Raw genomic sequence first — 54,248 nt, 5'->3', positions numbered from 1 at the left:
TAACCATCTGCATTGTATTGTCTACCTTCTGAGTTATCTAACCATTTCTCAGCTTGCTTTCTTGTCATTAACATACGCTAACACCTACCCTAATTCATCTAAATCTGATGGTTTGATATATTCTTTGGTTGGTGCTTGTCCTGTTGCTTGACGATACTTTTTCTCAGCTTTGTATTTTTTAAGTTTTTTATTCGCCCATTGTCCTTCTTTACTTGTTGGGTTATCTTTCCACGCTGTGTACAAGCCAATACCAGCTAATACAATCGTACTGATCGTTTCTTCATCTATCGGAATAGGACTAAGTCCTCTATTTGCTAAAAATTGATTGACGATTGCCATAATTAATACAATATATCTTGCTATTACTTTTGTTTCCATTTCTTTCCACTCCTTATTCAAAATAAAAAGCCGACACATAAGTGCCGACTTACAACATTTTTATTTACAATTTCCAAACCAGAAACAAGACCAAAAATCAGCTTTTGCAAATAGTTTAAACATATTGATCACCTCCTTATATGCCGAATATCATTCTGATAACAGCGAAAATAATAGAACCTGCCACTGAAAAAACCATACCTAACATTAAACGTTTCATCTCTTTGATGTTTTTACGATTTTCTTTTTTACTTTCTTTATCAATTTCGCGCTCTCGATTAATACTATCTAAGGTAAAGTTCATTTTCTGATTGATTAGTTCTTGATTATGTTGTCCATCTTTTATTTGTTCCAAAGATGCGAAGATTCTCTCATCATTATCTTCAAGCCTTTTTATTCTTGTTTCATAATCTCCACAACTTCGGTTACTATTCTCCATGTCCTCACGTCCTTTACACAAATTTAAAAGCCATAACCTTCACTGGCTATGGCTTACTCAATATCAAATATAACTGGTTGTGTGTTTCTTTCTATTTCTTCTAACGGACTTTCTTTTAATTCGTTTAATTCTTCTACAGATAATAACGTTTCTCCGTCCTTTAAGTTTAATTTTTCACCATCAAAATAGACTTTATCTGATTGACGAGCAATTCTTTCAGTTGTCGGTAAGACTTTGTCAAAATCTTCTGTAGGCACAATATCTGAACCTGCTTGAACAATATGGTATTTATCATCTATATATTTTAAAAATAATAACCAGTTCATTTAATCATCCTCTCATGTGTATTCTTGTGCTTCTTATAGTGACTTTATCTTTAGACGTCCCACTAGCACGTCTGAATTTTAAATAACAGTTTAAAGGTTCATAGGTAGGTACGCCTAAATCTATTTGAATAGTACCTTGCACTTCCGACCCATCATTTTTAGCAATTACTGCTGTTTTTGCAGTTCTATTCTTGCTATTCATACCAAATTCTTCCACTTCGAACTCTATAACACCTTCTTTTGTGCTATTTTCAAAGTCCCACCCCATAGCGTAAGAAACTTGCAAATAACGTGCTTTATGTTGTGAATAAAAATATTCAAAATATTGGAATTCATTTTCAGATGTTAAATAAACTCTATTGTTATAATCTACTTTACTATAATTCAATCTATTTTTTTGAATTTCTAAATCCATTCTAGGTACACCATTAACCATATATAAAGCACCATCTGGACGCGTAATGGTTAATCCAGTAGGACTTAATACAGTTCGAGATAAACTATCTGGATCAATAGAAACTAGTTCATTACCGATAATTGACATGTATCCGTTAGGTCCTATCACATTAACATTTTCAGTCCATATTGAGCCTGCAGTAATTGCATCTGCAATTATCCCTTCTGCAGTAATCGCTGTTCTTGCAGTATTTCCTGCATCAATTGAAAGCATTAAGCCACTACTATTTAATGTCATTTGATTGTTAGGATTATTCTTTTCTACTGCATGAATACCGTTACTATCAAACGCTAATTCACTTGAAGTGTTCAATATTTTCTTAACCATTGATTGACTAATTACATCAAGTGCATCAAATTTTAGTTTTTTACGCCCTTCAATTAAGTCTTGAATGTCTTTTGCAGCAGTCGATAAATTACTACTATAATTATCTGCTAAATTAGCTGATCCAAATGTAATTTCAACGTTTGTGACGTACCCCTCGTTATTAATCTCTCTATCAATCTTAACTACTCGTATTTCGGTATCTAGTCCAATACGCTCATCTACTAAAAATACTCTGTCACCTAATTCAGCATGTTGGAAACGATAACCATGTCTACTCATGTCATAAATATCAGCAGTAAATGAAATATTCACACTACTTTCAACAGCTTCTTTTAATTTTTTATCCATCGTTTCTTGTTTAGTAATATTTGCGTTCATAATAGGTGGACCTTCACGTATGCCTATAATTGCTGCAAGTGGCGATGTGTATTCACGTTTTAATTTCGCTTTCTTAGTCACATCTTCTTCATTATCATTTTCGATAACTTTAACATCTGTTTTCCGATAACCTGAAGAAGTTTCAGAATTGGTGGTTTCGGTAGTAGTTTCTTCTTCGCCATCTTCTTCTCTATAATCACCATACCCTCTCATATACGTGTACATTTCAGAAGCATCTACTTCTTTTTCAATATCTTGTGTATTAACTTTGTGACGATACTCAAAGTTAGCATCACTACCTATTTGATTGTAGAGATAAACTACTTTATCAACAATTTTCATTTCATAACCATAACGATCAATAAACGTTTTAAATATTTCTAATTTAGTTTCACCTTCGCCAATACCTTCAAAACGCTCACTATAAGCAGTATCAACGGTTATATATGTGTAGGGTGTATCATTGAATACAATATCAAAGGCTTCTTTAGTCGTAAGACTTGCGTCAATACGTTCATACACTCTATGTGTATTTAGATAATCAAGAATATAAAGAACAGCTGTAACACTAATAGTATATTTATTTCCTAAGCCTTGTTGTTTACTGGAAATAATACGATATTCTTTATTCTCAAATAGGATAATCCACATCTTTAAATCATTTTGTTGATCCATAAAGATTGAGTTCATTTCTGTATATGGAATATCCATATCAACACGCTCATCACCGTTTAATTCTTGTTCATGTTTAATCGTGCCTTCTAAATAATATTCTTCACCTTCTAAATCCCGAATAAAGAATAAATTTTCCAATATTCCACCACCTTAAAATAAAAAGCCGATACTAATGTATCGACTTAATATAAATTATTCCCATACTGGTGCTTTTGCACGCAATAAACGATATTTTCCAGTATTTTTATTTTTAACACTAACTAAAACATAATCATTAGCTGTATTACCGATACAACCCGAAATGTCAGTTGCAATATAATCATTAAAATCATCTGTAAAGTCGTAAAGCAGTTGTGCGCCTTTTATTCCTTTAAATCCAACGATTAATGGTCCCATTTTTCCATCAACGATATCATCACGATTTGCTACAAAATAACAAACTTCATCTTTTTCAGCAAAACGTCTAAATGGTAAAGCATAAACTAATGTACGCATAGTATCTCTTTCTGTTAAATAAAAAGGCTCTATTGTATCTGGCTTAGTTTCATCCCAGAAATATACACCGTCTGGTGCTCTATCTGAACCAAAGAATACGCCCTCAGGATAAGACGTAATTCCTGTATATTGCATTACGCCTTTACCAGTTAAACCTTTAATAAGATTCCAACTCTTAGCCATATCGTCACTATAGTATGTTGCTGTATTATCTTGATCGCCTACACATACCCAAATTCTATCTCTATAACGATCGTAATGGCACGTATGAACGTGTGCATCAGTAGTATAAGCAGGTGCGCCTTCTACTGTTTCTGATGCTTCTTTTTGATCAAAAATTGTTTCCCATGTTTCTCCATAGTCAGTAGACATATAGACATATCTAGCACCTGTTAGATAATGACCACCATAATCACTGGCTAAAACAATATTATAGTAATTATCTAAACACCATGGGTTATTAAAGTTAGCATCTAAGTTGTGCATTTCTAATTTTTCAGTATAAGTTGCATTTTCAGGGTTTTTCGCCGAATAATTAGAAGATTTATATAACTTAGATTTAATATTATTAGTTTTATCTCTTGAAGTTGTTACAATTAATTCTCCATCATCTAATACGCGAATACCTTGTACCATTTGACCATTAATAACTCCACCAACATCAATCCAAGTTTTCCCATCATCAGTGGATTGACTCACTCTAGCGCCATTAGATGCATAGATTACTGTACCTTCTCTGTTCATTGCTAATGGTTTGATATTAGTTTTATCATCTATTAAATTCCACATTAATTTATTAGGGTAAGGTTTTAAATAATTTTTTCCTTCTTCTGAATGTTTTTCTTTAATTACAAAATAAGGCTCTAAACCTTTATTAATATAAATATTAGATTCTTTTCCTAATGGAAATACTAACCTAACGAATTTAGCGTTAGAAGGCGTTTTAATATTCATGTATTTTTTATCTGCATTGAAAGTAACCCAATCTGATAAACTTATAAATCCTTTTGACGAATCATAAAAGGCATATTTAACCAACTCAGACGTAGAAGTTATAGGGTTTATTCCTACTGTGTAATCCGAATCAGAAATCACTGAAATAAAATCAGTTACGGAATATTTAGTGTTTGAATTTTCACTACCTGTTGTACTTGATAATGTCAAATTAGGTTTTGTTGTTTGTACTAAATTAATAGTCTTATCTACTTTTGCTTGATTTGAGTCTAAACCTTCATTACCATCTACAAGATAATAAGGTGTAGTGCCTAAATTAAAGTATAATTCATCTTTATGTTCAGAATTAACAACTAATTTAACATAAGAAGCATTTTTAGGAGGAGTAATAACCTGTTGATTATTTTCGGCTAAGTTTAGCCAATCAGTAGCGCTGATAAAATTGTGGTCTTTATCATAATAGAAAATTTTTACGAGACCTTTAGTTCTGTCAATTATTTCTTTAACACCGATAATATATTCTTTAGAACTATCTACATAAATAAAATCTTTAGATGTCACTGTTGTATCATTTTTTCCTTCGTTACCACTGTTGCTAGATATTGTAGTGTTTTCTTTATATGAATTAAATAAATTAGTATTTTTAATATAATTCAAAATCATATCATGTAAAAAAGTAGATAACTCAGGTTCTAAAATAGAATTATCAGTAGTCGTCTTATTGTTATTTTCAAGATAATATGGTTCGTTACCTACATTAAAGTATAGTTGATCACGACTTTCATTATTAACAACAATTTTTACATATCTCGCGCTTGTAGGTGGCGTTAAGACTTTATTGTTATCATTTGCCAAATTTATCCAATCTGTAATAGAAATAAATTCTTTGTTTTCGTCATAAAAAGCTACTTTAGCTAAAGAACTCTTGTCATTTATAACTTTTTCTAAACCTATTGTATAAGAGTAATTATCATAAATCGCTATATAATTTTTTGATGTAACAGTAGTGTCATTAGCATTTTCTGTACCGTTCATATTAGACAATGTTGTATTCTCTTTATAACCTAAAAATAAATTACCTTTATCATTTAGACTTAGTATATTTTGTGCAACTTCTGTTGCGATACTTTTAATATCTTCATCTAAATTTTTAGGAATACTACTAATAGCGTTATAAAGTTCGAGAAAATTGTTATTCATATCTAAAAGGTTATCTCTATCAAATAAACTTTTAATTGTTTTTCGTGCCATTTTCTCACTCCTTTATTTAAAATAAAGTGGGAAATCAAACTGAATGTCGTCCATTGTTCCGCCACTATACTCAATCTCATTAATACCAGGAACGATGCTGATATATTTTCTATTTGTTTCTCTCAATCTATTTAGTTGATATCCTACAAACGCTTGTACGCCGTCTAAATCAACGGTATTCCCTGTTCTAGGTGCATAATATTCAAATGTTTCTCCAGTTGTTTTATTAGTGAGTTTGAAATTACCATCTGTCAATAAATGTTTTAACTTTATCTTTAAAGGCATATTACGAGGATCTAATGTGACGTTTCCACCATTCCACACGGTAAATTTATTTTCTGTAAAAGTGTATTTTGGATAATCAATATTTAGTCCATCAGCTAAGCCGAACTGTTCAGCGATTGCTTCAAACCCTTTTGTTTCTACATCTTGAGTTGTATATTTTGTACGCCAGAAAGGAAGGCCACTTATTGTAACTGGTACCTCTAGCGTTGCATACATACTGCCTAAAATACGCTCTGTTTTATAACTTGAATCTATAGTCACTTTTAGTACTCTTGTTGGTAAATTATTTCTACTTACATAGAAAAATGGCTGACTATCTAAAAATGCGTTTATTTCACTTTCTAATAGTAAATAATCATGTTCACCATGATAATGTCTTAAGAAAAAAGTTAGTGAACAATCACTACGCTCTTTATAATCAAATCCATAGTCTATTGTTCCTGGAATACCTTTAATTGTTTCTGTGTATCTTTCTTTTTCTATTGATGAAACTAAAAAATCCAGCGGTTTTACACCGACTGGAAATTTAAGTTCATTCATATTAGGGTCATAAAGCTTAAAGCCAACTGCCATTATTTATAACCTCCTTAATAAATGAGTTGCTTCATATAAAGCTTGCTCTTTATTGTTATTTCTGTTTATTTCTCGACCATCTAATTCAACTGACCAATCTTTATTGGCAATAGTATCGTTACTTTGAACTAATTTACTCATTAATCCAATAAGCATATCTAATTTTTGTTCTAATTTACTATTGTCAGATTGACTAGAACTTATTTTAGTGCTTGAGAAATTACTTGGTCGTTTGTTACGTTTGTTTTTACTGTCTATGTCTTGTGCAGCAAGTGCTAACAATTTCATTGCATCAGTACGACGATTAGGGTCAGTAGGAATTACCCACTCAGGATAACCACCTTCTGCAAGGTTATACCAACCAGCTGATTTGATTAAGCCACCTGTGGCATAACCATGACCGTGTCCGATAACACCTAACATATCTTTACCGTATTTATATTTAGCCCAATGAATACCAGCTAGCAAGTTATCTAACGGATTAAATACGTTTCCGTGACCTGGGAACTTCATTGAATTAAATGTATTTTTAGCAACTTGAACTAAACCTTTGGCTTCGTTACCGCCAGTGTTAGCGTCAACATATCCGCCTTGAACAGCTCTAGGGTTACCAGAACTTTCACTATCAATTTGTCTAGCCCATGCTCTAACATATGCGGGTGTTGTTGGTAAACCGTTCATGCGTAATGCTTTTTTGATTTGCGGCGCCCACTTAATACCAGCTTTAGGTGCGCCACCAGATTTACCACCACCGTTATGTGTTTTTAGCCAATTAGTTGGGTCTTTAGGCTGTCCGTTCCACTGCATTTCATAGTGTAAATGAAGTCCTGTTGAGCTACCTGCACCTTGTCCATCTTCTCTAGGGTCGCCACCTGAAATACCTAAGAAAGTACCAGGTTTAACTTTTTTAGTACCGTGAAAGGCTAGTTTGTGTAAGTGTCCGTATATAGATTTTACGTTTCCGTTAGTAACTTCCATGTGATTACCGAAGCCACCACTCCAACCAGTAAAGGCTTTTGCTGTACCACTCATAGTTGAATAAACTTTATCATGTTTGTAGTTGATATCTAATCCATAATGAGGTCGTGCGAATGGATAACCAGCTGCTCTTGCCGCTGCTGCTGTCGGTGCAAATCCAAAGTTAATACCTTTTGAAAGGTCGATGTAACCACCGTCGCCTGCTGAGCTTTCTTCAAACCATTCTTTGATTTTATCAACAGCTGCTTCTTTTAATTTTGAAAACATACCTTTCATAAGGTCGAATGGTAATTTCGCACCTTCTGGTATGCCAAATGAAGCCATGTTAATACCGAAACCTTCAAATACTTTTTCTAATAATTTTTTTGGCTTTTCTATCCAATCTAGTACATCACCAATTTTATCAGATAACCAATCTTTGCCTTTTTTAGCAGTGTTCAATGCACTACCAACAACTGCTTTTCCACCTTCTACAACCTTACCAGTCATAGCTTTGACGCCGTCTTTAGTTTTTTGAGCTACGTCGCCCACTAAATCGTCATCTTTTTTATGTTTTTTCGGCTTTTTGCCTCCACCTAATAAATTGCCAATAGCTGTACCTATACTGAATTTAGGTATTGTACCGCTATTAAATTGAGGTCTGTTAAGTAAACTATGCGTTTGTGCGCCATTTAAAATACGAGTTCCTTTGGCAAGTGGAATTGTTGTATCTGTAGCTGGTGTGATGAAAGCTTTACCGTTAGGTGGAATGACTGTTTCATGTCTAAAACCACCTGGACCATTGCCTGGTCCTTTATCTCCAACGGTAGCTAAAGTGTTTCGATTAAGTTTACCTTTCGTAATATAACTTTGAGTATGGGTGCTTTCAGTACCAGTAGAGAGTTTTATTTCAGGTAACTTAGGCATATCTAATTTTCCAGCTACCCAGTTCACACCGCGAATTAATTTGTTTAAACCTTTTTTGACAGCATTTACCATTCCGGTAATATGGCCTTTGATTTTTCCAATAATATTTTTAAGTCCACCATTCATATTATTGAATGTTCTTCGAACGCTATTCCATAGTCCTTTAGCCATATTAACAGTTGAATTCTTAATACCACGCCATATATTAGACATAGTATTTTTAACTTTGTTGAATATATTACGAGTGCCATTAAATAAATTGCTCCAAGTTCTTTTAACACCGTTCCATAGTCCTTTGACTAATCTTACTGTTGTATTTTTTATATTACGCCAGACTCTACTCATGAAGTTTTTAACCTTATTGAAGATAGATCTAGTCCCGTTCCACAATGCGTTCCAACGATTTTTTACACCGTTCCACAAACTTTTTGCTAAACCTATTACTTTATTTTTTAAAGAACTCCAAAGTTTTACAACCCAATTTTTAAGTCTATTAAATATAGATTTCGTTACACTCCATAGTGCATTCCAGCGATTTTTAACGCCGTTGTATAGACCTTTAGCAAATCCAACAACTTTATTTTTGATAGATGACCATAATTTAATGACCCAATTTTTTAATTTTCCAAATATGGCTTTCGTAACATTCCATACTGATGTAAACCATTTCTTCACATTGTTATATATTGCTTTCACAGTTTTTGAAATGAAATTTTTAATACTATTAAAAATAAAACGTATAAATTTCAATACAGCACCAAAAATAGAACGCGTTATTGAAAGTATTCTCTTAAAGATAGTACTAATAATAGACCATATAAACTTCAGTACGGTTCCGATTACAGTTTTAACACCATTAAACGCCTTACTAATTATACTTTTGAAAAATCCACCAAATATTTTAACAACTTTGAGTATTTTGCCGATAAGCCAAAGTTGGATAAGATTCCATATAAGCGTCAATGCTCCACTGAATACTTGTTTAACACCATTCCAAACTTGTTTCCATTGTCCCGTAAATAATCCACTGAATATTTTTACGATACCTAATATAATGTCCAAAGCCCCGTTGATAATATTTTTAATATTATTCCAAGTATCAACTACTAAAGTCTTGATTAACGGCCATAAAAATTTCATGACTCCCCAGATAATCTGCATACCTATTTTGACTGCAGGAACAATCACATTCATAAACACCGTTTTTACAACGCCGCCTAATTCTTGTAGTATCGGCCATAAAAAGTTTTTAACTTCAGTAAATACTGTAACAATCGTATTCCAGATATTAGTTACAGCTTGCATGATAGTAGCGCCATTTTGATTCCAGAACTGACCTAACTTGAGTCCTATATCCTGACCAAATTGCCAAATGGCATTGAATACATCAATAAATACTTGTCTAATTTGCATTAAAGTTGCCGTTACTTTAATAGCTGTGGCTTTAGGCATAATTTTTGAAAGAATGTCTACGGTAGGTAAAGTATTCCCTGAAAATAGATTCTTCAACGCATTGAACACTACTTCAGCTGTATTCCGAAGGTTTTTAAATGCATTCACGACCGGACCTATAACTGTATTAACAATATTTCTAAATGTTTCAGATTTTTTATAAGCAATTACAAATGCTGTACCGATTGCTACTATTGCTGCAATTGCTAACCCTACCGGACCAAGCATGGATTTAAATGCGCCACCTACTAAAGTTAAACCTTTAGCAGCAAACGGTGCTTTAGTTCCTAGGAAATTCATTAAACCGCCAGCTTTTGTGATACCTGTCATCACAGGACCTATTGTAGTCATAATACTTCCTAGTGCTGCGGTAAACGCGCCTGTGGTTAAGATTAAAGGTCCTAAAGCTGCAGCGAATATACCTAACCCTACTACTCCTGTTTTCATCCAACCAGGCATATTTGTAAACTTATCAGCTAACATTGCAAGAAAATCAGCGGCTTTACGTATATGTGGTGCTAGAACATCACCTATACTAATCGCCAATGATTCTATAGCTGACTTCATTTTTCGAATCGAACCGCCAATACCACCTTCCATTTCGTCACTCATACGTTTAGAAGCACCTGTTGAGTTATCAATAGACTTAGTCAATTTTTTGTAGTCCTCATCTGAAGCATTGATGACAGCTAATGCACCACTCATTGCTTCTTTACCAAATATAGTAGCTGCAGCGCTTGCTTGTTGATCTTTAGATAAACCTTTAAATTTATCACGCAACTGTCCCATTACATCTCGCATAGGTAGCATTTTACCGTTACTGTCTGTTATAGATATACCTAACTCTTCCATTTTATCTTTCATAGCTTTTGTTGGTTTGGCCAAGTTAGTGAACATTGTACGTAATGCTGTACCGGCTTTTTCACCTTTTATCCCAGCATTACTCATAAGGCCAATAGCTATTGATGTATCTTCCACAGTATATCCCAACGCGCCTGCAACTGGAGCAGCATATTTAAACGCTTCGCCTAAACCACGTACATCTGTATTAGCTTTAGAACTTGTCTGTGCTAATACATCTGCAAATCGTCCACTATCTTTCGCTTTCATACCAAATGCTGTTAACGAGTCAGTAACGATGTCACTTACTGCACCCAAATCTTCACCTGATGCAGCTGCTAACTGCATGACACCATCGATACCGCCTAGCATATCTTTGGTATCCCAACCGGCCAAGGCCATGTAGTTAAGAGCTTCTGCTGATTCGGATGCACTAAACTTAGTTTTAGCTCCCATTTCAAGGGCTTTGTCTCTTAATTGTTGAAACTCGCCACCAGTAGCGCCCGATGTTGCTTTAACTTTACGCATTGAATCATCAAAATCAATACTCTTTTTAGCCGCAAGGCCGAATCCAGCTACAATAGGAGCTGTAACATACATAGACATGGAACGACCGACATTTTTCATCGATTCTCCGACACTGGTAAGTTTAGGTCCGATATCAGTAAACTTTTGACCTAATCGACCAAAACTACTATTAGAGACTCTAGCTGCTTCTTGCGCTTCTTTTTGGAATCTTTTGAAACCATCTACAGTTTGGTCTAGCTCGTGTTCGAGTCTATTTAATGTATCGGCTTGTTTATTATATTCAGTTCTTAATCTAACCGCTTTTGCGCTATTTGCACCTTGCTCTTTCGCAGTTTGCATATATTGATTACGCAGTTCTTTAACATTATTCCTCTGTTGCTTTGTCGCAGCATCTAACTCACGAATTCTATTTTTATAACTTGTCATAGACTTTTCTGAGTATTTAAAGTTGTTGCTCGATAATTTCAAGTCAGAATTCAATTGTCTAAAGCTGCGCCTAATGCCAGCTAATGTCGAGCCAATACCCATATCTTGCATAGATAGGTCAATCTGCAAACCTTTAATTCTTTCTGCCATATTTCCACCTCCTTACTTATAAATTGGTGAATGCGTCTAACATACTGTCTTTTTTATCAACTAATTTGCTTGGCTTCCTGCCATCTTCAATAACATCCATAAAAAAAGAAAAGGGCATGTCCAAGATATCGTTGATATCTTTCCCGCCCTCTTTCATCATGTCATATGCTACTTTTTTTAGATTTTGCTTATGTTCTGTCCATGTAATCACTTTATTATTTAAATCATCTTCGCTAATTGCTTTTTTCTCGCTTCATCCATTTGACCTTGAGCAATAAATTGTACTTGTGATTGAATCTCTTCAATTGCATCAGGTGCATGTAAACGATCTAATAAATCATCACTTGTAAATTGTTTGTTATATACATCTACTACAAAATCAGTCATACGTTTGAACATTTCTTTTTCTGTTAATTCGTTGCCGTCTTCAGAAGTACCTTCCATAATGTCAGTTGCTTCATAAATTTTACGGAATGGAATAAAGTTAGGTGTGAAATATGTCTCAACCTCAAAATCACCATTTTTACCTTCTTTAGCGTTACCTTCTTTATCTAATACTACTAGTTTAATGAAATTAATTTTTTTACTCATGTGTAAATCTCCTTTTAATATAATAATTTTTATTTACAAATAAAAAGAGGGCTATATGCCCTCAAAATTAGTCTTCAATCTTTTTAATCAATGGTTTACGTTGACGATTGTCGCTTGAAGAAAGCTCAAGAATACGTTCTTCGTCGATTTTTTTGTTGGCAGGACGTGGAAATGTCTTACCTTTTTCGTATAATTTCTCGTTATCTTGTAAATCTTTAAAAGTTTTTAATACTTCATATTTAGCCATTAAGTAAATCCTCCTTATAATTATGCTCCGATATCAGATGAAGCAGGTTCCTCAGAAACAGCCGCATTAGGGTGTAGTTTACCGAAAACTTTTTTCCAAATAGCATCACGCATAACAGTTACACCTTTTTCGTCACGACCTAGAAGCATTGTTTGTTCTTTATCAAAACCTTCAACTTCAGCAGGCATAAATTCAGCTGTAGATTGGTCTTGAGAGAATTCGACACCATCTTCTTTAGTTTGTCCACTAACTTCAGGGAATGTGAACATACCTTTAAGCAATCCAACATATTCAGACGCTCCAGTTTCTGTTGTTTTTTCGAAGATAACTGAAACATACGGTGGTGTATTATTACCTACACCAATCACACCATCATCAGATTTATCTAAACCGAACAACACTTCTCTATCTTCTATAGGTAAGTGATGGAATGTAGATTCTAATTCAACAGTTCCATTTGAAACTGCTAATTCAGCAACACTATTATCCCCATATGCTTTTTCAATAGATTGTTCTTTTGATACCTGAATTTCTTGTAAATATTTAATACGCTCAGGATCTGTTACACCTGAAACTTTCTCTGAATTTAAAGGCATATAGTAAAATCCTGTAATACCTGTAAATGAATTATATTTTTTTGCCATTCGTAATTCCTCCTATAAATTTAATTCAGAACGATAAAAGGTCCCCTCGTATCTTCGAGCGGACCTATACATTTTTGATTCTTCGTCGTATTCCGGTTTTGCATTTGATGTGTTTTCCATTTTCAATTGTTCTTTCATTAATCGTGAAATGTGATAACTGACTTTATTCCTTACAAAATACGCTTGATACTCCTCAGATTCAGGCACAAATACATCAATTTGTACTAGATAACTTAATGCAAGGTTATCATTATCAGCATATTCGACAGGTAATGTGTCATCAATCTCACTCATTACAATATAAGGTTTGGTCATGTCTGACGGTTCGGGGTACTCATAAAACTTAATACGATTGCCGACATATTTTTGTACTAACGCATCCTCAATAAGAACATTGTAAATTTCCATTAAAATATCCCTCAATCGCATCAACCCCTTTTCAACCTTTGTTTAACAATTTGGAAATAAGTCTCTTGACCACTTCTTAAAGCACGTTCTACCGCACCTTTTCCTCGGGGGTTAGGGTTCTTGATCGTACCAAATTCATTTAAATGAATAATTCTGTAGCGATCCTTAGGACCTTTCCAATGTATTTTAATAGTCCGAACACCATTTAAAGTGAAGGGTTTAGATAATTTTACTTCAGCTTTACTAGCGCCTGTGTCTTTAAAGGTTTCAAAGTTGCTTTTGATTTTTTGAACAATTACATGACCACCAGCAACTAAAGCTTCATCCACGATGCGTTTCATTTTTGCTTTACCATATCTGTTTTCAAGTTCGCGTTCCAGTTCCTTCATACCTTTTAATTTAATCGCCATTTGCTACACCTACTACTTTAATCATTTCTTTATTACTTGAATTAGGCGCAAAGTCGATTATTCTAAATGTAGAATTTTCATACAATCCATAAATAAGTTCGAACGTATCTGAGTGATTGATTCGATAATCAGTATGTGGATTTCTAAAATTAATCGTAATTTTATGAACACCAGTTATACCGTTTGTTTTTTCTAAATCTTTCGTAGAACTTTCATAAACTTCACAAAGCGTCGTAAATGCTTCTTTTTTCTTTTTACTTCCCGGAAACGGACCGTCATTTTCTACCATACGAAAAAAAGTAACGGGTACTCGTAAGTCTCCGCTACTTATTTTAGGTGGCTTATAATTCTTGTTCATAATCTACCTCCCTCATATTTTCAAGTGCGAAAGAGGTGATTTGACCTAGGAAGTTATCGTGGAAAAACTCTAAACTGTCATTATAAGCATACCTTGTACGCTCATATACAAGCTCAGCTCCACGGTTATTCTCATTCATATCAAATTCTTGGCAACGATATTTAATATCTTCATAGGATTGTTCGAGTAATGATTGTATATGCTCATCTTCGAACTTATGAAATATTTTTAATCGTCGCTTCATTTCTTTAACATGATTTTGAGTGATCATTTAATCACCCCTTTCAATTATGCGCCTACATCAGGTGATACTGAGTCAGCGGATGGTTTTGATGCGATATCCAAGTCGTAAACCAAAGCTACTTTATTATCGTCTGGCATACCGTGTGCAAACTGTTTTGCGATAAACACATCAGCATCTTCTAACGCAAGCGTTTGGTCATATGATTTGATTGTTACTGAGCCGGTTTGGACTGCATAATAACGACTTCCCACAACAAAAATGGCTTTATCAGGATCTACAAATTCTGATGCTACAACATCTACGTTAAATGGCAACGACGTTACCCAAGCACCGTTTACTGTTTGCATAGTGTTTTGTGCTTTTACATAGAATTGATCTGCTGGGTTAACTAGAAGTGTTACACCTGTACTTACGTCTACTTGCGCTCCATTCTCTTTAGTTGAAAGCGTCGTAAGCGCTTGTGCTAATTCATTAGCGGTAGTTTGAGCATCCGCGAATGTCAATGTCCCTGCTGATGCTTTATCAGTCGCGCCAGTAATAGTTACACCGTCTGTATCATATGTTAAATCTTTTGTTAGTCCATAAGGTTGGTTTGATGCTGCACCGTTACCTTTAACAATACCTTCTTCTAATTTAAGTGCCATCGCTTCCGCTAATTGTAAGCGAACATAACGCTCAATCCATTCTGGGCCAAACTCCAACATATCTTTAGGCACGATGGCAAATGCAGTTAATTTATTTTGTGAGAAATTCAATTCTTTAAAATTCGCTTGAATTTGCCCTTGAATCTTACCGAATACTTCTCCCCAAACAGCAGCACCTTTAGGGTCTCCAACGATTAAACGCGTTTTAATTCCAGCGATTTGAAAATTAATTTTAGATAATAGAGGTCGTGCTTTTTGCATATCTTCAAATACACGTAATACTGTAGATTCCGGTAAAACAACCTCTTCTTTGTAAGTGTCTAAGTTTGCGTCATCTTCTACTAAATTAGTAAAGAAACGTGATTCTTCAGCAGTAAGAATGTTTTCTCCACGATTCATACGCACTTGCTTATCTGTCGAAGTGTTATAAACTTCTTCGCGCGCTTCTTTTAACACTTCGTTCTGCAAATTAGAAGAGAAAGCAGCCATGTATTCCGCATATTTATTTTCAATCGTTTCAGGGTCAGCGTCATTTCTTACTGCCTCAAAATATTCATTCTTTAAATTTTCAACATCTTTGTTGATTGAATCTTTAAATTTTATTGTCATACTTTTTTCCTCCTATAAATAACGTTTTTTCTTTGGTTTGTTATTACTATTTTTGAAATTGGCTAATTGAATTTTTAACCCCTCGATTTCATTCTTCATTGCAATCATTTCACTATTGTTTTCCACATCTTCTTGAGCTTCTTTAGGTGTTTCAACCTTATCTTTCGTTTTGTCCGCAAAACCTTTGTCTACGGCATCTTTTGCTGTAAACCAAGTTTCGTCAGTCATGAGTTGTTCAATCTCTTCATTATCAAGTCCTGTTTTATCCTTATAAATTTCAACAATAGATGCATCCACTGTCTCTAAGGCATTTAGCGTCTTCTTAACGTCCGCCTTATTACCAATTGCGATGGTCGCTGCTTCATGAATCATCAGCGAAGCACCTTTGCTCATAATGAGCTCATCGGCCGCCATTGCAATGATAGATGCCGCACTTGCAGCCAAAGCAGTAACTTCAATTGTAATGTGTGAAGAGTGGTTTTTTAGATAATTATAAATTTCAATTCCTTGAAAGGCGTCACCACCAGGGCTGTTTAAACGAATTACAATATCTTTATCTACACCATCTAATACTTCGGCAATATCATGACTGTTAATAGTTTCATCGGCAAAGATAGAAGATTGAGCCACTGGTCCACTAAGAGTGAGAACAACTTTATCGTCTTTCATTTCGTTTTTAAAAGCATATTTAGACGTTGCTTTCATTAGCTCTTGTTTCGTCTTCATTTTCATTCTCACCCCCTTTCAATTCATCCTCTGGTTGATAGTTTTTAGTCAAAATAAAACGGTCTCCACCTTCAACAGGTGCAAGACCGAGCATTTCACGAACTTCATTTTGTTTAGCTGCGCTTGATGATATTAATTTGTCTACTTTTTCTGCATTCTTGATTGGATCTACCGTATTGATACCAACAACTTTTATACGTTTACCACTTAAAAATTCGCTTTCAGTAAAAAGTTTGCTATTCAATTCATCTTCGATTTTTGAAATTAAAGGATTAATGCAAAAATCTATATATGCACTCATAGCATTACTTAAATCTGCAACATCTCCATGTATTAAGTTCGATGGAATCCCTACAATTTTCGCAACATCATCAATAATCATACGTTTGACCTTTTGTAGATTCTCTCCGCCATTATCGTTACCGGTTGTGCTATCTTTCGACAATTCTTTATATTCGAATCCTGGTACTTGAGGTACGATTGCAACACCATTATTCTTAAATTGACTATAAATTTTATCAATATACTTTTGCAATCTTGTCATTTTTACATTATCGATATTTCCACCGCCAGAATCGACGCTAACAATACCTCTGATTTGATTTTTACGAAGTTGCGTATCCATCATACGTCCGAAAAGTTCTCCATAATCTGCAAATAAGCTCTCAACAAATCTTTGTAACTTATCGTTGTTATAATTTAAATATATAACTTCATTCATCCTAAAAGAACGTTCGAATTTGAAGTCTTTTACAATAATATCTTTAAAAACATCTTCGTAAACAGCAAATTCTTCTCTATAAAAATCATCAGCAATCAATAAGTCATCTGAGTCGCTTTTAATGATTAGAACCTCATTGTCATAAACCAATTTGTAAATAACTTTGTGCCAAAAATCAGTAGCACTTGAGTCTGTATTAGGTCTTACATTCAGTTTATAATACAATTTATCTTGCTTTAGTTCTTGATCATCTTTAACCCAAAATTCAGATTGGCTGAATGTTCGTGAAATAAAATTAATTACAGTTTCAATAGCCATACGCTTTAAATATGAACGATTGGCTGGGTCGTTTGCTAATTCTAAATCGAGCATATCTCTTAATTCTAAATTCCTCTTAAATACTGCATCCAGAAAACCCAATTAACCACCTCCTTTGTTACTAAAAATTAAGTTGATCTAATAAATCAAACGCTTTATCTAAATCGATTTCTTGTATTTCATCTATACTGTATAAAGCGTGTAAGAAAGCATGGAAACCATCAGTTTTACGTCTATGTTCATCTTTCTTGATGAATTCTTTATTGCCATCCTTTTTGACATGTACCGCAACATTGTTCGTATACCAACGCATTAATGGATTGTCTCCGAATATAATTCTATGATTTGCAAATAATGTTTCAATTCTAGGCGCTAACTTACTATGGACACCTCTTGGATTTCGTAATACTTCTATTTCAAACCCAGCTTCTTCAAATAAAGGTCGCATTAAATCCATACGGAAATTATCTGCAACTACTTTTTGAACAGCGTACTTTTCACGCATTTTTATAAACCAGTTGACAATGTGAGCAGGGTTTATTGAAGGCTCATCTACGATTGTTAAATGCCCCTGTCTTTCCCATTCTTTTATCGGAGGTTTTAACTGAGCTTGGTCAAGATATTCCTTGCGAGCAAAAGAATGAGAAATCCAAACAACATTATCACCTTGTTTGAATAACAAGCCTACTGCTGCAAAATCTTTGATACTAGCATAATCAACGCCTCCAATTGCAGTTTTATTTTTTAGTGGTGGTATATCACGACTTGTTGCAAGTACATCATCACGAGATGCTACAATTTTGCTAGAATCTTCTTCAGGTAGGTTCATTCGCTTAGTCATAAAATTTTCATAACCACTTGGGCTATGTTTCAAGTCGTTATATTGATTTAAAACTTTACGATAAAGGCGTTTGCCATAATCACTCATAGGTTCTTCAAACATAGGATTTGCTTTAGACCACTTAGATGGATCATCCTTCTCATCTTTATGATCTAATCGACAGATAAATGGAAACAACCGGTCATCTGTTGCCCTTCCTTCTAAAATATCGTTTGAACGTTCTTTCATTTTATCTAGGAAACCTTCACGCACGAATCCATCTGTACCAATAAAAAATTCTCTAGGATGCTTAACTTTACCTAAGCCACTAGAGAATACATCAACAATATCGTTATTTTCATACCTATGAACCTCATCATAAATTATAAATCCTTCACGACCACCATCTTTGCTTCCAGCATTACTTGTTGCATACTCAAACTTACTTTGCGTTTTAGTAGAAGTTATTCTAAGTTTTGTAGGGTCGAATACACCTTCACCTTCTACGTCATTGATTTTCCCTTCATATAAACCGTGTTTAATTATCATTCTATGCATTTCTTCAAATGACGTTTTCGCTTGTTTTTCTGTATTTGCAACAACAGTTCCGTCGTAATTATCAATACCATGTAACTCACTAATAAAGTATGTTGACAAGCCACTAATCAACCCGTTTTTACCTGAACCACGTGCTACCAACCAGAAAAATTGTTCAAAGTAAAGCTCGTCTTCTTCATCAAATAAAAAAACAAAAGCTATTAAAAATTTCTGGAAAGGTTGTAATTCAAAATAAAATCGTTCGATAAAAGCTATACATAGTTCGATTTGCTCATTATCAAAATATAAATCATCTCTATACAAGATATTGTTTTCTAAATGGTCTATAAGTTTCATCCTGTCTTTATTCAGTTTAATTTCACCATACTTATATTTATCGATATACCATTTAACATGTTTATTTATCTTCATTCAACATACTCCTTAAATTGCCAGTTTCTTTATCAACTACAACATCAATTTCGTCAGGTAGTAATTTTGATAATTGCATGATTATTTTTTGATAAGCAGCATCGCGTGAGTTAAATAACTTGGCGATAGGTCTTTCTCTTTCATAAGCAGGAGCATTTTCTGATTGAGTAAACAGCTCATAATCACCTTTTTCTTGAATATCCTTCCAAGCGTCATCTAATAAAATACGCATACGAGCACCTTGAACAATTAGACCTTGAGCCACTCTCTTTTTATCATCAGGTATTGATTTAAAAATTTTATCCAATCGCTGCTTTTCTTTTTGTACACGAGCTTCATGTTGTTTAATTTGTTCTTCAGTACGTTCCAATGTTATATCACCTCGTTTCAATTTATCTGGGAGGGGTCGTATGTGAAAATTTCACAATAAATGTCGGGAGAAGACTCCCCTGCCCCGTTTCCCCTTCAACAATTTAATCCAAAAACATTTAAGCGGGGGGCTATTTATTTTTTTACCACCATTCATCGCCAGTCCATTTTGTTTCTTTTTTAGGAAATGCTTTCCCTTTTTGATATCTATTATGCTTTTTATTATGACAACTCACACATAGCGTGACTAAATTATCCATATCGTAAGCTAAATCAGGATGACTATCTAACTCTTTAATATGGTCAACATCAAGAGACTTGTGTTTTGTGTAATCTATAGTTTTTACTATACCTTCCTTTTTGCATTCTTGGCATTCATAATTATCTCTTAGTAAAACTTTTTCTCTGAGTTCACGCCATTTTTTTGATTTATAAAATCTCATTGTTTCTTTATCTACATGACGATCACTTGTAGGTTTACTTTTACCATCATTAAACCATTCTCTTATAACTTGCTTGACTTTATCTTTATCAGGTCTATCACTGTTGTTCACACGTTCGATACACGTATCTATATCAGTATCCATTCTAACTATGTGATAGTTAGATACTCTATCTGTTATCTTCTTGGATAAATAAGTAGTAATGACATATAACTTACCTTTACTTATATGTTGAGTATAATCGAGCATCATATTGCGTATGAGTATACAAGTGTCATGAGCCTGTGGCATATAGTGCTGATACTCACTTAGTGTGATTGATTGTGATATAGCATCATAATTATAAACCATATCTTCATTAGTTATATGTTGCTTAACATATGTAGTCTTACCACTTGCAGGTGGACCATATACTATAATAATATCCACAAGCTCACCTCCATAATAAAAGACACACCACAAAAGTGATGTGTCCGTATATTCATATCGTGTTAACTCAATTATAAATCTTATATAAGTATATTAAAAATTAGTGTTGATGTTGCTTATTTTGTTGAAGTTGTTGATTGTGTTGTTGTTGTTGTTTGTGTTGTTTGTGTTGTTTGTGTTTTTCTTGTTGATTGAGATAACTGTTCACAATCTCATCAATTCTTTTGTTTAAGTTATCTCTACCAATCTTCATAATCTTTTTAACTTGAGTGAAGTTCTTCCCTTTCTTAAACTCATACAAGATATTAAGGTTCATATCATCATTTATCTTATGCTCATACTTATCTATAAACTCAACAACTTCTATGTGCTTGTACAACACTCTGTACAATGTGTCGTTACGTGTAACGATATTCAATACCTTATTTGAAGTATGTCCTTTACCTTTAGGCATAGTAGCCTCTATACCATATTGAGCAGTACCGTTACTTTCTTTAGTATATCCCTCGTCTACTAATCTATTTCTACGCCAATGGTATTCAAATATCATATCCCTTATTTGTTCGTGTGTGTACAAGTGATTACCTCCATTACTTAAAATGTTTCTTCGCTCTTTGTATTTCAAACTCCACATCTTCTATATCGCAATCTCTCACATACTTAGTAAACAGATACACATTCGTATATCTCTGTGCGTCTAACTCTTGACGTAACACTGTATTGTTACCTAATGTAATCAGTAATGCTATTGCTAAGATGATTGATATTGTTATCCACATAAAGTTAGTCCTCCTCAATATATGTGTTAAGTGTCAACACTTTAAATCCATATGCATATGCAATATCATTAGCTTCTTTAATACTTGAAAATCTTTTAGCTTCATGCGCATATTGTGTGACTTTTAATACAGTTTGTACTATTACATGACCACCATATACTTTAGTTTCTTCTTCATAGAAGTCACCATCATTAGTTTCAATTACATATTCTTGATTGATTAATTTGTTCATTGCTCACTATCCTTTCCTGGTGGTATTCTTGTGCCCTTATCTTTCGTTGGCTTAGATAGGCTTTTGTGACTACCAAGACACTTTGTAGGATTCATTGGTTTAGTTTCGAACGTTTTTAACTTGTTAGCATAATAATAGTTCTCTGACTTATTCGTACGGTTACGATCTATTTTATAAACGGTGTAACAAATCATTCCAACCACCACTACAATAGTTAATAATATCAATTCCACTACTCACTCACCTCCGCCTTAATTTTATTCAAATCAATCTGATCCCACTCACTAGCAAAATCTTTAGGTGCAGTATCAATATCATCTTCGCTTTCTAGCTTGATGATGAGTGGTTTAATAAGTAGGTATAGTAATTCTGCAAATAAAAGGTTAATTAATATACGTTTAATCATCTGCATCTTCTCCATGTTCGATATATTCTATAACGTGTTCCAATGCTGATTTATAAGTAAGTGTTATCGAATCTTCCTGCTTTAATTCTTCAATGTCGCTAATTACACTTTTTAATTTTTTGATTACTTCTTCACTACTTTTCATTTCGTTCACTCCTTATCAAATATCCCTATTTTTTTATATTCATCTTCTAGCCAACACCAATTTGTTTTAGGTGGTTTAACATAATTTAATAACCCTTCGTTTTTCTTTTTAGCTTCTTCCTTATCCTCTGCCTCTACCAACGTCATACGTTCATTCTCTCTAAATTGTGGCATGGTATCACTCCTTGATTTTTAACTACTATAATTGCTCTGTGCGAACCGTAATCTATATGAAGATCATTATCTACTTCCCAAAATCTTAAATAAGGTGTTATAGGTAGTTCTTTCAATTTAGGTAACTGTTCTGTCATTTCTAACCAGCTAGAACCTTTTACAACTTCCCCTAATTTGATACCTTTTTTGTGATGGTTCTTTTTCAAATACACTTTAGAATATTGCGTCACTTCCCCAGCACCTCTTTACTCTTTCTAATATGTCTTTACTCTCCTGTGCTTCCATACGCTCCTCTTTCCGACACTTCATCAAACTCTTGCACCTCCGTTGGCTCTGGTAACATTACTGGTGTAACAACCAACTGCGCTAAACGTGTTCCTGCTTTAACTACGATTGCCTCATCACCGATATTGTCTGTGATAATTCCAATCTCTTTGTTATATGTGTGATCAATTGTCCCAAGTGCTACACGTAATTTAGTTTTAAGTGAGTTGCCTGAACGTGGTCTCACTTGCGCCTCATATCCATACGCTAAATCAATCGCAATGTGTGTTGGTACTACTTTTGTACTGTGCGCTAGAATAGTTGTATCTTCTGCAACATATAAATCTAATCCACTATCTGTCGGATTTGCTCTTGTTGGCAAGATTGCTTTCTCACTTAGTTTTTTAATTGGTAAAATTCCCATTTATTGTTCCTCCAAATCACTTAATAAATTTTTAAAATCGTTAGTCCCGTCTAGTTGGTCCATGCGATATAAATCTTGTTCTACTCGATACAATTCGCCTGTACCTCTTTCGCCATTAGAAGTTTTAACGACGTGTTTTAAATGTGTATGAACTCTAATTAATTCTTCTTTAAACTCTATCCATGCACGTTTATAGTCTTTATCTTTCATGGTTGGACTCCATTTCATCAAACACACAATTTAATTTATAAATAAAACTATCGTTATCGTATAATACAAAACCGTTTAATCTTTGATTGTCAGCAGCTTCTTTTATCTTGTTGTATGCTTCCGCCTTCCTTTTCACTTCTGCCATATCATTGATGAGTTCGTCACGTTGTTTCTTATAAGCGTCACGTTCTCTTTTTACTTTCTTCAATCTAGCGTCCATAACACTAGATACAAATTTAGCTTCTGCGTTCATCTCATACACTCCCTGTTCTTATTCATATGTTCCCGTGCTACTTTCATCGTCACTCTACTTCCAGCTACCTTAACCACAAAGCCTTTGACACCTAACTCACGTAACTCATGTTGTATTTGTGTAGGTGTCTTACCTTGTGTAGCATAGCGATAGCGTTGGTTAATTGTGTTGCTAAGTATCATGCGTTCAACTCCTCATATTCGTCTGCCCACATGAACGCTCTATATCCGATTGAGTGATAGTTTTTTCGAGTATCATTACAGCAGTCATTGATAGTTTGTCTATTGTAAAGCGTCACTTTCTCAGCTTCTCTTGTGCTTTTAAACTCATCTAATAACTCGCCATCTTCTCCAATAAAAACAATGCCTCTACGTTTGCTTTTATGACCTGTAAGACAACCTAGTTCTTCTCTAGTTACCTTTACTAAATTTCTAGCTCGAACATCATATTTCAGTTCATTTTTAGCATGGACAACGTCATCATCAGTTAAATCTCCATAGAAAGTTTCATAGATAAGTCTGTTGGCACGATACTCTTTTCCTTGATACTTAATGTAAGAATAGCCTCTTTGTTCATATAAGAAGTAGTAACGCCAACCTGTATTAGTCTTGGCTCTAAATCTAGCATGATCACTTGCATATAAACCTTTTAATCTAGTTTCTCTCCACACTTCGTTAGGTATCTCTATTTGCTGGATAAGTTGGCGCTTCTCTTTAACAGATAAAGGTTCTCTAATGAAGTAACACTCTAACTTTTGGTTATATGTTCTATTTTGAATATATCTTGTAAGTGATGATGGTATAATGCCTAATACTTTATGAGCGTATTCAGTTGAAATGCGGGTAAGCCGATTGAATAACGGCTCCCACATATATACTGGCAATTTCTTGGCCATGCTTACCCCTCCAATACTTCGATAAATCTATTCGCATATTCTTTTAACTTTTGCTGATCCTGTAAGTCATTCTCTTTTCTACCTGTTCTAAGTGCATAACGTAATTGAGTGAACTTCATTGCACCTCTAAATTCTTCTTCGGTAAATTGTTGTTTACAAAATTCAATTAAGTCGATACCTTCATCGCTTGTATAATGATTAGGTTCTTTAACCATATCCACCTTACGAGTGAAAGGTTCTTTCACTCTGATAAAGTCATCGTTATCAGTTATCGTAAATGTACGTCCTGCTTGGTTTTCCACTTCTGCTTTCCAAACTGTTTTTAATCTCTTTTCTTCTGCATACACTTGATTGACAATCGCAGTCTGAAAAGCACTAAACTTTTTATTAGCACATTGGAACTGGACAATGTCATCTTTGTTAAGTTCTGCTACTCTTACGTTCTCCATTCGCCTATCCCCTTACCTTGTTCAATTTCAACGGGAACCTTGCCTTTACCATAGACAAGTTCCCAACCTCTTAATTTTTGCTTGTAGTATCTTTTACGAACAGTTGCATCTCCGACATCAAAATACTTATACACGTCACATAATCGATATTTCTTACCACCGATATACACATCTGGAATATTCTTATATCTATCGTACATACGATCACTTCCAATGCTCATAACGAAAATCTACATCTTTAATGTCGATATCGTCGAAAATTTCTTCTGGACTTTTCTTTGCTTGCTCGATTGTGTATTCCATTTCTTCGTCACTTTCTTCATAAGCTGGTAACTCAATCGTGCCTCTGATTAACACTTCAGCTTTGACTGTTGCCATTACTCATCACTCCTAAAACAAATTTTCCAATACTTCGAAAGTGTCTATGTCTTTTAATTCATCAGATACAAAAACGTTCATATCGTGAAATTCTGTTTTTATTGTTTCTTCTTCATCAAAATAAATCTCCATAGTCCCATCTTTAAGTCTGAAAATCGCTTTATCTTCTTTGAAGTTAAGACCTTCTTTTTCTAATTTCTCATATGCTTCATTTATTCTAGTTTTTTTATCCATTCTTCATCTTCTCCTTTTTACGCTTTCTGCGTGCCTTCCACAATTTCGATTGCTTCTTCCACACTTCTTGCTACGCCATATAAAATGTTTTGCGTTTCTGCGAAGTCTTTAAATTTCTCTTGTTCAGGTCTCAATCGTCCACTTTCTGTCTTTACTTCGATTGCTATAAACTTTCCGTCCGATTTACGATAACCGAACGTATCAGGAAACCCTTTAGGGAGTAATTTGATTATTCTGTTATCTTTTGTCTGTACTTTCCCAGCATTCGCTCTCCAAAGTCTATGACCACGTTGATTGATTGCTAAGATTATTTCATTTTGTATTTTTTGTTCAGTCATAAAATTTCCTCCACAATGCATAGTAAAATGTAGGGTGAAAATAGTATTCAAGCCTTACTGTCTCTAAGTTCTAAAAAAATCATGTAGGGTGGCGTTGAAAAAGTTTCGCTATATTTTTATATACTTTTTTATTTTTGTATATGACTTTTATATTCGTTACCCTACATCATTACATAAAATCAGTAATAAACATTGATATAATAGGCTTTATAAGGTCTAAAGTGTAATTTTTACCCTACATTCCACCCTACATTTTTTAAAGACTTTCTAATCCAGGATATTTATTTGGAATTTCTAAACCTAAATAAAACATTCCATTAGTCATTCTTTTAGATTTAAATTTTTCTTTCATTTTTTGACCGAAGTCTTTATTGCTCATTTTGTAAGCGTTATTTTCATTCGCCCAATTTTTATATACACTGTACAATTCGTTCGCCTTAACTCTGCCGTCATCTACTCGTTTACATTCATCTTCAATAAACTGTTCGATAACATCCATTTCAGTACGATACGCTTTACTTGATGCTCTCAACTTCTCTGGCAACTCAAGTCCTTCTCTCATCCACATATATGCGCCTTCTGCCATCCAATTTAAGATTGCAGGTGCTTCTCTTAGTAATTTATACTTAAGATCTTTATCGACTTTTTCTTCAGGTATTTGCACATCAAATGGAATTAATACTAATCTTCTCCAAATACCATCATCTGTTCCTCTGATGATTGGTTTATGGTTTGTTGAAACCCAAATCTTAAACTTAGGTGTATATTCAAATTCTTCAGCATATAAGAAACGTGCAGTGACTTTATCGCCACCAGTAATTTGTTTGATTAAACCTTCATCAAATCTAAATCCTTCGTTAGGTTCAGAACTTGTGACAAATCTTGCTTTACTCAAACGAGCAATGTCTGTGTTTACGTTGTCGTTTTTCTTTACCATTAATGATTTTGCTTGCATATTATTTGAATAATCGCCTAGTATTTCTGCAATCGTTTCAACAAAAATACTTTTACCGTTTCGCCCTTTACCAAATAGAATGAACATGACTTGTTCTCTTGTGCTTCCAGTTAATGAGTAACCTAATGCTTTTTGAATGTATCGAATTACTGCTTTATCCCCTGCAAAGATGTCGTTTAAAAAGTCTAGCCATACAGCAGGTTGCATTTTTTCGCTATAGTCTGTATTAGCAATTTGAGAAAACATCCGATTAATATCGTGCTTATAAAGTTCTCTACTTGTTAAATCAATATAGCCATTTGCAACGTTTAAAAGCATGTCGTCTTTATCAAATTCATCAGGTGTAACTGTTTTTCTGTGCATTAATTCGTTCATGATGTTTTTCTTGGACTGTGTACCTCTAGTTTTTTTGTAGTATTTTTGAAAAGCTTCTCTAGCTTCTTCTTCTGTTACATCTTCGCTATGAAGTACTTTTTCGTTTTTAATACTTTCAATCATTTCATCAATGAGCTTCCTAATAGCGCCTCTATCATCAACTTTCCATTTCTGACCATCATAAATATAGAATTTATTAGTTATATAACTGTGTTTATATAAATGACCGTATCTATCTATAAAACGATCAGCATTTCCAGTATCGTCATAGCTGCGAATCGGATATTCTTTATCTTTCTTTTCAGCATCGAATATGTGACTAAGTGCATATCTTAATGGATTTTCTTCTTTTTCTTGTTTAGGGGTATATATGTTATTAACTTCATTGATCGCTTTAAATAATGTTTGCTCACCATAAGTTGAATTTTTACGCTTTTCATCCCACTTATCTCGATATAGATTTGACTGTCTGAAAATACTATCCATTTGTGAATAATCTTTCGCACACCAGAAAGCTAAAATATTAGCGAGTGCCATATCTGCTTCAGAATGAGAAGTATAATAAGGTTCATAATTCCCTTTCATTAAGTCATCGAATAGCTTTGCTTGTTTCGAATTGTAAATTTCATTAATTACATCAATTTCTGAAAGGTTATGAATATTTTCTTGGTAGTTATTTGTAGTTGGATATTTAATAGTGTTATCTGATAGGTATTTGTTATAAATAGTTTTAAATACTTGTTCTGACACTTCGGTTACGTCTTTGTATTTACCGATATTTTTTCCAGTCATTGTAAAGAAACGACCACTATCGTACATTTCAATATTGCCTTTACGTCTACGACTTCCTGGAATCTTTCCTTTTACAATAATGTGCAAACCGTTACCACTAGGACTAACTTCTGTATAACTTTTAAATGCCTCGTTAAATTCGCTTACAATATTGTCTAACTTATCGCCTTGTTTAAATCTATGAAGATCATCATCAATGTCATCAATATCAATGCCGAGATAGGGAGGTTCAAAGAAGAACCCTATCCCATCGACACCTTCGGCATTAACTGCTGTTTCATAACTGGACCATGTACTTTTATCATTTGATTTAGCGAACTCACCTGTCGCTGCATTAAAAGGTATTTTAGTACGCTTACCGTTTCTATTCTCAAACTTCCATACACACCAGTTATTGAGTTGTTTTAATTCATCTGGAATATTAGAAAGGTAAGTCGTCATCATTGATTTCTGCACCACCTGAGAACTCATTGTTGCTTGGTTTATCATCATCCGACTTCCACTCATGATTCACTTGTGGAAATTTAGTGTTTTTAAAGTTCCATGGTGCTACTCGATTGGTGATTTGCTTTTCACCTTTATATTCATTTTCTTCTTGCTTAACATAAACTCTTACTGGTTTACCTCTAAACATATCTAGTAACTGTTCAAAGCTTTCAATAGGTGTACCTTCTGGAACGCCGATACCATTTAAGTAGTGCATGAAGTTATCCATTTTATATTTATATTGACCATCGATTGTGCGTTTCCATTCATCAACAAAAATCACTCTATTTGCATGTTTAGCTTGTAATTCTGATGTTTTCTTTAAATCATTTCTTACAACAAGTTGTAATTGTGTTTCTTCTTTTCCATTTTTAGTCGCACGTTCTGTTGCACTTTTAATAACCACTTCGTATTCGCCTTCTGGTAGTGGACTGAAATCATTGCTTTCTAAATTTGAGTAATCTGTAGTAAATAATGCCATAGTATAAAAACTCCTTTTTAATTGTTATATTTTTGTTTAATTGGTTTTAAGTCTGCATATAAGACTGGGAATGGTGCTTGTTTGTAATACGGATGATTAAATTTAATCCATGATTCTTTATAGTTATTCGCTTTTGTATAGAGGTAGTAGTCCTCTAACGTTTCTAAATCTTTTTTGTCTTTTAAATCTTTGCTGTATCGTTTAATTGTGTAATCAACTTTAAAAGGCTTGATGTCTGTAAGTTCTGCTTGTTTATGTTCTAACTCTTTCTTTTCTTCCGTTTCATTTTTATGACCGCAATTAGGACATTCATCTAATTCAGAAGCATAGACAGTAAAACATTCAGGACACTCGGTTAACTTCGGTGCGTCATTTTCCTTTTTACTACGCTTCTTTTTGTAGCCTTTAAAATACTTGTTCCAATCATGTGGGGTATCGGGTAAGCCATGCCTTGCATAATTTCCAACATGATCAATAATTAAAGCTTTTTTATTAGGTTGATATCGCATTGATCGCATTGCTTGTTGCATGAATAGTACAAGTGAATCTGTTGGTCTTGCTAAAATGACACATGTACAATCTGGAACATCAAAACCTTCTGAAATCAAATCAACATTACATAAAACTTTGATAATGCCACTTTTAAAATTCATCATGACTTCATTTCTTTTAACCGCACTTGTTTTAGCATCAGCATGTTCTGCGTAAATACCAGCATTTCTAAATTGTTCTGCGATATTTTCACTTGCTTCAACACTATGTGCGTAAAGAATAGTTTTTTGGCCATTTGCATATTTTTTATAGTTTTCTACAATATCGCCGTATATTGCTTTAGGTATCGCTTTATCCATCGATTGTTTTGTATAGTCACCTGTACTTGATTTCTTTAATTTACTTTCATCTGCAAGCACAACACTCTTGTAATCGTAGTCAGCCAGTTTGTGGTTATTAATGAGCCATTCAACAGTTGGACCTTCTACCATTTCATCGTAAATATCTGTAAAACCTTTACCATTAGCACGCCAGGGAGTTGCAGTAAATCCTACTCTTAAAGCGTTAGGAAAGTAATCATAAATATCTTTGTAAGTTTTCGCTCTACTATGATGTGTTTCATCAGTAACGATGATTTTAGGTGGTGTAAGTTCAGATAAAATATTTTTTGCACGTTTTTCTGAAAGAATATCTACATGAGTTAAATCGACACCATGTTTTTTTAAAGTGTTCTCGATTTGATAACTCAATTCTTTACGATGAACAATAAATAGGATGTGACTACCTTTGTTCACAGCATTTTTTACAACTTCTGCAATCATGACCGATTTACCACTTCCTGGAGGACTTTGAATTAGTACACCAGATTTTTTTAGTAATATATGTCTTGCTTGATCAACGAGATTTTCTTGGTAGTCATAGAGTTTAAACTCCGTCATCCACATCACCGACTTTAAACAACTCTTCTTGCAAACAATGTTCTCTATTATCTAATTGATTTTTAGCAAATACATTGTTACTTGGACTTAATATAAAACCACGTTTGCCTGATTTTTCATTGAAAACTAATCGTGCAACCACTTGGCAAAGTCCTGCGACATTATCACGAATAGTTTTACGAATATCTGGTACTGCTTGAGTAATTTGTTGTCCTGCTGGTGTATAAGATTCAAAGTTCGTTTCCCATGCAATAAATACCAGTCGTTTTCCTAGTGACTGTAAGAAACGCAAGCTATCAATCGTAAAGAAGTCTACACGTTGATAATGTGACATTTCTGGAACACGTTCGTTTTTACCGTTACGCCCTAGATTAGCGAGCATTGAACGGAATAACTCTGATATGTTGTCGATTACAATCGTGTCGTATTGATCAACCGTTTCTTTATTTTTACTAAGCCATTTCATTAATTCACCCCACTCTTCCCATGCTTCGTGAGTGTTGAATTCTAAAATGTCGATATCCTCATTGCCTTTTAAAGGTCGTTCTGATTTATCTACGTTGATATAGAGTGTTTTACCAGGTAAGAAATTTAATGTATGTGTTTTACCTGTGCCAGGTTTTGCATATATGAGATACGTTGATTTATCTGTGGTAATTTCTTTAGCATTTGAAATATTAAACTCCACTTATTTCACCACCAAACTCGTTGAATTTACTAATTCTGCACCTTCAACATCTGCACCTGCTAAAATATCTTCTTTCATTGCTTTTTTATCGTATTTATCTGGTTGTGGTATACGGTACGCTTTATCGATAAGCGTTTCGTTTGTGATCTTCACACTAGGCTGATTGTTGCGTTTGTAGATATAGTTAGTTGATGTTCTGTAGTTATCTCTTTGCTGCACTTCTAAAGCGTCTTGTAAGTGCTGTTTTAATCTGCCGATAAAATTATTCTTTTGTTTCTTCAGTGCTTGTAGACGTTTAATCTCTTTATCTATTGCGTCTGTATCAGCTTCTATACTTCTGATTAATCCTACTGTATTATCCACTTTGGTATTCATATCTACCTCAATACTGTCTAACGTATCTTGTAAATCTTCGATAGAATAACCTTCATCCAACATATTAAGTAATTGTTGATGCTTTGTTGATAAGTTATATAAGTTAGTCATTAGTTAAATCCTCCATTTCTTTTTTATCTAACATCTTCTGTAATTGATTAGCTATTGAGTCTGCGTTTTTATATAATTTGATATAAAGCTTAGTATCTTTTCGTAAATCTTCGATATGTTCTTCTAACGCTTCATTTCTGCGTTTTAAGTGTTTATAGTCATTGCTTAACATTGCCAAATCAATGCTATCTTTAAGCAAAATTTCATATTCGCCTCTTGAGAGAATAATATTGTCTTGCATAACAAACCTCCGTTGTTATATGATTAAATTGAATATATTTTATTAACTGTTTGACTGTTTGCTATTTGCCGATAGCATTCAGTCTTTTTTTAATTTCTCGAATTCTTTATCGAAATAGAGAAACGTTGTTACTGCTGCAAATAGTGAAATACCTAGCGCGTGCATAATATAAAATTGTGCAGTAATTAGTATGATTGAAACTAATGTGAATATTAGACTTGCGACAATAAATGCTGCTTCTGAATACGACATCTGTATCACCTCCTTTTAGTGATTTTTTGATTAACCGTTATAAATTTCTTTCTTATAATCTTTTAAGAACTTCCGCATTAGTTCAGCATCAAAATAATGTGATGAACTTCCACCTTGCCCTTCAAACCAAATTCCATTTTCTTTTAAATACTTATTGAATCTAGGGACTTCTAATATTCTTTTAAATATTAGATACCTACTCAATTTAGATTCTTTAATGAGATCTTCCATTGTCCAAGTGACTGGCAATGTTTGACTAATTAACTTTTCAAGTTCTACTTTAGGTATCAGTACGTGTGTATCTGGTATGTTCACTGTTAATGTTTGACTCATTTTGTATGCTCCTTTCATGTATAATTGATTTATCCCTTAATGAAGGGAGGTGAAAATCTCATGAAAAATTATTATCATCTTTTATCTTTTAACGATGATATGGCTAAAGAATCTGCTAATAGCTTTCTCAAAAACGGCTGGGAACTTGTTCATGTTGGTACAAAATTAATTGATATTTTGGATAATGGACAAGCCTATTACAATACTGAATACGTTCTTGGCGGAACTAAGGAACAGTACGAAAAATACATTGTTGATTCTGAAAAAGCTGATAAAGATTTCTTTAGTCAATTTCAACTTAGCGACGATGATTAGCTAGGTACTGTTGTTCTCTATCGATTAGGTAGAGAACTTCGTTTATTTCTGCGTAAGATAATTTACTTTCGCTAGTAGATTTATCAATAGATTTTTTTAGCTCTCTTTGTCTTTGACTTAAATTTTTATCTAAATAAATTAAAGTGTCTCGTTGCAATCCTTTTATTCTTTTTGTCATTGTTATACCTCCTTAATCTGTCTGTTTGATATTTGGTATAAAAGTGTTGAAGCAGAACAAATTCTTACTGTGGAATTTACTTAATCTCTTTAAGCAACTCTGCAACTGCTCGCAACAGTTCAGGGTTGTTTCTTGTTTTCAGATTGATATTTGCATGTTTCAACAAATTAAGTTTTAACTTATTTTTCTCCTTAGCAATTTTGATTTTTTGAATCATCCCATTTCCTCCTTTAAGTTGTTTGTTCGATTGTGGGTTAATATATAAATTTATCTTTCTGCTATACTCCTTATTAGGAGGTGATAAATATGCTTACAAACGAAGCAAATTTTGTTTTGCATCATTTTTATAAAATATATAAAGACCGTTTAGATGAAGGGTATTCTGAAGAAATGGCTCGTTATTTTTATGATGATGAACAAGTGCATCATGATTACTTTTTAGGTTTTAATTTTGACGACTTTGTGACTTACACAAAAGAGCTTTCTTCAAATGAATACGTTATACTTGGATATGGCGGTGACGGGTTCGCTGAACTAATAATCAATCCTAAAGCAATCATCGAAATGGAAAATTTATATAAAAATAATGCTAAAAAACTCATAAACGCTTTAATAGATTTAAAAAAACTAGTAGGAGCTTAATTCCTCTCCTGTCACAAACCATTCATCAGATACTAAGTCCTCTGCCAACGGTTGCCATCTTTGCTTATAGGACTTCTTATCTGGAATGGTATACAGCATACCGTGATACGAGTCGTTTGTAGGCAAGATTTCGCCTCTTAACCCTTTATTTCTTAAATCTTTTCTATAAATAGACTTACCTCTTTCTATAGCTAACTTTGTTGCCTCTTGTATATTCATAGCGACCTCCATTAATTTGCTTGTTCGATTGTTTGGTATAATCACCTTTGGAGGTGATTTATATGACTTGGTATGAATTTGAAAAATATTTTAGTTCTTTCCAACCAGAGGTTGAAAAGCAATTTGGTAACGATAGTGAATACTTTCGTAATTTATTATCAGAATTAAAAAGAGATAATTCTGAAGGTTTCTCAGAAGAATTTTTATATTCACTAGCTATGAACGAATGTTCTAAGCGTTATTCCGAAACGCTCATTTACAATGTTGCTCGACAGATTTTAAAAGACGACGAGCAGAGTCATTAACACTTTCAGAGTCTTTCGGTATAATAAATGACTCAGTAGTTATTGTTGCCTTGTTCTTTTTAATAGTGTTCTTAACTAGGTCTGCCAAGATAATAGTTAAGAGCGCTATTTTTGCGTAATTGATTTTTTCATTCATTTTTTAGTTCCTCCTTTAACTTCTTCATTCAACGCCCACATTCAACGTACAGTCTTGGCAATGACCTAATAATGTATTGTGGCATGGCTCATATCGTCGCTCACTCTCGCTCTTATACGTTCAATGTGAGCGTTGAAACTCACTGAGTTTTTAATTATTAAGTTTCTATATTTTCTTTTGTATTCTCTTTAGATAAATTCCGAAAAAACTCGGTTTCTTCACCAAAAAAAATATTATCGCTATCTATAAAATAAACTTTTGGAATTTCCGCAATAATATTTCTAGGTATTCTAGAGTTATCTTTCTCATATCTAGAAAGAGTGTCAGCATTAATACCAAGCCTTTTAGATGCTTTCTCTTGTGTTAAACCAGCGTTAACTCTAGCAGCTCTCATAGTAATTTGCATTTCTTTTATCCCTCGCTTTCTTTAAGTATGTACTAATTATAAACCGAGTTAATCCGGAATGTCAAACGGAAAATTCCGTTTCAAAGAAAAATATTCGGATAAATTCGGAAAAATGCTTGTTTATACGTTTCCCTTCCTATATAATGGAATTATCAAATTACAAATTAAAATTTTTTTCGAGAGGTAAAAAATATGGATAGAAATTACGAATTGAAACTTCAAATATCTACTAATATTAGAAAATTTATGAAAGCACAAGGTTTAAGACAATTAGACTTAGCAAATAAATCTGGAATTTCACGCAGTACAATTTCTGACTATTTAAACAATAAAACATTAATTAATCCTGAAAATGTTCAAAAAATAGCTGATGCGTTAAATGTAAATAAATCTGATATCGATCCATCATTTAACCCTCAAAAAAATCAAGATACAATGGCTGCTCATTTAGATTATTCAGATTTAACTGAAGATGAGCAAAAAGAAGTAGAACAATTTATTCAATTTATCAGAAATAGAAAAAAATAAGGTGTGTTTTGTATGGGGAGATACGAAGATTTATTAAAAAAGTATGATTACATATCTATAAACGAAACTGGAAGCATACCTAAGTTTATGTCTGGTTTCTATATGAATGGCGAAATATTTATTAATAGTAATCGCCCTACTACAATAAAATTGGAAACTTTAGCGGAAGAACTAGCACACCATGAAATTACTTATGGAAACATACTCGATGACAAAGATGTACAAAGTAGAAAATATGAGTTAAAAGCTCGTAGGTTGGCCTGTGAAATTCTAATACCTCTTAAAGAATTAATAAGTGCATACCTACAAAATGTTCATAATTTATATGAATTAGCTGATTATTTTGAAGTAAGCGAATCATTTGTACTTCAAACTTTGAATCATTATCAGCAAAAATTTGGACACTCAACTCGTTGTGGTAAATATGTTATTACTTTTGAGCCGTTGAGGGTTTATAAGTTGCATAAAATTGATTAGTGTTATGGTAATTGTTTAATTAAAATATTTAATCAGAAAGGATTTGGTTCTATGTTTGAAAATCTTCTTGCTTCTATTGGAATAAACTCTGTGAAGGTTGAAACTTTAGTAAAAAATAAAAGTATTCATAGTAATGATACTTTGGAAGGAATTGTAAGAATAGAGGGTGGTAATTCTTCTCAAACTATTAACAAAATTTCATTAACTTTAGTAGAAAGATATGAAAATCCTGATAAAAAGAGTCAATTTCCTGTTTTAGAAAATGAATTACAAACATTTACATTACACACAAATGTTGAATTAAAAGAACACCATACAATAACAGAAGAATTCAAATTTAATATTTATGAATATGAATTTAAAAGCGAACCAAAACATTTAATATTAAAAACACATGCATATGTAGGTTATTCAGTTGATGCTTATGATGAAGATAAAATTGTTTTCAAATAAGAAATTGATATTTGTGTAAAATCTTATTATTAAAAATAAATCAAAGGATATATATAATGAAAAAATTCTTAGCATTAATTTTCACAACCACATTAATTTTAGGCGCATGTGGCACTAAAGATGTAGAAGAGAGCGCAAAGAAAAAGAAAGATCCTAAAACTGAAGTAGATGATAAAGGTAGAGCTAAGGGTGAAGAGATTGAAAAAGAGCTAAAATAACATTTACGCAAATTAATTATTTTACCATACTAATGGTGGGATAAAGGAGAAATGAAAATTCAGAAGTAGAAACAGAAACAACGAATATTTCTAATCAACATAGTCAATACACTAGTAATATAAGCCTGAACTATAACGATTTAAATGACGAGCAAAAGAAGAAGTTCAAAAATATGATTATTCCACTCGATATGGTAAATACTTATTCAATTTGAACCATTGCGTGTGTTTGAATATAAAGATGGGAATTAAGGGGGATTTACATGTCTAAAAATATAGGTTTTAAAAATGGTTACGCTATAGGCTTAATAAAAAGTGGATTATCTAAAGAAGGTAAAAAAGCAATCGACTTACTAAGCGCTGAAGAACAGATAAGATTGGCTAATTTACAAAGGAATAATGATCCTACGCTTAATGAAGAAGTAAACAAAGCAATCGGAATGGATAACGATTTTACTAGCGTTCAAGAAAAAAATGAAGCTTATCGTGAAAAAAGCATTGAAAAACAAGGGATAAATAATCCAACTAAAATTACATCTAATGCTTTTTATTTTCAAAATAAAGCTAATAGTTTTGAGGATATTTATAATTTGATTGGCGTTGGTACTCACCTTAGCCAAAAAGAACAAGCTAAATTTGTTCATTATAAAGATATGAAAACAAACACTTACGTGCAAATAGCACAAAATGACGAAATTATTAAACAAAATAACAAAATACAAGAACAAAATGAGGAAATTATCGAGTTGTTGAAACAAATAGCTAATAAATAATTAAGTACTTAGCTTATCTATTATATTGTAATGATAATTTGATATAAACAAAGGAGGGAGATCGCTATATTTCATTCAATTGATAAAATAATCAAACTAGCGTCCAAAAATTTTGATACAGCATTTAAAAGTCAAAATAAAAAATTCAAATATTTAAATGACTGGTTGAAATTTGAATCAGAAATGTTTATAAAAGAAATACCTAAATATAGAAATAAGAATAAAGCGTATAAAAAGGGTGTTATACTCTACGCGAAATTTGGAATAAATATAGGCAGTGAGTTTTCTGGAAATCATTTTTGTGTAGTTTTTGAAAAGAACGATCATGCATTTAAAGATCAGTTAGTTGTAATCCCTTTAACATCTAAAAATAATAAGCGAACAATCGAATTAGAAGATCATTTTTTAGAATTAGCAGTTAAGCAATTATATAAAAATTTAAAAGGTATACAATCTAATTCTGATAAGTTAGAAAAATTACTTGATTCTGGTATAAAAACTAAAAAAGATTTAAACTCTGCTAGAAATATGCTAAATAAAAATATGAGAGATACTGAAAATATAGACAAAATATTTAATAGATACCAACGATATTTAGGCAAAAATACTTATATCGACATGAACCATATAATAACTATTAGTAAAAAGAGAATTAGTAGATTGAACAATATGGATCCTATAGGTCAAATTACTCTTTCACAAAATTCCCTAGATATTATCGATAATTATATTAAAGCCAATTACTTAAATTAAAGATTTTACATTTTAATAGATGTCTGGTAACATATAAATATACTTTCGGTAACCAATCCGACAAATATTTATACTTTCGGTAACCAATCCGACGGACTAGGCATACAATGCCTAGTCCTTTTTTTATGCACTTTCAGGGTAGTCCATCTACCCTTATTATTTTTTAACAATTAATGCGAACGTACGTTCTTTAAAGGAGGTGAATTTTTAATACAATCATCACTTTAGAAAGGAAGGAAATTTATGTCTGTAAAAAAAATCAATAGCACTTGGACTTATGACTTTCAATATAATGGTAAGAGATACAGAAAAAGAGGTTTTAGAACTAAAAGAGATGCTTCACAAGCTGAAAAAGAATTATATATTGATTTGAGTAGAGGCGGTCAATTAGCAGATGATATTACTTTTATAGAATACTTTGAAAGATGGATAAAAGTTAATAAGGTAGATAGAGTGTCTCAATCTACGCTAAATAGATATTATAGCGCTTTAAATGTCTTTGAAGAAAAATTTGGTTCTATTCTTATTAAAGATGTTAGCCAATTAGGTTATAGAGAAATGCTTAAAGAATATGCTGAAGGTCAATTTATTGGTGGTCGTAAAGAAGGAAGAACAAAAGAAAGCGTAAAAAAATTAAATAATTGTTTTTCTCAAGCATTCAAAGATGCATTAAATGAACGTCTAATTTATAAAGACCCAACTTGGAATGCGCCAATATATGAGAAAAAAGCAGCAATGAGTGAAAAACAAAAGTATTTATCTTTAAAAGATTATCAACTGTTAAAGCAGACCGCTTCAACTAAATCACATTTATCATACCTAGCAATTTACATTCTAATAGCGACTGGAGCAAGATTTGGAGAAGTTCAGAAACTCAAAAGAATGGATATTAATAAGAGTAAGAATACTATTCATTTGAGAGGAACTAAAACAAAATCAGCTGATCGTTATGTGACCATTACTTCTAAGGATATGAAACACATAATAGAAGTAATCAATTCTAGACCGCTTCATAAAGATGGCTATATATTTAATACTGGTGTTTCACTCATCACTAATAAAGCAGTGACAACTGCAATGAGAAATATTCTGGCCAAACATGAATTAAAAAGTGACTATGGACTTCACTCATTACGACATACTCACGCTTCAATGTTATTAGGCCATGGATTTAGTATACAATATGTTAGTAAAAGACTTGGCCATGCCAACATAGAAATTACATGGCGAGTGTATAGTCATTTACTAGATGAAATGAAGTTACAAGAAGATGAAATGTTAGATTCAAAACTCTCTTTTTTCTAAGGTATCTCAAACCGACAACAAGTCGACAACGAAGTGCTTAAAAGCGCCTATTTAAAGGCAACAGACAATCCCTCCGTTTCCGTCATGTAACTCTTTACTTTTTTAAGTAAAGGGTTTTTTTATATAAAAAAAAGAGCCATTGTTTCTACAATTTGACTCCTTTTTTATATTGAAACTAATACGCCATTAATTTCAATATACTGTCTTTATCAATATCACCAAAGTAATGATAAAAGTCATAGTCTTCCATTACTTCTTTTATATGAGTATAATCGTGTAATGTTCCTACTAAAGCATCTTCTAATTCATTGACATTTCCTTCTCCAAAGAAATCGCCAAAGATTTTAGCATGTTCAATTTTTCCTTTTTTGACATCAAATTTAATTTGAATGAATCCTTTTTCAAACTTCTCGTCCCGTTCAAAATTATATTTAGGATTTTTACCATAATTCCAATCCCAAGTACGATATTTTTCATTGCTTAATTGCTTAATATTGTTCCAGTCTTCTTCCGTTAAATGATATTCCTCTACTTCATGCTCACCAAAGATAGTTTTTAAAATGATTTGCTTAAATTGATCGATTGTAATAGATTCATCTAAAAATTCTTCAATGTTTGCTACGCGTTTACGTACAGACTTCACACCTTTAGATTGAATTTTTTTAGGGTTCACTTTTAAAGCGTTTTGTACTTCTTCTAAATCGCTATTTAGCATTAATGTACCATGACTAAACATACGATTTTTAACCTTAACCATAGCATTTCCGGAAATTTTAGCTGTGTCTACTTGAATGTCATTACGGCCTGTCATTTCTGCATCTACACCCATAGATTGTAAAGCTTGAACAATAGGCTCAGTAAATTTCTTAAAGTTATGAAAACTGTTACCATCATCACTCGTTACAAAGCTAAAATTCAAATTTCCTTTATCATGATACACAGCTCCTCCTCCAGAAATTCGTCGTACAACATGAATATGATGATCATCTACATACTGTTTATTAACTTCTTCAATTGTATTTTGATTTTTACCTACAATGATTGAGGGTTCATTAACATAAAATAAAAAGTAACTATCATCTGCAGGTAAATGTTTAAGTACATATTCTTCCATAGCTAGGTTAATTGTAGGGTCAGTAATATTATTATTACTTACAAATTTCATAGTACTCACCTTTCTCTTTCTTTTAAAATTTAACAATGCAATACATCATCCATTATCGATTGTTTAATTTAATTATGGCATTATTTTCAAAAATAATATAATATTTTCTAATTTTAGTATATATTTGTTTATTTGTAGTGTAAATTTTAGTACAATATAGTCTAGCTATGATTTGAGGAGGACTCGAAATGACTGTTGCAGAAGTTGGAAATATTGTAGAATTTTATGACGGTTTAAGAGGCCGTGTTGAAAAAATTAATGATAATTCAGTTATTGTTGATTTGACAATTATGGAAAATTTTAATGAACTAGATTTACCTGAAAAAACAGTTATTAATCACAAACGATATAAAATCGTTGAATAAGAAGGTTAATATTAAATGAAAAATACATCTAAACCCTTAATTTGGTTTGTTGCAAGTTTTATTGTATTTCATCTCATCTTATTTATAATGTGGGGAGAACATCAAGAATATTGGTATTTATATACTGGTATAATGTTAATTGCTGGCATTAGTTATGTATTTTATCAACGGGATATCACATCAAAACGTCTATTAACCTCTATTGGTGTGGGCGTAATCACAGGTGTTGTATTAGTGATAATACAACTTATATTTTCACTTATATCGTCACAAATTACTTATACCGAATTAATTAAAGAATTATCAAGAACAGGTGTATATTTTAAATGGCAAATGTTAATTACTATCTTATTTGTCATTCCTTGTCATGAGTTATACATGCGTGCTGTCTTACAAAAAGAGTTAAATAAATTCAGACTACCTCGCTGGATAACAATTTTAATACCTGCATTATGTTCTAGTTCTTTATTTATCTATCTTGATAAATGGTGGATTGTTATTTTTATCTTTATAGCTCAAGTCATATTATCATTGAGTTATCAGTATACAAGACGTATTGTTACATCGTCTTTAGGTCAAATTGTTGCCATCATTTTATTACTTATTTTTCATGGATAAAAACCTTTTCTTAGTTGCTAAAACTAAGAAAAGGTTTTTTGATTGGTATCACGATTCATTTCAATAACGATATTACTTTTTCATTTAAAACATAACTATCTATATACAAAAAAGAGTGGGATAACGAATTCAAAATGAATGTATCCCACTTTCCTTTCTCTGTTTATCCAATTTGAATTCTTTCTTTTGGATAACTAAATTTATCAGGTTCTTTACGCCCAGATATCATAATAATAAATGATATTAAACCGACACGTCCTATAAACATAAGAAGCATTAAGACTACCTTAGTAATACTGCTAATATTATCTGTCACCCCAAGTGATAGGCCACATGTTCCAAATGCAGACATGACTTCAAAAAATACCTGTAAGAATGATAAATTATTGGCTTCTGCTGCTAATATAATAATGATACTTACAAAAGTAAGTACTGTCGCCATTATAAACACAGCAAAAGAACGCTGTATATCGATGGTATGAATTTCTCTATTAAATACTTTAATCGATGATTTTTCTGTATTGTTATTAAAATTAATCACAAATAAAATAAGTATCGCAAATGTCGTTGTTCGAATACCTCCTCCTACTGAACTCGGAGAAGATCCAATAAACATGAGAATACTCATAATGACATTTGTTGCATCACTAAAGTTTGTCACATCAATGGTTTGTAATCCAGCACTACGTGTAGTTGCAGATTGAAATAATGCATAGAATAAAGATTGATGCCAATTATATCCTTTGAATGCATGATTGTACTCAAGTGCTAAAATAGATAAAAATCCAGATATAAATAGGAAAAAGTAAGTCGTTGTTGTAATTTTAGTAAATAAAGAAAATCTAAAATGACTTACTCTGTTTCGTATATAAGCTCTGATTTCAAGTAATACTGGAAAACCAATTGATCCAAGAATAATTAAAAACATTACAATAGTTTGTACAAAGTAATCTTTGGCATATGGAACTAGCGATTGACCAGTAATATCTAACCCACCATTTGTAGTAGCTGAAATAGATACAAACAAACCTTGCATTAAAGCATTTTTCAAATCAGGATTATCTCTGTAAAAATAAAATGCAAGCAAGAGTGCACCTACAATTTCGATAGTCATGATTGTTTTAACAATTTCAATAATAAGCTTAACTGTCCCACTCATTGTGTCTTTATTATTATCAAGCATAATAAGTTGACGTTCGCGCATACCAATGTGTTTACCAAGTACTACCCACAACACTGTACCTATCGCCATTACGCCTATGCCACCGATGTTTAAGATAATTAAAATGATAAGTTGGCCAAATGATGAATAGGTATCAATAATACTGACAGGCGTTAAACCGGTCACACTAATTCCAGATACAGCTACAAACAACGTATCTATAGGACTTACCTTCACGCCAGGTTTATGTACAAAAGGTAAATTGAGTAATAAAAATGCAACGACAATTGCAATTAAATAATATAAAACAATACCTTGTTGAGGCGTTGATTTTTTGAATAATTTACTGAAAATAGACATTAGTTTGTCACCTCAATGTCATTTCAAATTAATTTCTATATCTTGAATATTTCCATCTCTGTAAATTTTAGCCGATAACGTTTTTAAATCTTGTCGATGGTTAAACAGGATGTGTCTATACTGCAAATTATCTTTTAATGTTTTACCTTCTAATTTTACAATGACATCACCAATTTTTAAACCTGATTTTTTACCTAAACCGTCATCTTTTAATTTTTTCACTAAAATCCCATCATTTATATCATTAGGTAATTTTAAAAGTGAGCGTTCATAATGATTTAAATCATTCACATTTTCTAAAGCTATTCCAGTATTGGGATAATTTACTTTTCCATTTTTTTCAAGCTCTTTAGCAATTGATTTAGCTTCATTAATGGGAATAGCAAAACCCATTCCTTCTATACTTGGCATATTAATTTTTAATGAGACGATACCAATAAGCTCCCCATCTTTATTAACTACAGCTCCACCTGAATGTCCAGGATTAACGGAAGCATCAATTTGAAACGTTTGCATCAATTCATCATTTTTATTATCTTTATCAAAATCAACAGGAACCAATCGATTTAACCCTGAAATAATCCCTTTAGATACCGTATTTCTAAACTCTTCTCCTAGAGGATTACCTACAATTAATATCGATTCCCCTAAAACTAATTTATTTGAATTTCCAATATGGATAGGTTTAATATTTTTATTATTGATTTTTGCTTTTACTACTGCAATATCTGACCATTTATCTTTTCCGACAACGTCACCTTTTATACTTTTATTCTCTCCATATGTAATCTTAACTTTATCCGCTTCACCAACAATATGCGTATTTGTTAATACAAAAAAAGTATCGCCTACAGTTTTGTAGACGACACCTGAGCCAAGTTCATTATCTGATTTTGAATTTGTTGTTTGAACTGAAGTATTCTTAGGTGCGTCACTTTCTACTGTTACCACTGATCTGACAGTATTATTAGCGTTTTTCATAGTTGTTGTGTACTTCTTATCTTGTGTATGTGTTTGATTTGAATGTTGTTCTTGAGAAGGTTCAGTAAAAATAGCTTTTACTAAAACTAAGATTAATATTAAAGCAATTGCGATTAAAATTTTAATCCAATGTTCTTTTAAAAAGTCAACGATCTTATTTTGTGTATCATTTGCTGATTGTTCATGTGATTCATGAGGTTGTTGATCCGATATATTTTCTGTCGTATTCTTATCAGAATTAGATATGTGCTTTGATTGTTCACTCTTAGTATGTTCTACTTGAGTTGAATGTTGCTGAGTTGACATTTGTTCTTTCTCAGTATGGATTGATTCTTTATCCTTAGTTGAAGTGTATGATTCTTCAGTTATTGTTGGATGTTTAGATTGTGTTTTAATTGTATCATTATGCTGATTGTCTTTTTCTTTTTTAGACTTTTGACGAGATTCATTATTTTTATTCAATCTACTATAAGTTGGTTCTATAGATTTATTCGTTTCATTTTCACTTTTTGAGCCATTACTCGAAATTGGTTTTTGCTGTTTCAATTTCTCATTATGTATGTCTTCTTGTTTAAGATGTTGTTCTTCAGGCAGAGTTAAATGATGCCTATTATTTTTTTTAGCTGTTTTTGATGCATCTCTTTTTGATCTTAACTTAGCTAAATGTTGTTGTTGTTGAATTTCTTCTTGTGTTAATTTCTCAATTCTAGCTTTTCTTAAATTATCTTTGACACGTTCTTCATTTACTTTTGCTTGATGCTGTTCTTTTTCCGCTAAATGTTCACGCTTTTGTCTTTCACGTTCAATACGTTCCTCGCGTTCTTCATTATGAAAGTATTCGTGACGTTTACGCCCATATTTACTACGCGGTATCACTTGTTTTTTATCATTATCCAAAGATGCCCACTCCTAACCTTGAAATCACAATATATATCACTAAAAAATGATTTACTTTTATGTGGTTATATATCTATCTGAATTAATTTATATATTACTTAAATTTTAATATCATTAGTGTTAATAAGCAAACGATTGTCAAATATTTTCTAAAAATATTTGACAAATAGTTATTAATTGAAAAAACCTTTTGAAGTCTTTTATAAAAAAACTTCAAAAGGTTTCGATTACATCTAATGCTTAGCATTCTTTTTATTTTTTCTTACTGATGTTAACCATCCAATCACAACTAATAAAATCATTACAGTCCAGAAGATTGCTTGCCATAACGTACTATGTGGGAAGTCTTCTGATAATACGCCAATATCTGGATGAGCTAATACGATAACTACTAATTTAATACCTACCCAGCCAACAATTGCGAAAGCGGCACCTTCTAAACCTGGATATTTATTTAATAAATCAACAAACCATGTTGCTGCAAAACGCATTAAAATAACACCAATCATACCACCGGTGAACATGACTCCAAATTGACCTAAATCCATACCGCCAAAATGAATACCCATCTTAGGAAGTGTCACTGCAATAGCCATTGCTGCTAACATAGAATCAATTGCAAAGGCAATGTCAGCAAACTCTACTTTAAATACGGTAGCCCAAAATTTTCCAGCACTTACTTTCTTTTCAGCGCCAGTTTCATCATAATGATGTTCATCCCCAACTTGTTCCTCTTCATCTTTCTTATGGAAGAAATTCCAAAGATTTCTAATAGACATGAAAATTAAGTATGCAGCACCAATCGCTTGAATAAACCAGAAATTCACAATAATACTAATTAAAAATAAAGCAATAAAACGGAAAATAAATGCTCCTAGTAAACCATAGAATAATGCTTTTTTACGCTGTGCTGGTGGTAAATGCTTAACCATTACTGCCATTACAACCGCGTTATCTGCTGCTAGTAATCCTTCTAAAAATACTAACACTAATATTACCCACAAATAAGGTAAAATTAAGCTTGGATCCATGAAAAGACAGCTCCTTTATTTATTTTTTACAAATAAAAAGACCTATGCTAATTCATAGCAAAGGTCTCACTTAGCAAATTTGCTCATTTTACCGGAAGTATCAACTTCGTAATGACGATAAAATGCTGAATTTAAGATGTTAGTAATATAGCCCCTCAAATTCTCAAGTTACTCCCCTCTGACATTAAGTCATAGGTATTTATTTGTTAAGAGTATTATAACCAGATTGGGTATATATAAACAATGTTAAAGCTAAAAATATTGTATCTCTTTATTATTATTTTAAATTAAACCTTATATTGTCATTTTTTATAATAAACTATATAGTTTAATATCTGGGAATTTTTCTTCAAACCAACGTGTAGCAAATTCATTTTCAAATAAGAAAACAAACTTATCATATCTGTCTTTCACTAAAATAGAACGTGACGTGTTCATCTTATCTTGAATATCCTCTTCATTTTCAATCCAACGTGCAATTTTTCTACCTACAGGTTCCATGACGACATCTACATTGTATTCATTTTTCATTCTGTGCTCGAATACTTCAAATTGTAATTGACCCACTGCACCGAGAATAATCTGATTCGTATGAAGTGTTTTATAATATTGAATCGCACCTTCTTGCACAAGCTGTTCAATTCCCTTATGGAAATGTTTTTGTTTCATAACATTTTTAGCAGAGACTTTCATGAAAATTTCAGGTGTAAATTGTGGTAAATCTTGGAAGTTAAATTTTTGTTTACCTCCAACTAATGTATCACCAATTTGGTAGTTACCTGTATCGTATAATCCAATAATATCTCCAGCTACAGCGTGATTGACGGTTTCTTTATCATCTGCCATAAAAGAGGTAGAGCGTGTGATTTTTTGTTTTTTATTGGTACGTTGCAAGGTCACATCCATACCTCTTTCAAACGCGCCACTGACTACTCTCATAAAAGCAATTCTATCTCTATGTTTTGGATCCATATTCGCTTGAATTTTAAATATAAAACCCGAGAACTCGTCATCAAACGGGCTAACTTCAACTTCTTCATTCGTCTGACGAGCATTAGGCATAGGCGCATAATCTACATATGCATTCAAGAAATTCTGAACCCCGAAATTAGCCAATGCTGAGCCAAAAAATACAGGAGTTAAATCGCCATTTAATAATGCTCCATTGTCAAATTTTTCGCCAGCTTCTTCAACTAACATAAATTCTTCAATCGCTTGTTCGAAAGCACTATCATTGCCAATGGTGTGTTCTTCTTCAAGTTCATACTCATCATTTAAATGTAATATGTTCTCTTCATCTCTAAAAGGTTCAATAGTTTTAGTCTCACGATCAATAATACCAAAAAAGTTTTGTCCCATTCCTATTGGCCAATTCATTGGGTATGTGTCAATATTTAACGTTTCTTCTATTTCTTCTAATAGTTCAAATGGCTCTTTACCTACACGGTCTAATTTGTTGATAAAAGTAAAGATAGGAATGCCTCTCATTTTACATACTTTAAATAATTTTAATGTTTGGGGTTCGATCCCTTTTGCACAATCGATAACCATTACTGCACTGTCAACCGCCATTAATGTTCGGTATGTATCTTCAGAAAAATCTTCGTGTCCTGGTGTATCTAGAATATTAATTTTATAATCATCATAATCAAACTGCATGACTGAACTGGTTACAGAAATACCACGTTCTTGTTCTACTTTCATCCAGTCACTGGTTGCAAATTTCCCTGTTTTTTTTCCTTTTACAGTACCCGCTTCACGAATAGCACCACTAAAATATAATAATTTTTCAGTTAGCGTCGTTTTACCAGCATCCGGGTGTGAAATAATAGCAAACGTCTTTCTTGATTCTATTTCTTCTTTTAAACTCATTCATTATTCTCCTTTAAATCCTTTATTATCCACTTAGATAACTGAGAAGCTATACGCAATGCTTCACTTTCTTCTTTAAATGTAAATAATTGCATTATTAACTCTTCATTTATTTCCTGTTCATTGAGTTGTGCATTTAATTCTACAGACCAAAACATATCTGGAATAGCTATCATATAATAAGAATGATGCACATGTTCATATAGATAGACATTGATTATTTCATTTTGTTCAGAAAGTTGCTTAATGATCATAGTTGGATTTTCCAAACTTTTTATACGCAGCTTCTAAACCAATTAAATCGTCACGATGTGGCACTTTCACGTGTCCTGGCATAATTTGATAAGGTTCTCTACCTTTAGAAGCAAGTACAACTGTATCACCTGGATTCGCGACTTCGATAGCATGTTTAATGCCTTCAGCTCGATCTTCAAATTCTACATAGTTATTATGCGTTGCACCTTTAGCAAGTTCCGCAGTCAACATTTTAGGATCGTCATCTGCTGGATTGTCAGGTGTAAAAATAACATAGTCTGCTCGACATGCAACAGCCCCCATTTCAGGCGTTTTTGTTAAATCACGTTCGCCAGCCATACCTACTAAAAAGATGAGCTTTTGTTTAACAAAAGGTTGCACTGCATCAATCAGTTTATTCATACCATCAGCAGTATGTGCATAATCAATAATTAAATCGATTGGAAGTGATGGATCTAAAACCTCTAGACGCCCTTCAACAGGTTCTAAAGATTTTACCACTTCTACGATATCTTTGAAATCGACTCCTTTACTCCACACTGCTATCATAGCTGCCATAAGATTTGAGATATTAAATTTACCTACATATGGTGATGAAACATGATACGTGCCAAATGGAGTAACACAATCAAATTGTACACCTTGTAAAGATTCTTTGATATTTTGAGCCATAAACTGTGCTTCATTATCTATACCATATGTTAATATTTCAAATGGTGTTACCGTTTCTAAATATTTAGAGAAATCATCATCATTATTTAATACCACATACTTTTCTTTTGATAAATCTTCACCTAATTGACTAAATAGTAATGATTTAGCATGTCCATAAGCTTCCATTGTGCCATGAAAGTCTAAATGATCTTGTGTTAAATTTGAAAAAATAGCTACATCAAATTCTACCCCTCTTAATCGTCCTAGAGCTAATCCATGACTTGAGACTTCCATAGTCATTGCTTCAGCCTTACTGTCTACAGCTTGCTTAATTTTCTTAGTAAGCAATACAGTTTCAGGAGTAGTATTTGCCCCCTTTGTTTTTTCTTCATTAATTTGAAATCCATTCGTACCTAAATATGCACTATTTTTGTCTAATCCTCTGTAAATTAAGTGAATCATCGTCGCGATTGAAGTTTTACCATTTGTACCAGTGACGCCAAAGGTAGTGAGTTGTTGACTTGGATAATCAAATAATGTATGCGCTAATATACTGGCTACTCTTAAAGTATCAGGTACAATAACTTGTGTTACTTCTCCTTTAACTTCTTGCTTACGATTTACAACTATAATTTTAGTTCCTTGATCAATGACATTTTGACAAAATCTATGACTATCTACAGTATATCCCTTAGAAGCTACAAAGATACTTTCTCCACTAGCAGTTCGTGAATCTGTAGTAATATCAGTGATATCTATATCTAAAGTTCCTATAACTTGTTTAACTCTTATTTTATTGAACAACTCATTCGCATTCAAAATGTATCGCTCCTTTTTTTCAATATCTCTATTATACACATTTTAAAGTTGTTGATAAATTTATTCTCACCTAAAAAAGTAAATTCTGAACTACTCAAAATCAAATAACTTTTGTTTGTTCCATATTATTAATATTAATTCCAAGTTAATTATTTATAAATTTTTTCTTATCTTAGTGTAAGCCCCATACATTTCACTTTATTAGTGCTAGGATAAGGGTATAAAGTTAAAGTAATCATTGTTCGAATATGCTATAATTCACTATAAATAAATTTTATGACTTTCTTGAATGAAATACATATTATTTATCCTAGTATGTATTTTTACTGTAATACATCATTCGATGGATTAAACTTAAATTATTGGAGGGTGACTATTAATGGTTACTCAAAATAAAAAGATATTGATTATCACTGGATCATTTGGGAATGGTCATTTACAAGTGACACAAAGTATTGTCAATCAATTGTATGACATGAATCTATCTCATATTTCTGTTATTGAGCATGATTTATTTATGGAAGCACATCCCATCCTTACGTCTATTTGTAAAAAATGGTATATCAATAGCTTTAAATATTTTAGAAATATGTATAAAAACTTTTATTATAGTCGACCAGATGAATTAGATAAATGTTTTTATAAATACTATGGTTTAAATAAACTGATTAACCTACTTTTAAAAGAAAAGCCTGACTTGATTTTAATGACTTTTCCAACGCCCGTGATGTCAGTATTAACTGAACAATTTAACATGCGTATCCCTATCGCAACAGTCATGACGGATTATCGTCTACAAAAGAACTGGATTACTCCAAATTCTCATAAATATTATGTGGCTACTGAAGATACAAAAGAAGACTTTGTAAACGTTGGTGTACCGGCATCCTTAATTAAAGTCACGGGTATCCCTATTTCTGATAAATTTGAAGCGGATATTGATCAACAGGCTTGGCTAAAAAAATATCATTTAGATCCTAAAAAAAATACTATCCTTATGTCTGCAGGTGCTTTTGGAGTATCAAAAGGTTTTGAACATATGATAGAACGTATCTTAGAAAAAAGTCCTCATTCTCAAGTCGTTATGATTTGTGGTAGAAGTAAAGGACTTAAACGTAATTTGGAAGCTAGATTTAAATCTTACGACAACGTTCTCATTTTAGGATATACAAAACATATGAATGAATGGATGGCTTCAAGTCAATTAATGATTACTAAACCAGGTGGGATTACGATATCCGAAGGTTTGACAAGAAGTATCCCAATGATTTTCTTAAATCCTGCTCCAGGACAAGAACTAGAAAATGCGTATTATTTCCAAGAAAAAGGGTATGGTAGAATTGCTAATACTCCTGAAGATGCAATTGATATTGTCTCTGAATTAACACATGATTCGAACAAATTAACTCTAATGATAAATACAATGCGTCAGGATAGAGTAGATTATTCAACTCATCGACTTTGTATCGATTTATTGAATATGCTCAATCATTCATCTCAACAGCAAGAAATTTATGGAAAGGTGCCATTATATGCTAAGTTCTTTGTCAAACAATAAAAGCATAAGTAAAAACTTTAAAATAATGCTCGTTATTTTATTTTTAATGGAATTTGCTAGGGGAATGTATGTATTAAGTTATGTTAACTATTTACCTACTGTAACCTCTATCGCTGTAGCTGTGACTTCAGCAGCGTTATCTATTCATTTTATTTCAGATGCAGCTACAAACTTTGTGATTGGTTTTTTATTAAAGAAATTTGGGACTAAAATTGTCCTTAATTTAGGTTTTTTATTAGCTTTTTTAAGCTTGTTTCTAATTATTTTCTTTCCAGCTCATCCTATCATTATCATTATTAGTGCAATTATGCTAGGAATTGCAGTCAGTCCAATATGGGTAATCATGTTATCTAGTGTGGAAGAAAGTCAACGTGGCAAACAAATGGGTTATGTATATTTTGCATGGTTATTAGGTTTGCTTGTAGGCTGGGCGTTTATGAATGTTCTAGTTAAAATACATCCAACGCGTTTTGCATTCACGATGTCTCTTGTCGTCATTATTGCATGGATACTTTATTATTTTGTAGATGTAAAACTCACAAATTACAATACTAAACCTGTAAAAGAACAATTAGGTCAAATCGTAGAAGTAATGAAGCGTCATATGATTTTATTCCCAGGTATTTTGTTGCAAGGTGCTTCAATATCAGCTTTGCTTCCAATATTGCCGACGTATGCTACAAAAGTTGTGGGGGTAACAACTATTGAATATACTGTTGCTATCGCTATTGGTGGTATTGGTTGTGCAATATCAATGTTATTTTTATCTAAAATAATCGATAAAAATAGCACTGGCTTTATGTATACCGTTATTTTTGTAGGATTCATATTGTTTACGCTATTTATTTTTGGTCTCTCACTAGTTAACAATATTATTGTTGTATGGATAGTTGCCGCCTTTATAGGTTTAATGTATGGCATTTTATTACCTGCTTGGAATACTTTTATGGCTGGACATATCGATCCGTCTGAACAAGAAGAAACTTGGGGTGTATTTAATAGTGTCCAAGGCTTTGGTTCAATGATTGGTCCTCTTTTCGGAGGCCTTATCGCTCAATTCTCAAATGGATTAAATAATACATTCTATGTCTCAGCTTTCATTTTTCTATTACTCGCTATTTTTTATGGCATTTATTTTATCAAAAGTAAAAAGCATTAAAAATATTCTTAAAAAAAGAAGTCAAAACATTTTAGTTTTGACTTCTTTTTTATATACATATCATGCTAGTTTAAAACTATCAACAATGTTCCATCTATCTTCATCTTCATTGTAATGTAACAATGAAAGTTCATCGATGGTTTCTCTATGGTCTACCCCTGCAAGCTTCACTTGACCAAATATATCTTCAAATTCTTGACTCGTTAAACCTTGAGCAATCGTAAAATGAGGAACGAATGGATGTTCAGCTTTACCATAAAATGATTCGGTATTAAATGTATTAAATAAATTTTCTAATTCTTCTGTTTTTTCAACTTTAAAATAAATAACATTATTTGTCGGTTTAAAGCTTGAAGCTTTTGTCACGTGGACCTCTACAGGTTTAAATCCATCTAATTTTTGTTTAACTTCGTCTTTAAATGAATCTAATTCTGTTTCTTTAAGTTCAAAGTGAGGTTTAATCGTAATATGTGACATAATACGTGCATACTCCGTATCATAACGCTTACGATAGCCATCTACTTCATTTTGAAATGATTGTGACGGAATAAGTGCTAATCCTATCTTCATTGAAATTCCTCCTTTGTTTAACATACTTCTATTATATCAAAATTTTATTTAATACGTTATTAGATACAACATTTTTTGAAAAGGCTTTCGAAAAAGATTTGTAGACTATTCATATGTACTATGATTATTATTTAAAAAATAATAGAGAATATCTCCGATCATAGGTTTCCATGATTTCCAATTATGACTACCATTAAATTCATTGTATACGTAAGTGACACGCTCATCTTGTTCAATAAGGTTTGATAGCTTTCTATTTGGAGTTAAAAAATCAGCTTGCTCACCAGTCGTTGGTAATTTAAAATCGACTTCATCTTTACCGATCGCATGCCAAATCGTTAATCGATTACGTTGCTTACATGTCTCAAATTTTTCAAGAACAGTATGATCTGAGTGCGGACTAAACATAGCTATTTGACTAAATATTGAAGGATAAGTCAATGAAGTAAGAAAGGCAATACTTCCAGCTAAACTATCTCCTATTAATAATCTAGAATTTCCCACCTTATATGTAGGAAACGTTTGATCAATGAAAGGTAAAAGTTCTTTAACTACTGACTGAATCGTCTTTTGACTACGACTACCTTGAGGATGAAACTCTTCTCTACGTTTCTCAACATCTTCATAATGAAATCCAACAATAATAGCACGTTCAATACGTTCTTCTTTTCTTAGACGTTCATATTCACGCTGAATCCTTCCAAATCGGAAAAAGTCCAATCCATCAAAACAAATAATCACCTGAGACTTAAATAATTCAGTAAAATCTTCTGGAAGATAAATCGACAATGTGATATCTCTTTCTAGAATTTTACTATTTAAAATATATTTATTAATTTTTCCAGCTTTAAATTCTTCCATATTATCCTCTCTCCTTCATATATATTCATATTGTATCAATTTTATTTATTAGTGACAGTGATATAAACGTTTATAATAAGCTTTTTTATTTTAGATTCTATATACTTTTTTAAGAGAATTAAGAATTGTTTAATTAAGCTCATATATTTTTATACAATTAAATATTATAATATAATTATTTTTTAGTTAATCAACTTTTCCTTTTTAACATCTCTTATTTAAGATATACTTATTACTAATGAATTGATTACTTTAGGAGGAAGTAAGTCTATGCTTAATAAAGTATGGTTTCGAACTGGAATTTTCTTAATCATCCTGTTCGTACTTATAAAGTTATTTATGGAAGTGCATAGTGTATTTACACCTATAGCAACTATTATAGGTTCAGTGTTTCTTCCATTCTTATTAAGTGGATTTTTATTTTATATCTGCTTACCTTTTCAAACACTTTTGGAAAAATGGGGTTTCCCACGTTGGGCAAGTATTTTAACTATCTTTATCGTATTAATCGCTATTATCGCTATCGTAGTAGCTTTCATTGCTCCTATTATTATTTCTAATGTTAATAATTTAATCAAAGCAACACCAACTTTACAACGTGATGCAGAACAAGTGGTTAATTTCTCATTAAATCAAATGGATAAATTACCAAGTGATGTAACAGCGAAAATTAATTCAGCAATGAAATCAATCAGTGATAGTTTAACTGGTATATTAGCAAATTCAATCACTTATATCACATCTCT

Annotated in this window: 77 protein-coding genes, 1 pseudogene and 1 riboswitch (1 of these 79 cut by a window edge); of the genes and pseudogenes, 16 read left to right on the top strand and 62 right to left on the bottom strand. The window is 32.5% G+C overall.

Annotated features, from left to right (window positions below):
* From HMPREF2953_RS03785 to HMPREF2953_RS11790, 8 genes are all read right to left on the bottom strand, one after another.
* On the bottom strand, positions 1 to 74 hold the 5' portion of the coding sequence (locus tag HMPREF2953_RS03785) for an N-acetylmuramoyl-L-alanine amidase (RefSeq protein WP_070671892.1). Its footprint begins 1,378 nt before the window's first position; 74 of the gene's 1,452 nt are visible here — the first part of the coding sequence; it begins with the start codon at positions 72 to 74; its stop codon lies off the left edge, out of view.
* 10 nt (positions 75 to 84) lie between these two features.
* The gene (locus tag HMPREF2953_RS03780) at positions 85 to 378 is read right to left on the bottom strand and encodes a phage holin (RefSeq protein ID WP_070671890.1); all 294 of its coding nucleotides are present in this window, start codon (positions 376 to 378) and stop codon (positions 85 to 87) included.
* A gap of 136 nt (positions 379 to 514) precedes the next feature.
* Positions 515 to 817, bottom strand: a complete 303-nt coding sequence (locus HMPREF2953_RS03775; RefSeq protein ID WP_070671888.1) for a DUF2951 family protein — start codon at positions 815 to 817, stop codon at positions 515 to 517.
* A gap of 53 nt (positions 818 to 870) precedes the next feature.
* Positions 871 to 1,143, bottom strand: a complete 273-nt coding sequence (locus HMPREF2953_RS03770) for a hypothetical protein (protein WP_070671885.1) — start codon at positions 1,141 to 1,143, stop codon at positions 871 to 873.
* Positions 1,144 to 1,147: 4 nt separating this feature from the next.
* On the bottom strand, positions 1,148 to 3,118 hold the full coding sequence (locus HMPREF2953_RS03765; RefSeq protein ID WP_070671883.1) for a phage tail protein: 1,971 nt from the start codon (positions 3,116 to 3,118) through the stop codon (positions 1,148 to 1,150).
* 54 nt (positions 3,119 to 3,172) lie between these two features.
* Positions 3,173 to 5,680 (bottom strand): sialidase family protein, encoded by a 2,508-nt coding sequence (locus HMPREF2953_RS03760; protein WP_070671881.1) that lies wholly within the window; start codon positions 5,678 to 5,680, stop codon positions 3,173 to 3,175.
* Positions 5,681 to 5,692: 12 nt separating this feature from the next.
* Positions 5,693 to 6,538, bottom strand: coding sequence for a phage tail family protein (locus tag HMPREF2953_RS03755; protein WP_070671879.1), 846 nt, complete (start codon positions 6,536 to 6,538; stop codon positions 5,693 to 5,695).
* A gap of 3 nt (positions 6,539 to 6,541) precedes the next feature.
* Complete coding sequence (locus HMPREF2953_RS11790) at positions 6,542 to 7,783, bottom strand: peptidoglycan DD-metalloendopeptidase family protein (protein ID WP_371090989.1); 1,242 nt, start codon at positions 7,781 to 7,783, stop codon at positions 6,542 to 6,544.
* 40 nt (positions 7,784 to 7,823) lie between these two features.
* On the opposite strand from HMPREF2953_RS11790, the gene HMPREF2953_RS11785 reads away from it, so the two are divergent.
* Positions 7,824 to 8,033 carry a hypothetical protein gene (locus tag HMPREF2953_RS11785; protein ID WP_371090988.1) on the top strand — a complete coding sequence of 70 codons (210 nt, stop codon included), beginning with the start codon at positions 7,824 to 7,826 and terminating at the stop codon, positions 8,031 to 8,033.
* Positions 8,034 to 10,279: 2,246 nt separating this feature from the next.
* Here HMPREF2953_RS11785 and HMPREF2953_RS11780 read toward each other — a convergent pair.
* The 41 genes and pseudogenes from HMPREF2953_RS11780 to HMPREF2953_RS03575 form a co-directional block, all read right to left on the bottom strand.
* Positions 10,280 to 11,314, bottom strand: a pseudogene (locus tag HMPREF2953_RS11780) (phage tail tape measure protein); the annotation flags it as partial.
* A gap of 520 nt (positions 11,315 to 11,834) precedes the next feature.
* A complete protein-coding gene (gpGT, locus tag HMPREF2953_RS11775) occupies positions 11,835 to 11,978 on the bottom strand; it encodes a phage tail assembly chaperone GT (protein ID WP_371090983.1) in 144 nt (47 codons plus the stop codon).
* A 59-nt stretch (positions 11,979 to 12,037) separates the two neighbouring features.
* Entirely contained in the window at positions 12,038 to 12,409 is a 372-nt protein-coding gene (gpG, locus tag HMPREF2953_RS03740; protein ID WP_070671873.1) for a phage tail assembly chaperone G, read from the bottom strand.
* A gap of 67 nt (positions 12,410 to 12,476) precedes the next feature.
* On the bottom strand, positions 12,477 to 12,656 hold the full coding sequence (locus tag HMPREF2953_RS03735) for a hypothetical protein (protein WP_070671871.1): 180 nt from the start codon (positions 12,654 to 12,656) through the stop codon (positions 12,477 to 12,479).
* Between the two features lie 20 nt (positions 12,657 to 12,676).
* Positions 12,677 to 13,300, bottom strand: coding sequence for a major tail protein (locus HMPREF2953_RS03730; protein ID WP_070671869.1), 624 nt, complete (start codon positions 13,298 to 13,300; stop codon positions 12,677 to 12,679).
* A 12-nt stretch (positions 13,301 to 13,312) separates the two neighbouring features.
* On the bottom strand, positions 13,313 to 13,708 hold the full coding sequence (locus HMPREF2953_RS03725) for a hypothetical protein (protein ID WP_141754076.1): 396 nt from the start codon (positions 13,706 to 13,708) through the stop codon (positions 13,313 to 13,315).
* A gap of 20 nt (positions 13,709 to 13,728) precedes the next feature.
* The gene (locus HMPREF2953_RS03720) at positions 13,729 to 14,118 is read right to left on the bottom strand and encodes an HK97 gp10 family phage protein (RefSeq protein WP_070671866.1); all 390 of its coding nucleotides are present in this window, start codon (positions 14,116 to 14,118) and stop codon (positions 13,729 to 13,731) included.
* Positions 14,108 to 14,476 carry a hypothetical protein gene (locus HMPREF2953_RS03715; protein WP_070671864.1) on the bottom strand — a complete coding sequence of 123 codons (369 nt, stop codon included), beginning with the start codon at positions 14,474 to 14,476 and terminating at the stop codon, positions 14,108 to 14,110. The genes HMPREF2953_RS03720 and HMPREF2953_RS03715 overlap by 11 nt, the downstream gene beginning before the upstream one ends.
* On the bottom strand, positions 14,460 to 14,747 hold the full coding sequence (locus tag HMPREF2953_RS03710; protein WP_070671861.1) for a hypothetical protein: 288 nt from the start codon (positions 14,745 to 14,747) through the stop codon (positions 14,460 to 14,462). The genes HMPREF2953_RS03715 and HMPREF2953_RS03710 overlap by 17 nt, the downstream gene beginning before the upstream one ends.
* Positions 14,748 to 14,764: 17 nt before the next feature.
* Positions 14,765 to 15,973, bottom strand: a complete 1,209-nt coding sequence (locus HMPREF2953_RS03705) for a phage major capsid protein (RefSeq protein ID WP_070671859.1) — start codon at positions 15,971 to 15,973, stop codon at positions 14,765 to 14,767.
* Between the two features lie 12 nt (positions 15,974 to 15,985).
* On the bottom strand, positions 15,986 to 16,699 hold the full coding sequence (locus tag HMPREF2953_RS03700; protein ID WP_083310585.1) for a head maturation protease, ClpP-related: 714 nt from the start codon (positions 16,697 to 16,699) through the stop codon (positions 15,986 to 15,988).
* Complete coding sequence (locus HMPREF2953_RS03695) at positions 16,662 to 17,840, bottom strand: phage portal protein (protein ID WP_070671858.1); 1,179 nt, start codon at positions 17,838 to 17,840, stop codon at positions 16,662 to 16,664. The genes HMPREF2953_RS03700 and HMPREF2953_RS03695 overlap by 38 nt, the downstream gene beginning before the upstream one ends.
* Positions 17,841 to 17,859: 19 nt before the next feature.
* Positions 17,860 to 19,527: a terminase TerL endonuclease subunit gene (locus tag HMPREF2953_RS03690; RefSeq protein ID WP_070671855.1), complete on the bottom strand. Its 1,668-nt coding sequence runs from the start codon at positions 19,525 to 19,527 to the stop codon at positions 17,860 to 17,862.
* A complete protein-coding gene (locus HMPREF2953_RS03685; RefSeq protein WP_083310583.1) occupies positions 19,514 to 19,897 on the bottom strand; it encodes a hypothetical protein in 384 nt (127 codons plus the stop codon). Before HMPREF2953_RS03685 ends, HMPREF2953_RS03690 begins: the two co-directional genes overlap by 14 nt.
* Positions 19,898 to 20,039: 142 nt before the next feature.
* Positions 20,040 to 20,339: an HNH endonuclease gene (locus HMPREF2953_RS03680; RefSeq protein WP_070671989.1), complete on the bottom strand. Its 300-nt coding sequence runs from the start codon at positions 20,337 to 20,339 to the stop codon at positions 20,040 to 20,042.
* Between the two features lie 529 nt (positions 20,340 to 20,868).
* Positions 20,869 to 21,345 carry a hypothetical protein gene (locus HMPREF2953_RS03675; protein ID WP_070671853.1) on the bottom strand — a complete coding sequence of 159 codons (477 nt, stop codon included), beginning with the start codon at positions 21,343 to 21,345 and terminating at the stop codon, positions 20,869 to 20,871.
* 13 nt (positions 21,346 to 21,358) lie between these two features.
* Positions 21,359 to 21,547 carry a DUF1514 family protein gene (locus HMPREF2953_RS03670; RefSeq protein ID WP_070671851.1) on the bottom strand — a complete coding sequence of 63 codons (189 nt, stop codon included), beginning with the start codon at positions 21,545 to 21,547 and terminating at the stop codon, positions 21,359 to 21,361.
* Positions 21,548 to 21,551: 4 nt separating this feature from the next.
* Positions 21,552 to 21,779, bottom strand: coding sequence for a hypothetical protein (locus HMPREF2953_RS03665; RefSeq protein ID WP_070671849.1), 228 nt, complete (start codon positions 21,777 to 21,779; stop codon positions 21,552 to 21,554).
* Positions 21,776 to 22,012, bottom strand: coding sequence for a hypothetical protein (locus HMPREF2953_RS03660; RefSeq protein ID WP_070671848.1), 237 nt, complete (start codon positions 22,010 to 22,012; stop codon positions 21,776 to 21,778). Before HMPREF2953_RS03660 ends, HMPREF2953_RS03665 begins: the two co-directional genes overlap by 4 nt.
* Positions 22,012 to 22,185 carry a hypothetical protein gene (locus tag HMPREF2953_RS11455; RefSeq protein ID WP_176746030.1) on the bottom strand — a complete coding sequence of 58 codons (174 nt, stop codon included), beginning with the start codon at positions 22,183 to 22,185 and terminating at the stop codon, positions 22,012 to 22,014. The genes HMPREF2953_RS03660 and HMPREF2953_RS11455 overlap by 1 nt, the downstream gene beginning before the upstream one ends.
* Positions 22,178 to 22,330, bottom strand: a complete 153-nt coding sequence (locus HMPREF2953_RS11450; protein ID WP_176746029.1) for a hypothetical protein — start codon at positions 22,328 to 22,330, stop codon at positions 22,178 to 22,180. Before HMPREF2953_RS11450 ends, HMPREF2953_RS11455 begins: the two co-directional genes overlap by 8 nt.
* A gap of 5 nt (positions 22,331 to 22,335) precedes the next feature.
* Entirely contained in the window at positions 22,336 to 22,503 is a 168-nt protein-coding gene (locus HMPREF2953_RS11225; protein ID WP_141754074.1) for a DUF1381 domain-containing protein, read from the bottom strand.
* Positions 22,473 to 22,733, bottom strand: a complete 261-nt coding sequence (locus tag HMPREF2953_RS03655; RefSeq protein ID WP_070671843.1) for a hypothetical protein — start codon at positions 22,731 to 22,733, stop codon at positions 22,473 to 22,475. The genes HMPREF2953_RS11225 and HMPREF2953_RS03655 overlap by 31 nt, the downstream gene beginning before the upstream one ends.
* A 35-nt stretch (positions 22,734 to 22,768) precedes the next feature.
* On the bottom strand, positions 22,769 to 23,191 hold the full coding sequence (gene dut, locus HMPREF2953_RS03650) for a dUTP diphosphatase (RefSeq protein WP_070671841.1): 423 nt from the start codon (positions 23,189 to 23,191) through the stop codon (positions 22,769 to 22,771).
* Positions 23,192 to 23,401 carry a hypothetical protein gene (locus HMPREF2953_RS03645; protein WP_070671839.1) on the bottom strand — a complete coding sequence of 70 codons (210 nt, stop codon included), beginning with the start codon at positions 23,399 to 23,401 and terminating at the stop codon, positions 23,192 to 23,194. It lies immediately after the preceding gene.
* Positions 23,391 to 23,654 carry a hypothetical protein gene (locus HMPREF2953_RS03640; protein ID WP_070671837.1) on the bottom strand — a complete coding sequence of 88 codons (264 nt, stop codon included), beginning with the start codon at positions 23,652 to 23,654 and terminating at the stop codon, positions 23,391 to 23,393. Before HMPREF2953_RS03640 ends, HMPREF2953_RS03645 begins: the two co-directional genes overlap by 11 nt.
* A complete protein-coding gene (locus tag HMPREF2953_RS03635) occupies positions 23,651 to 23,836 on the bottom strand; it encodes a hypothetical protein (protein ID WP_070671835.1) in 186 nt (61 codons plus the stop codon). Before HMPREF2953_RS03635 ends, HMPREF2953_RS03640 begins: the two co-directional genes overlap by 4 nt.
* A complete protein-coding gene (locus HMPREF2953_RS03630) occupies positions 23,833 to 24,549 on the bottom strand; it encodes an HNH endonuclease family protein (RefSeq protein WP_070671833.1) in 717 nt (238 codons plus the stop codon). The genes HMPREF2953_RS03635 and HMPREF2953_RS03630 overlap by 4 nt, the downstream gene beginning before the upstream one ends.
* 2 nt (positions 24,550 to 24,551) lie before the next feature.
* Positions 24,552 to 24,998, bottom strand: coding sequence for a DUF3310 domain-containing protein (locus HMPREF2953_RS03625; RefSeq protein WP_070671831.1), 447 nt, complete (start codon positions 24,996 to 24,998; stop codon positions 24,552 to 24,554).
* Positions 24,986 to 25,198, bottom strand: a complete 213-nt coding sequence (locus HMPREF2953_RS03620; RefSeq protein ID WP_070671829.1) for a hypothetical protein — start codon at positions 25,196 to 25,198, stop codon at positions 24,986 to 24,988. Before HMPREF2953_RS03620 ends, HMPREF2953_RS03625 begins: the two co-directional genes overlap by 13 nt.
* 4 nt (positions 25,199 to 25,202) lie before the next feature.
* Positions 25,203 to 25,376 (bottom strand): hypothetical protein, encoded by a 174-nt coding sequence (locus HMPREF2953_RS11445; protein WP_176746028.1) that lies wholly within the window; start codon positions 25,374 to 25,376, stop codon positions 25,203 to 25,205.
* Between the two features lie 12 nt (positions 25,377 to 25,388).
* Positions 25,389 to 25,610 (bottom strand): hypothetical protein, encoded by a 222-nt coding sequence (locus HMPREF2953_RS03615; protein ID WP_070671827.1) that lies wholly within the window; start codon positions 25,608 to 25,610, stop codon positions 25,389 to 25,391.
* Positions 25,611 to 25,627: 17 nt separating this feature from the next.
* Entirely contained in the window at positions 25,628 to 25,948 is a 321-nt protein-coding gene (locus tag HMPREF2953_RS03610) for a VRR-NUC domain-containing protein (protein WP_070671825.1), read from the bottom strand.
* 256 nt (positions 25,949 to 26,204) lie between these two features.
* A complete protein-coding gene (locus tag HMPREF2953_RS03605; RefSeq protein ID WP_256263310.1) occupies positions 26,205 to 28,562 on the bottom strand; it encodes a phage/plasmid primase, P4 family in 2,358 nt (785 codons plus the stop codon).
* Entirely contained in the window at positions 28,492 to 29,037 is a 546-nt protein-coding gene (locus HMPREF2953_RS03600; protein WP_070671821.1) for a DUF669 domain-containing protein, read from the bottom strand. Before HMPREF2953_RS03600 ends, HMPREF2953_RS03605 begins: the two co-directional genes overlap by 71 nt.
* Before the next feature lie 17 nt (positions 29,038 to 29,054).
* Positions 29,055 to 30,467, bottom strand: coding sequence for a DEAD/DEAH box helicase (locus HMPREF2953_RS03595; RefSeq protein WP_070671819.1), 1,413 nt, complete (start codon positions 30,465 to 30,467; stop codon positions 29,055 to 29,057).
* Positions 30,454 to 31,155 carry an AAA family ATPase gene (locus HMPREF2953_RS03590; protein WP_070671817.1) on the bottom strand — a complete coding sequence of 234 codons (702 nt, stop codon included), beginning with the start codon at positions 31,153 to 31,155 and terminating at the stop codon, positions 30,454 to 30,456. Before HMPREF2953_RS03590 ends, HMPREF2953_RS03595 begins: the two co-directional genes overlap by 14 nt.
* Complete coding sequence (locus HMPREF2953_RS03585) at positions 31,156 to 31,641, bottom strand: siphovirus Gp157 family protein (RefSeq protein WP_070671815.1); 486 nt, start codon at positions 31,639 to 31,641, stop codon at positions 31,156 to 31,158. It abuts the gene before it with no gap.
* A complete protein-coding gene (locus HMPREF2953_RS03580; protein WP_070671813.1) occupies positions 31,634 to 31,882 on the bottom strand; it encodes a hypothetical protein in 249 nt (82 codons plus the stop codon). Before HMPREF2953_RS03580 ends, HMPREF2953_RS03585 begins: the two co-directional genes overlap by 8 nt.
* Positions 31,883 to 31,960: 78 nt before the next feature.
* On the bottom strand, positions 31,961 to 32,134 hold the full coding sequence (locus tag HMPREF2953_RS11220; protein ID WP_141754072.1) for a DUF1270 family protein: 174 nt from the start codon (positions 32,132 to 32,134) through the stop codon (positions 31,961 to 31,963).
* A gap of 30 nt (positions 32,135 to 32,164) precedes the next feature.
* Positions 32,165 to 32,467: a DUF771 domain-containing protein gene (locus HMPREF2953_RS03575; protein ID WP_070671811.1), complete on the bottom strand. Its 303-nt coding sequence runs from the start codon at positions 32,465 to 32,467 to the stop codon at positions 32,165 to 32,167.
* Positions 32,468 to 32,527: 60 nt separating this feature from the next.
* On the opposite strand from HMPREF2953_RS03575, the gene HMPREF2953_RS03570 reads away from it, so the two are divergent.
* The gene (locus HMPREF2953_RS03570; RefSeq protein ID WP_070671809.1) at positions 32,528 to 32,782 is read left to right on the top strand and encodes a hypothetical protein; all 255 of its coding nucleotides are present in this window, start codon (positions 32,528 to 32,530) and stop codon (positions 32,780 to 32,782) included.
* Here HMPREF2953_RS03570 and HMPREF2953_RS03565 read toward each other — a convergent pair.
* Positions 32,766 to 32,960: a hypothetical protein gene (locus HMPREF2953_RS03565; RefSeq protein ID WP_070671807.1), complete on the bottom strand. Its 195-nt coding sequence runs from the start codon at positions 32,958 to 32,960 to the stop codon at positions 32,766 to 32,768. The genes HMPREF2953_RS03570 and HMPREF2953_RS03565 overlap by 17 nt on opposite strands.
* A 76-nt stretch (positions 32,961 to 33,036) precedes the next feature.
* Positions 33,037 to 33,177, bottom strand: a complete 141-nt coding sequence (locus HMPREF2953_RS11440; RefSeq protein ID WP_176746027.1) for a hypothetical protein — start codon at positions 33,175 to 33,177, stop codon at positions 33,037 to 33,039.
* Positions 33,178 to 33,266: 89 nt separating this feature from the next.
* On the opposite strand from HMPREF2953_RS11440, the gene HMPREF2953_RS03560 reads away from it, so the two are divergent.
* A complete protein-coding gene (locus HMPREF2953_RS03560; protein ID WP_070671806.1) occupies positions 33,267 to 33,602 on the top strand; it encodes a hypothetical protein in 336 nt (111 codons plus the stop codon).
* On the opposite strand, the gene HMPREF2953_RS03555 is transcribed toward HMPREF2953_RS03560, so the two are convergent.
* The gene (locus HMPREF2953_RS03555) at positions 33,588 to 33,821 is read right to left on the bottom strand and encodes a Thoeris anti-defense Tad2 family protein (RefSeq protein WP_070671804.1); all 234 of its coding nucleotides are present in this window, start codon (positions 33,819 to 33,821) and stop codon (positions 33,588 to 33,590) included. The two genes, HMPREF2953_RS03560 and HMPREF2953_RS03555, sit on opposite strands and share 15 nt — an antisense overlap.
* A 62-nt stretch (positions 33,822 to 33,883) precedes the next feature.
* Here HMPREF2953_RS03555 and HMPREF2953_RS03550 point away from each other — a divergent pair, with 62 nt between their 5' ends.
* Positions 33,884 to 34,126, top strand: a complete 243-nt coding sequence (locus HMPREF2953_RS03550) for a hypothetical protein (protein ID WP_070671802.1) — start codon at positions 33,884 to 33,886, stop codon at positions 34,124 to 34,126.
* 293 nt (positions 34,127 to 34,419) lie between these two features.
* Here HMPREF2953_RS03550 and HMPREF2953_RS03545 read toward each other — a convergent pair whose 3' ends face one another.
* Complete coding sequence (locus tag HMPREF2953_RS03545) at positions 34,420 to 34,668, bottom strand: helix-turn-helix domain-containing protein (RefSeq protein WP_256263309.1); 249 nt, start codon at positions 34,666 to 34,668, stop codon at positions 34,420 to 34,422.
* A gap of 192 nt (positions 34,669 to 34,860) precedes the next feature.
* Here HMPREF2953_RS03545 and HMPREF2953_RS03540 point away from each other — a divergent pair, with 192 nt between their 5' ends.
* From HMPREF2953_RS03540 to HMPREF2953_RS03515, 7 genes are all read left to right on the top strand, one after another.
* The gene (locus HMPREF2953_RS03540) at positions 34,861 to 35,196 is read left to right on the top strand and encodes a helix-turn-helix domain-containing protein (RefSeq protein ID WP_037541310.1); all 336 of its coding nucleotides are present in this window, start codon (positions 34,861 to 34,863) and stop codon (positions 35,194 to 35,196) included.
* A 12-nt stretch (positions 35,197 to 35,208) separates the two neighbouring features.
* Positions 35,209 to 35,673 (top strand): ImmA/IrrE family metallo-endopeptidase, encoded by a 465-nt coding sequence (locus HMPREF2953_RS03535; protein WP_070671800.1) that lies wholly within the window; start codon positions 35,209 to 35,211, stop codon positions 35,671 to 35,673.
* 51 nt (positions 35,674 to 35,724) lie between these two features.
* Complete coding sequence (locus HMPREF2953_RS03530; protein ID WP_070671798.1) at positions 35,725 to 36,126, top strand: sporulation protein; 402 nt, start codon at positions 35,725 to 35,727, stop codon at positions 36,124 to 36,126.
* A 56-nt stretch (positions 36,127 to 36,182) separates the two neighbouring features.
* Complete coding sequence (locus HMPREF2953_RS11435; RefSeq protein ID WP_176746026.1) at positions 36,183 to 36,344, top strand: hypothetical protein; 162 nt, start codon at positions 36,183 to 36,185, stop codon at positions 36,342 to 36,344.
* A 263-nt stretch (positions 36,345 to 36,607) separates the two neighbouring features.
* Positions 36,608 to 37,117 (top strand): hypothetical protein, encoded by a 510-nt coding sequence (locus tag HMPREF2953_RS03525; protein ID WP_070671796.1) that lies wholly within the window; start codon positions 36,608 to 36,610, stop codon positions 37,115 to 37,117.
* Positions 37,118 to 37,300: 183 nt separating this feature from the next.
* Entirely contained in the window at positions 37,301 to 37,870 is a 570-nt protein-coding gene (locus tag HMPREF2953_RS03520; protein ID WP_083310580.1) for a type II toxin-antitoxin system PemK/MazF family toxin, read from the top strand.
* Positions 37,871 to 38,113: 243 nt separating this feature from the next.
* Positions 38,114 to 39,175 (top strand): site-specific integrase, encoded by a 1,062-nt coding sequence (locus tag HMPREF2953_RS03515; protein WP_070548387.1) that lies wholly within the window; start codon positions 38,114 to 38,116, stop codon positions 39,173 to 39,175.
* Positions 39,176 to 39,350: 175 nt separating this feature from the next.
* Here the strand turns inward: HMPREF2953_RS03515 and HMPREF2953_RS03510 are convergent, their stop codons facing one another.
* Positions 39,351 to 40,340, bottom strand: a complete 990-nt coding sequence (locus HMPREF2953_RS03510; protein ID WP_070671791.1) for a lipoate--protein ligase — start codon at positions 40,338 to 40,340, stop codon at positions 39,351 to 39,353.
* 188 nt (positions 40,341 to 40,528) lie between these two features.
* Between HMPREF2953_RS03510 and HMPREF2953_RS03505 the strand changes: the two genes are divergently transcribed.
* Together HMPREF2953_RS03505 and HMPREF2953_RS03500 are read left to right on the top strand one after the other, a co-directional pair.
* Positions 40,529 to 40,705: a YkvS family protein gene (locus HMPREF2953_RS03505; protein ID WP_002448045.1), complete on the top strand. Its 177-nt coding sequence runs from the start codon at positions 40,529 to 40,531 to the stop codon at positions 40,703 to 40,705.
* A gap of 15 nt (positions 40,706 to 40,720) precedes the next feature.
* A complete protein-coding gene (locus tag HMPREF2953_RS03500) occupies positions 40,721 to 41,323 on the top strand; it encodes a CPBP family glutamic-type intramembrane protease (RefSeq protein WP_002448227.1) in 603 nt (200 codons plus the stop codon).
* Positions 41,324 to 41,486: 163 nt separating this feature from the next.
* Here the strand turns inward: HMPREF2953_RS03500 and HMPREF2953_RS03495 are convergent, their stop codons facing one another.
* The 6 genes from HMPREF2953_RS03495 to HMPREF2953_RS03470 form a co-directional block, all read right to left on the bottom strand.
* Positions 41,487 to 42,845, bottom strand: a complete 1,359-nt coding sequence (locus HMPREF2953_RS03495; protein ID WP_070671790.1) for a TrkH family potassium uptake protein — start codon at positions 42,843 to 42,845, stop codon at positions 41,487 to 41,489.
* An 18-nt stretch (positions 42,846 to 42,863) separates the two neighbouring features.
* Complete coding sequence (locus tag HMPREF2953_RS03490) at positions 42,864 to 44,723, bottom strand: trypsin-like peptidase domain-containing protein (protein ID WP_070671788.1); 1,860 nt, start codon at positions 44,721 to 44,723, stop codon at positions 42,864 to 42,866.
* A 233-nt stretch (positions 44,724 to 44,956) separates the two neighbouring features.
* Positions 44,957 to 45,754 (bottom strand): TerC family protein, encoded by a 798-nt coding sequence (locus HMPREF2953_RS03485; protein WP_070671786.1) that lies wholly within the window; start codon positions 45,752 to 45,754, stop codon positions 44,957 to 44,959.
* Positions 45,755 to 45,810: 56 nt separating this feature from the next.
* A riboswitch (yybP-ykoY riboswitch) is annotated at positions 45,811 to 45,943 on the bottom strand.
* Between the two features lie 120 nt (positions 45,944 to 46,063).
* On the bottom strand, positions 46,064 to 47,626 hold the full coding sequence (locus HMPREF2953_RS03480; RefSeq protein ID WP_002455523.1) for a peptide chain release factor 3: 1,563 nt from the start codon (positions 47,624 to 47,626) through the stop codon (positions 46,064 to 46,066).
* Entirely contained in the window at positions 47,623 to 47,880 is a 258-nt protein-coding gene (locus HMPREF2953_RS03475) for a YueH family protein (protein WP_002448049.1), read from the bottom strand. The genes HMPREF2953_RS03480 and HMPREF2953_RS03475 overlap by 4 nt, the downstream gene beginning before the upstream one ends.
* The gene (locus HMPREF2953_RS03470; protein ID WP_019835803.1) at positions 47,870 to 49,354 is read right to left on the bottom strand and encodes a UDP-N-acetylmuramoyl-L-alanyl-D-glutamate--L-lysine ligase; all 1,485 of its coding nucleotides are present in this window, start codon (positions 49,352 to 49,354) and stop codon (positions 47,870 to 47,872) included. The genes HMPREF2953_RS03475 and HMPREF2953_RS03470 overlap by 11 nt, the downstream gene beginning before the upstream one ends.
* Before the next feature lie 379 nt (positions 49,355 to 49,733).
* Here HMPREF2953_RS03470 and HMPREF2953_RS03465 point away from each other — a divergent pair, with 379 nt between their 5' ends.
* Together HMPREF2953_RS03465 and ltaA are read left to right on the top strand one after the other, a co-directional pair.
* On the top strand, positions 49,734 to 50,912 hold the full coding sequence (locus HMPREF2953_RS03465; protein WP_070671784.1) for a diglucosyl diacylglycerol synthase: 1,179 nt from the start codon (positions 49,734 to 49,736) through the stop codon (positions 50,910 to 50,912).
* On the top strand, positions 50,887 to 52,071 hold the full coding sequence (ltaA, locus tag HMPREF2953_RS03460; RefSeq protein WP_070671783.1) for a lipoteichoic acid biosynthesis MFS flippase LtaA: 1,185 nt from the start codon (positions 50,887 to 50,889) through the stop codon (positions 52,069 to 52,071). Before HMPREF2953_RS03465 ends, ltaA begins: the two co-directional genes overlap by 26 nt.
* A gap of 60 nt (positions 52,072 to 52,131) precedes the next feature.
* On the opposite strand, the gene HMPREF2953_RS03455 is transcribed toward ltaA, so the two are convergent.
* Together HMPREF2953_RS03455 and HMPREF2953_RS03450 are read right to left on the bottom strand one after the other, a co-directional pair.
* The gene (locus HMPREF2953_RS03455) at positions 52,132 to 52,641 is read right to left on the bottom strand and encodes a 2'-5' RNA ligase family protein (protein WP_070671781.1); all 510 of its coding nucleotides are present in this window, start codon (positions 52,639 to 52,641) and stop codon (positions 52,132 to 52,134) included.
* A 105-nt stretch (positions 52,642 to 52,746) separates the two neighbouring features.
* Entirely contained in the window at positions 52,747 to 53,502 is a 756-nt protein-coding gene (locus HMPREF2953_RS03450) for an esterase family protein (protein ID WP_070671779.1), read from the bottom strand.
* A 270-nt stretch (positions 53,503 to 53,772) separates the two neighbouring features.
* Here HMPREF2953_RS03450 and HMPREF2953_RS03445 point away from each other — a divergent pair.
* A partial coding sequence (locus HMPREF2953_RS03445) for an AI-2E family transporter (RefSeq protein ID WP_141754082.1) occupies positions 53,773 to 54,248 on the top strand: 476 nt, incomplete at its 3' end.

Origin of the sequence: Staphylococcus sp. HMSC072E01 (genome assembly GCF_001814125.1) — a bacterium.
GTDB classification, from domain to species: domain Bacteria; phylum Bacillota; class Bacilli; order Staphylococcales; family Staphylococcaceae; genus Staphylococcus; species Staphylococcus hominis.
This window is presented reverse-complemented; position numbering and strand designations above follow the sequence as displayed.

Bases quoted from the DNA above. Each gene is read 5' to 3' on its own strand.
- HMPREF2953_RS03780 (WP_070671890.1), bottom strand. From the start codon at position 378: ATGGAAACAAAAGTAATAGCAAGATATATTGTATTAATTATGGCAATC.
- HMPREF2953_RS03775 (WP_070671888.1), bottom strand. From the start codon at position 817: ATGGAGAATAGTAACCGAAGTTGTGGAGATTATGAAACAAGAATAAAA.
- HMPREF2953_RS03770 (WP_070671885.1), bottom strand. From the start codon at position 1,143: ATGAACTGGTTATTATTTTTAAAATATATAGATGATAAATACCATATT.
- HMPREF2953_RS03760 (WP_070671881.1), bottom strand. From the start codon at position 5,680: ATGGCACGAAAAACAATTAAAAGTTTATTTGATAGAGATAACCTTTTA.
- HMPREF2953_RS03755 (WP_070671879.1), bottom strand. From the start codon at position 6,538: ATGGCAGTTGGCTTTAAGCTTTATGACCCTAATATGAATGAACTTAAA.
- HMPREF2953_RS11790 (WP_371090989.1), bottom strand. From the start codon at position 7,783: ATGTTTTCAAAATTAAAAGAAGCAGCTGTTGATAAAATCAAAGAATGG.
- HMPREF2953_RS11785 (WP_371090988.1), top strand. From the start codon at position 7,824: ATGCCAAATGAAGCCATGTTAATACCGAAACCTTCAAATACTTTTTCT.
- gpGT (WP_371090983.1), bottom strand. From the start codon at position 11,978: ATGATGAAAGAGGGCGGGAAAGATATCAACGATATCTTGGACATGCCC.
- gpG (WP_070671873.1), bottom strand. From the start codon at position 12,409: ATGAGTAAAAAAATTAATTTCATTAAACTAGTAGTATTAGATAAAGAA.
- HMPREF2953_RS03735 (WP_070671871.1), bottom strand. From the start codon at position 12,656: ATGGCTAAATATGAAGTATTAAAAACTTTTAAAGATTTACAAGATAAC.
- HMPREF2953_RS03730 (WP_070671869.1), bottom strand. From the start codon at position 13,300: ATGGCAAAAAAATATAATTCATTTACAGGTATTACAGGATTTTACTAT.
- HMPREF2953_RS03725 (WP_141754076.1), bottom strand. From the start codon at position 13,708: ATGGAAATTTACAATGTTCTTATTGAGGATGCGTTAGTACAAAAATAT.
- HMPREF2953_RS03720 (WP_070671866.1), bottom strand. From the start codon at position 14,118: ATGGCGATTAAATTAAAAGGTATGAAGGAACTGGAACGCGAACTTGAA.
- HMPREF2953_RS03715 (WP_070671864.1), bottom strand. From the start codon at position 14,476: ATGAACAAGAATTATAAGCCACCTAAAATAAGTAGCGGAGACTTACGA.
- HMPREF2953_RS03710 (WP_070671861.1), bottom strand. From the start codon at position 14,747: ATGATCACTCAAAATCATGTTAAAGAAATGAAGCGACGATTAAAAATA.
- HMPREF2953_RS03705 (WP_070671859.1), bottom strand. From the start codon at position 15,973: ATGACAATAAAATTTAAAGATTCAATCAACAAAGATGTTGAAAATTTA.
- HMPREF2953_RS03700 (WP_083310585.1), bottom strand. From the start codon at position 16,699: ATGAAGACGAAACAAGAGCTAATGAAAGCAACGTCTAAATATGCTTTT.
- HMPREF2953_RS03690 (WP_070671855.1), bottom strand. From the start codon at position 19,527: ATGAAGATAAATAAACATGTTAAATGGTATATCGATAAATATAAGTAT.
- HMPREF2953_RS03680 (WP_070671989.1), bottom strand. From the start codon at position 20,339: ATGAGATTTTATAAATCAAAAAAATGGCGTGAACTCAGAGAAAAAGTT.
- HMPREF2953_RS03670 (WP_070671851.1), bottom strand. From the start codon at position 21,547: ATGTGGATAACAATATCAATCATCTTAGCAATAGCATTACTGATTACA.
- HMPREF2953_RS03665 (WP_070671849.1), bottom strand. From the start codon at position 21,779: ATGAACAAATTAATCAATCAAGAATATGTAATTGAAACTAATGATGGT.
- HMPREF2953_RS11455 (WP_176746030.1), bottom strand. From the start codon at position 22,185: ATGATTAAACGTATATTAATTAACCTTTTATTTGCAGAATTACTATAC.
- HMPREF2953_RS11450 (WP_176746029.1), bottom strand. From the start codon at position 22,330: ATGAAAAGTAGTGAAGAAGTAATCAAAAAATTAAAAAGTGTAATTAGC.
- HMPREF2953_RS11225 (WP_141754074.1), bottom strand. From the start codon at position 22,503: ATGCCACAATTTAGAGAGAATGAACGTATGACGTTGGTAGAGGCAGAG.
- dut (WP_070671841.1), bottom strand. From the start codon at position 23,191: ATGGGAATTTTACCAATTAAAAAACTAAGTGAGAAAGCAATCTTGCCA.
- HMPREF2953_RS03645 (WP_070671839.1), bottom strand. From the start codon at position 23,401: ATGAAAGATAAAGACTATAAACGTGCATGGATAGAGTTTAAAGAAGAA.
- HMPREF2953_RS03640 (WP_070671837.1), bottom strand. From the start codon at position 23,654: ATGAACGCAGAAGCTAAATTTGTATCTAGTGTTATGGACGCTAGATTG.
- HMPREF2953_RS03635 (WP_070671835.1), bottom strand. From the start codon at position 23,836: ATGATACTTAGCAACACAATTAACCAACGCTATCGCTATGCTACACAA.
- HMPREF2953_RS03630 (WP_070671833.1), bottom strand. From the start codon at position 24,549: ATGGCCAAGAAATTGCCAGTATATATGTGGGAGCCGTTATTCAATCGG.
- HMPREF2953_RS03625 (WP_070671831.1), bottom strand. From the start codon at position 24,998: ATGGAGAACGTAAGAGTAGCAGAACTTAACAAAGATGACATTGTCCAG.
- HMPREF2953_RS03620 (WP_070671829.1), bottom strand. From the start codon at position 25,198: ATGTACGATAGATATAAGAATATTCCAGATGTGTATATCGGTGGTAAG.
- HMPREF2953_RS11445 (WP_176746028.1), bottom strand. From the start codon at position 25,376: ATGGCAACAGTCAAAGCTGAAGTGTTAATCAGAGGCACGATTGAGTTA.
- HMPREF2953_RS03615 (WP_070671827.1), bottom strand. From the start codon at position 25,610: ATGGATAAAAAAACTAGAATAAATGAAGCATATGAGAAATTAGAAAAA.
- HMPREF2953_RS03610 (WP_070671825.1), bottom strand. From the start codon at position 25,948: ATGACTGAACAAAAAATACAAAATGAAATAATCTTAGCAATCAATCAA.
- HMPREF2953_RS03605 (WP_256263310.1), bottom strand. From the start codon at position 28,562: ATGATGATAAACCAAGCAACAATGAGTTCTCAGGTGGTGCAGAAATCA.
- HMPREF2953_RS03600 (WP_070671821.1), bottom strand. From the start codon at position 29,037: ATGGCATTATTTACTACAGATTACTCAAATTTAGAAAGCAATGATTTC.
- HMPREF2953_RS03595 (WP_070671819.1), bottom strand. From the start codon at position 30,467: ATGACGGAGTTTAAACTCTATGACTACCAAGAAAATCTCGTTGATCAA.
- HMPREF2953_RS03585 (WP_070671815.1), bottom strand. From the start codon at position 31,641: ATGACTAACTTATATAACTTATCAACAAAGCATCAACAATTACTTAAT.
- HMPREF2953_RS03580 (WP_070671813.1), bottom strand. From the start codon at position 31,882: ATGCAAGACAATATTATTCTCTCAAGAGGCGAATATGAAATTTTGCTT.
- HMPREF2953_RS11220 (WP_141754072.1), bottom strand. From the start codon at position 32,134: ATGTCGTATTCAGAAGCAGCATTTATTGTCGCAAGTCTAATATTCACA.
- HMPREF2953_RS03575 (WP_070671811.1), bottom strand. From the start codon at position 32,467: ATGAGTCAAACATTAACAGTGAACATACCAGATACACACGTACTGATA.
- HMPREF2953_RS03570 (WP_070671809.1), top strand. From the start codon at position 32,528: ATGAAAAATTATTATCATCTTTTATCTTTTAACGATGATATGGCTAAA.
- HMPREF2953_RS03565 (WP_070671807.1), bottom strand. From the start codon at position 32,960: ATGACAAAAAGAATAAAAGGATTGCAACGAGACACTTTAATTTATTTA.
- HMPREF2953_RS11440 (WP_176746027.1), bottom strand. From the start codon at position 33,177: ATGATTCAAAAAATCAAAATTGCTAAGGAGAAAAATAAGTTAAAACTT.
- HMPREF2953_RS03560 (WP_070671806.1), top strand. From the start codon at position 33,267: ATGCTTACAAACGAAGCAAATTTTGTTTTGCATCATTTTTATAAAATA.
- HMPREF2953_RS03555 (WP_070671804.1), bottom strand. From the start codon at position 33,821: ATGAATATACAAGAGGCAACAAAGTTAGCTATAGAAAGAGGTAAGTCT.
- HMPREF2953_RS03550 (WP_070671802.1), top strand. From the start codon at position 33,884: ATGACTTGGTATGAATTTGAAAAATATTTTAGTTCTTTCCAACCAGAG.
- HMPREF2953_RS03545 (WP_256263309.1), bottom strand. From the start codon at position 34,668: ATGCAAATTACTATGAGAGCTGCTAGAGTTAACGCTGGTTTAACACAA.
- HMPREF2953_RS03540 (WP_037541310.1), top strand. From the start codon at position 34,861: ATGGATAGAAATTACGAATTGAAACTTCAAATATCTACTAATATTAGA.
- HMPREF2953_RS03535 (WP_070671800.1), top strand. From the start codon at position 35,209: ATGGGGAGATACGAAGATTTATTAAAAAAGTATGATTACATATCTATA.
- HMPREF2953_RS03530 (WP_070671798.1), top strand. From the start codon at position 35,725: ATGTTTGAAAATCTTCTTGCTTCTATTGGAATAAACTCTGTGAAGGTT.
- HMPREF2953_RS11435 (WP_176746026.1), top strand. From the start codon at position 36,183: ATGAAAAAATTCTTAGCATTAATTTTCACAACCACATTAATTTTAGGC.
- HMPREF2953_RS03525 (WP_070671796.1), top strand. From the start codon at position 36,608: ATGTCTAAAAATATAGGTTTTAAAAATGGTTACGCTATAGGCTTAATA.
- HMPREF2953_RS03520 (WP_083310580.1), top strand. From the start codon at position 37,301: ATGTTTATAAAAGAAATACCTAAATATAGAAATAAGAATAAAGCGTAT.
- HMPREF2953_RS03515 (WP_070548387.1), top strand. From the start codon at position 38,114: ATGTCTGTAAAAAAAATCAATAGCACTTGGACTTATGACTTTCAATAT.
- HMPREF2953_RS03510 (WP_070671791.1), bottom strand. From the start codon at position 40,340: ATGAAATTTGTAAGTAATAATAATATTACTGACCCTACAATTAACCTA.
- HMPREF2953_RS03505 (WP_002448045.1), top strand. From the start codon at position 40,529: ATGACTGTTGCAGAAGTTGGAAATATTGTAGAATTTTATGACGGTTTA.
- HMPREF2953_RS03500 (WP_002448227.1), top strand. From the start codon at position 40,721: ATGAAAAATACATCTAAACCCTTAATTTGGTTTGTTGCAAGTTTTATT.
- HMPREF2953_RS03495 (WP_070671790.1), bottom strand. From the start codon at position 42,845: ATGTCTATTTTCAGTAAATTATTCAAAAAATCAACGCCTCAACAAGGT.
- HMPREF2953_RS03485 (WP_070671786.1), bottom strand. From the start codon at position 45,754: ATGGATCCAAGCTTAATTTTACCTTATTTGTGGGTAATATTAGTGTTA.
- HMPREF2953_RS03480 (WP_002455523.1), bottom strand. From the start codon at position 47,626: ATGAGTTTAAAAGAAGAAATAGAATCAAGAAAGACGTTTGCTATTATT.
- HMPREF2953_RS03475 (WP_002448049.1), bottom strand. From the start codon at position 47,880: ATGATCATTAAGCAACTTTCTGAACAAAATGAAATAATCAATGTCTAT.
- HMPREF2953_RS03465 (WP_070671784.1), top strand. From the start codon at position 49,734: ATGGTTACTCAAAATAAAAAGATATTGATTATCACTGGATCATTTGGG.
- ltaA (WP_070671783.1), top strand. From the start codon at position 50,887: ATGCTAAGTTCTTTGTCAAACAATAAAAGCATAAGTAAAAACTTTAAA.
- HMPREF2953_RS03455 (WP_070671781.1), bottom strand. From the start codon at position 52,641: ATGAAGATAGGATTAGCACTTATTCCGTCACAATCATTTCAAAATGAA.
- HMPREF2953_RS03450 (WP_070671779.1), bottom strand. From the start codon at position 53,502: ATGGAAGAATTTAAAGCTGGAAAAATTAATAAATATATTTTAAATAGT.